This is a genomic window from Phaeodactylibacter luteus (assembly GCF_007993045.1).
In the GTDB taxonomy this organism is placed as follows: domain Bacteria; phylum Bacteroidota; class Bacteroidia; order Chitinophagales; family Saprospiraceae; genus Phaeodactylibacter; species Phaeodactylibacter luteus.
Genome location: NZ_VOOR01000045.1, coordinates 1 through 44453, shown reverse-complemented (window position 1 = coordinate 44453; position 44453 = coordinate 1). Strand labels below are relative to the sequence as shown.

The 44453-nt window shown below is 51.3% G+C and carries 31 protein-coding genes and 2 tRNA genes; 23 read left to right on the top strand and 10 right to left on the bottom strand.

What is annotated here, in order from left to right; genetic code table 11:
* The 5 genes from FRY97_RS17415 to FRY97_RS17395 form a co-directional block, all read left to right on the top strand.
* On the top strand, positions 1-3207 hold a 3207-nt coding region (locus FRY97_RS17415; RefSeq protein WP_147168844.1), incomplete at its 5' end, for a T9SS type A sorting domain-containing protein.
* 424 nt (positions 3208-3631) lie between these two features.
* Positions 3632-5056, top strand: a complete 1425-nt coding sequence (locus FRY97_RS17410) for a Do family serine endopeptidase (RefSeq protein ID WP_147168843.1) — start codon at positions 3632-3634, stop codon at positions 5054-5056.
* A 28-nt stretch (positions 5057-5084) separates the two neighbouring features.
* A complete protein-coding gene (locus FRY97_RS17405) occupies positions 5085-6719 on the top strand; it encodes an acyl-CoA carboxylase subunit beta (RefSeq protein WP_211356907.1) in 1635 nt (544 codons plus the stop codon).
* 394 nt (positions 6720-7113) lie between these two features.
* Entirely contained in the window at positions 7114-8067 is a 954-nt protein-coding gene (gene rsgA / locus FRY97_RS17400) for a ribosome small subunit-dependent GTPase A (protein WP_147168842.1), read from the top strand.
* A gap of 49 nt (positions 8068-8116) precedes the next feature.
* Positions 8117-8296, top strand: a complete 180-nt coding sequence (locus FRY97_RS17395) for a hypothetical protein (RefSeq protein ID WP_147168841.1) — start codon at positions 8117-8119, stop codon at positions 8294-8296.
* Between the two features lie 98 nt (positions 8297-8394).
* Here the strand turns inward: FRY97_RS17395 and gpmI are convergent, their stop codons facing one another.
* Positions 8395-9924 carry a 2,3-bisphosphoglycerate-independent phosphoglycerate mutase gene (gene gpmI / locus FRY97_RS17390; protein WP_147168840.1) on the bottom strand — a complete coding sequence of 510 codons (1530 nt, stop codon included), beginning with the start codon at positions 9922-9924 and terminating at the stop codon, positions 8395-8397.
* 142 nt (positions 9925-10066) lie between these two features.
* Between gpmI and FRY97_RS17385 the strand changes: the two genes are divergently transcribed.
* The 7 genes from FRY97_RS17385 to FRY97_RS17355 all read left to right on the top strand — a co-directional run bounded on the left by FRY97_RS17385 (position 10067) and on the right by FRY97_RS17355 (position 17005).
* Positions 10067-10549: a hypothetical protein gene (locus tag FRY97_RS17385; protein ID WP_147168839.1), complete on the top strand. Its 483-nt coding sequence runs from the start codon at positions 10067-10069 to the stop codon at positions 10547-10549.
* On the top strand, positions 10539-10745 hold the full coding sequence (locus FRY97_RS17380; protein WP_147168838.1) for a helix-turn-helix transcriptional regulator: 207 nt from the start codon (positions 10539-10541) through the stop codon (positions 10743-10745). The genes FRY97_RS17385 and FRY97_RS17380 overlap by 11 nt, the downstream gene beginning before the upstream one ends.
* Positions 10746-11176: 431 nt before the next feature.
* Positions 11177-12085, top strand: coding sequence for a type II restriction endonuclease (locus FRY97_RS17375; RefSeq protein WP_147168846.1), 909 nt, complete (start codon positions 11177-11179; stop codon positions 12083-12085).
* A complete protein-coding gene (locus tag FRY97_RS17370; protein WP_147168837.1) occupies positions 12082-13065 on the top strand; it encodes a Dam family site-specific DNA-(adenine-N6)-methyltransferase in 984 nt (327 codons plus the stop codon). Before FRY97_RS17375 ends, FRY97_RS17370 begins: the two co-directional genes overlap by 4 nt.
* Positions 13066-13134: 69 nt before the next feature.
* A complete protein-coding gene (locus FRY97_RS17365) occupies positions 13135-14187 on the top strand; it encodes a protein kinase domain-containing protein (RefSeq protein ID WP_147168836.1) in 1053 nt (350 codons plus the stop codon).
* 4 nt (positions 14188-14191) lie between these two features.
* Complete coding sequence (locus tag FRY97_RS17360; protein ID WP_147168835.1) at positions 14192-15769, top strand: hypothetical protein; 1578 nt, start codon at positions 14192-14194, stop codon at positions 15767-15769.
* Between the two features lie 174 nt (positions 15770-15943).
* Positions 15944-17005 (top strand): Fic family protein, encoded by a 1062-nt coding sequence (locus FRY97_RS17355; RefSeq protein WP_147168834.1) that lies wholly within the window; start codon positions 15944-15946, stop codon positions 17003-17005.
* 500 nt (positions 17006-17505) lie between these two features.
* Here the strand turns inward: FRY97_RS17355 and ileS are convergent, their stop codons facing one another.
* Complete coding sequence (gene ileS / locus FRY97_RS17350; protein WP_147168833.1) at positions 17506-20817, bottom strand: isoleucine--tRNA ligase; 3312 nt, start codon at positions 20815-20817, stop codon at positions 17506-17508.
* 332 nt (positions 20818-21149) lie between these two features.
* Between ileS and FRY97_RS17345 the strand changes: the two genes are divergently transcribed.
* Together FRY97_RS17345 and FRY97_RS17340 are read left to right on the top strand one after the other, a co-directional pair.
* Positions 21150-21785, top strand: coding sequence for an ABC transporter ATP-binding protein (locus FRY97_RS17345; RefSeq protein ID WP_147168832.1), 636 nt, complete (start codon positions 21150-21152; stop codon positions 21783-21785).
* The gene (locus FRY97_RS17340) at positions 21782-23047 is read left to right on the top strand and encodes an ABC transporter permease (RefSeq protein ID WP_147168831.1); all 1266 of its coding nucleotides are present in this window, start codon (positions 21782-21784) and stop codon (positions 23045-23047) included. Before FRY97_RS17345 ends, FRY97_RS17340 begins: the two co-directional genes overlap by 4 nt.
* 454 nt (positions 23048-23501) lie before the next feature.
* On the opposite strand, the gene FRY97_RS17335 is transcribed toward FRY97_RS17340, so the two are convergent.
* Positions 23502-25217, bottom strand: a complete 1716-nt coding sequence (locus tag FRY97_RS17335) for a M3 family oligoendopeptidase (RefSeq protein ID WP_147168830.1) — start codon at positions 25215-25217, stop codon at positions 23502-23504.
* A gap of 465 nt (positions 25218-25682) precedes the next feature.
* Between FRY97_RS17335 and FRY97_RS17330 the strand changes: the two genes are divergently transcribed.
* Positions 25683-26438, top strand: a complete 756-nt coding sequence (locus FRY97_RS17330; protein WP_211356905.1) for an isoprenyl transferase — start codon at positions 25683-25685, stop codon at positions 26436-26438.
* 213 nt (positions 26439-26651) lie between these two features.
* Positions 26652-29240, top strand: coding sequence for an outer membrane protein assembly factor BamA (gene bamA / locus FRY97_RS17325; RefSeq protein ID WP_147168829.1), 2589 nt, complete (start codon positions 26652-26654; stop codon positions 29238-29240).
* Between the two features lie 85 nt (positions 29241-29325).
* On the opposite strand, the gene FRY97_RS17320 is transcribed toward bamA, so the two are convergent.
* Complete coding sequence (locus FRY97_RS17320; protein ID WP_170254716.1) at positions 29326-31929, bottom strand: AsmA-like C-terminal region-containing protein; 2604 nt, start codon at positions 31927-31929, stop codon at positions 29326-29328.
* A gap of 375 nt (positions 31930-32304) precedes the next feature.
* Between FRY97_RS17320 and FRY97_RS17315 the strand changes: the two genes are divergently transcribed.
* Positions 32305-32382: transfer RNA gene (locus FRY97_RS17315), tRNA-Val, on the top strand.
* Between the two features lie 72 nt (positions 32383-32454).
* Positions 32455-32529 (top strand) — tRNA-Val (locus FRY97_RS17310).
* A gap of 51 nt (positions 32530-32580) precedes the next feature.
* On the opposite strand, the gene FRY97_RS17305 is transcribed toward FRY97_RS17310, so the two are convergent.
* On the bottom strand, positions 32581-33021 hold the full coding sequence (locus FRY97_RS17305; protein WP_147168827.1) for a DUF2141 domain-containing protein: 441 nt from the start codon (positions 33019-33021) through the stop codon (positions 32581-32583).
* Between the two features lie 105 nt (positions 33022-33126).
* Here FRY97_RS17305 and FRY97_RS17300 point away from each other — a divergent pair, with 105 nt between their 5' ends.
* The gene (locus FRY97_RS17300) at positions 33127-33429 is read left to right on the top strand and encodes a TIGR03643 family protein (protein WP_147168826.1); all 303 of its coding nucleotides are present in this window, start codon (positions 33127-33129) and stop codon (positions 33427-33429) included.
* Between the two features lie 10 nt (positions 33430-33439).
* On the opposite strand, the gene FRY97_RS17295 is transcribed toward FRY97_RS17300, so the two are convergent.
* Positions 33440-34675: a Pycsar system effector family protein gene (locus FRY97_RS17295; RefSeq protein ID WP_147168825.1), complete on the bottom strand. Its 1236-nt coding sequence runs from the start codon at positions 34673-34675 to the stop codon at positions 33440-33442.
* A gap of 214 nt (positions 34676-34889) precedes the next feature.
* Here FRY97_RS17295 and FRY97_RS17290 point away from each other — a divergent pair, with 214 nt between their 5' ends.
* Together FRY97_RS17290 and FRY97_RS17285 are read left to right on the top strand one after the other, a co-directional pair.
* Positions 34890-35669, top strand: a complete 780-nt coding sequence (locus FRY97_RS17290; RefSeq protein ID WP_147168824.1) for a glucosaminidase domain-containing protein — start codon at positions 34890-34892, stop codon at positions 35667-35669.
* Between the two features lie 294 nt (positions 35670-35963).
* Positions 35964-36347, top strand: a complete 384-nt coding sequence (locus FRY97_RS17285; RefSeq protein ID WP_147168823.1) for a DUF4783 domain-containing protein — start codon at positions 35964-35966, stop codon at positions 36345-36347.
* A 20-nt stretch (positions 36348-36367) separates the two neighbouring features.
* Here the strand turns inward: FRY97_RS17285 and FRY97_RS17280 are convergent, their stop codons facing one another.
* On the bottom strand, positions 36368-37153 hold the full coding sequence (locus FRY97_RS17280) for a TIGR02757 family protein (RefSeq protein ID WP_147168822.1): 786 nt from the start codon (positions 37151-37153) through the stop codon (positions 36368-36370).
* Between the two features lie 6 nt (positions 37154-37159).
* Positions 37160-37915, bottom strand: a complete 756-nt coding sequence (locus tag FRY97_RS17275; protein WP_147168821.1) for a glycosyltransferase family 2 protein — start codon at positions 37913-37915, stop codon at positions 37160-37162.
* A gap of 375 nt (positions 37916-38290) precedes the next feature.
* Between FRY97_RS17275 and FRY97_RS17270 the strand changes: the two genes are divergently transcribed.
* Both FRY97_RS17270 and FRY97_RS17265 read left to right on the top strand, forming a co-directional pair.
* Positions 38291-39625, top strand: coding sequence for a DASH family cryptochrome (locus FRY97_RS17270; RefSeq protein ID WP_170254715.1), 1335 nt, complete (start codon positions 38291-38293; stop codon positions 39623-39625).
* Between the two features lie 93 nt (positions 39626-39718).
* Positions 39719-40228: a Dps family protein gene (locus FRY97_RS17265; RefSeq protein WP_147168819.1), complete on the top strand. Its 510-nt coding sequence runs from the start codon at positions 39719-39721 to the stop codon at positions 40226-40228.
* A 274-nt stretch (positions 40229-40502) separates the two neighbouring features.
* On the opposite strand, the gene FRY97_RS17260 is transcribed toward FRY97_RS17265, so the two are convergent.
* Both FRY97_RS17260 and FRY97_RS17255 read right to left on the bottom strand, forming a co-directional pair.
* Positions 40503-41447, bottom strand: coding sequence for an energy transducer TonB (locus FRY97_RS17260; RefSeq protein ID WP_147168818.1), 945 nt, complete (start codon positions 41445-41447; stop codon positions 40503-40505).
* Positions 41448-41598: 151 nt separating this feature from the next.
* A partial coding sequence (locus FRY97_RS17255) for a DEAD/DEAH box helicase family protein (RefSeq protein ID WP_147168817.1) occupies positions 41599-44453 on the bottom strand: 2855 nt, incomplete at its 5' end.

Sequence of the window (44453 nt, the reverse complement as noted above, 5' to 3'; positions counted from 1 at the left end):
TTTGCTTGCACAGCAGCTATGGCGGTGCCTATGCCTACTGTTTCTGACAACTGCTCCGGAGTTGCCGTACTTACTCAGATTGTGACCGTCACTGAAGAAGAGATATACAATCAGTACGGGCTGCCTACAGGCCAGTTGGCTTATGATACAGTCGTGGTGCGAACCATTCAGCCCGGCGCAAGCCGGTTTGTGAGCGGTATCCCTTTCGGGCAGCACTTCTTCCGTTATATTGCTTCAGACGACTGCGGCAATGCCACAACCCTGTACTGCCCCTTTGAGGTGGTGGACAATATCGAGCCAGTAGCAGTATGTGATGATCAGCTGAACGTGAGCATCGGCGGCGGCAATATCATGCCTGGCCAGCCAGCAGCAGCCCGGGTTTTTGCAGAAGATGTGGACGAAGGCTCTTGGGACAATTGCGGGCCTGTGGACGTGGCTATTTTCCGGGACAATTTCAATGCAGCGGCCAATACTTGTGGCAGCGGAGCTAGCCCAACCGGCAGTTATGTAGATTTTTTCTGCTGTGATGTAGGCGTCACCGTTAGCGTAACCCTAGTGGTTACCGATCAGCATGGCAATCAGAATACCTGTTGGCTGAGCGTGACGCCTGAGGATAAAATCAGGCCGTTCTGTGAGGCTCCGGCTAATGTGAACGTGGGCTGCGATGATCTGCCTCATGGTTTTGACCCTGCCGATCCTGCTCAGCTGGAAGGATTGTTCGGCATGGCTTCCGGTGCGGACAACTGCGGCATCGCTTCGGTACAGCAAGTAGCAGCCAATGCTAGCCTAGAATGCCGGGCTGGCAGCATCACCCGGGTTTTCCGGGTGGCGGACGTGCACGGCAACCTCAGTCAGAATACCTGTGTACAGGTCATCAATATTCAGGAGGTGCACAATTACGAAATCTTCTTCCCCGCAGATACCGACTATGCGTGTGGAGAAGAAGCTGCCCCGGCTGAAGTAGCCTACAATGAGATAGGGTGCGACCTGCTGGCGGTAAGCAGTACCGATGAGCAGTTTTCTGCCAGCGGGCAGGAGTGCTACAAAATTTTCCGCACTTGGAAGGTCATCAACTGGTGCGAGTACGATGGCGAGAGCAGCCCTCTGATAATTGGCCGGGACGAAGACTGTGACGGTACACCTGGCAACCGCAACCTATGGCTGCTGGCCCGGGAAAATGGGACTATCTTTTATGATGCAGACCAAAATGAACTAGGAGGGCTGCCCGGCCCTAACGCCTGTGGCATTTCCAGCCGCTACTACAGCACGGACAACTACACTGCAGCCAGCCGGCCGGGCTTCTACCAGTATACACAGATCATCAAAGTGTACGACGATACTGCCCCTGCCGTATCGTTTGTTCAGGCAAGCCCTTTTTGTTCCCTGAATAACACCACCTGCTCGGCTAGCGTAGTCTATCCATTTGCCGTCACAGAAGACTGCACACCGGGCGACCTCAGCATCCGCGTGTTCCTGAATGCGTTCAACGCTGGCACCTTCACGGAATTGCCGGCGAGCGCGCTCTCCGGTGGCTATCCCAACTACAGCATCAGCGGCACTTACCCTATTGGTGCACACGCCTTCCGGGTGGTCGTGCGCGATGGCTGCGGCAACAGTGCACAGGCCCAGCTGCCATTTGAGGTGATTGACTGCAAAGCCCCAGCCCCGGTATGTATTAATGGCATAGCGGTAGAGCTGATGCCAGTGGACCAAAATGGCGACAACCTCCCTGATGCAGGCGAAGGGATGGCCGAAATTTGGGCTAGCGATTTCATCGCTTCTGCCATTACAGACTGTACCGGCCCCGTCAAGTATGCCATCAACCGTGCAGGCGAACCGAATGACCCTGATCAGGATGGGCTGGCCCTGACTTGTGCAGACTTGGGCACGCTGGTCATTGAAATATGGGCCTATGATGGCGCCGGCAATGGAGATTTCTGCGAAACCTACCTGCTCGTACAGGACAATCAGGGGATTTGCGGCAGCGGTGCCCCATCGGCAGCCGGTGCGGTGCATACCCGCGGGCAGCAGCCAGTCGAAAATGTGACCGTGAGCATTTCCGGCCAGGGCAGCACAACAGCAGTGACCTCTGCCGCCGGGCAATATGCTTTTGAAGGGCTTCAGCCCGGGCTAGACTATACCCTTACGCCGCAGCGCGATGGCGATTACCTCAATGGGGTCTCTACTTTTGACCTGGTCCTCATCAGCAAGCATATTTTAGGCATTCAGCCGTTGGCTTCCCCTTATCAGCTGATTGCTGCAGATGTGAACAACTCCCGTAGTATTACGACACTAGACATGATACAGCTGCGCAAGCTCATCCTGTCTGTCGATACGGAGTTCTCCAACAACGACAGCTGGCGTTTTGTGGATGCCAGCTATGTTTTCCCCAATCCTGCTAACCCATGGCTAGCGCCTTTCCCGGAAGGGATCAACCTGAACAACCTGCCTTTGTCTGGCGTGACAGCGGCTGACTTCATTGCGGTGAAAATAGGCGATGTGAGCGGGGATGCTGTAGCAAGCAGCCTCGTAGGAGGGATAGAGGAGCGGTCTACAGCTACCTTCGTACTGAGGGCAGCAGACGCGAGCCTGCGGGCTGGCGAGGAGTACAGTGTGGTGGTTTCTGCTCCGGGCCTTGCCGGCATTGAAGGTTATCAGGCTACCCTGGCTTTGAGCAGTGCTGCGGAGCTATTGGGCATCAAGGGCGGCGTCGCATCCGAAGAACACTTCGGCTTTGCCCACGCAAGCGAAGGCCTGATCACAACGAGCTGGAACGGCGAAGCAACAGAAGGCGTACTGTTCACCCTGATGATCCGTGCAACTGAAGATGCGCAGCTGAGCGAAATACTAGGCGTAAGCTCCGCCATTGCCAAGGCCGAAGCATACGGCAAAGACGGCAGCTTCCAGGATGTAGCTATCGAATTCTCAAACGGCACAGCAGCAGCGGGGTTTGAAGTATATCAGAACCAGCCCAATCCATTCAGGGGCGAGACGGTGATCGGCTTTGACCTGCCGGAAGCGGCGAGCGCAACCGTGACGGTCAGCGATATCACAGGCAAAGTCTTGAAGGTATACCACATCAATGGTGTAGCAGGATACAATGCGATAGCCATAGATGCAGGAGCTTTTCCTGCTAAAGGCGTGCTGGCTTATACCGTGAAGACCGGCAGTTTTTCGGTTGCCCGGAAAATGATGGTGATTGATTAGAGGGAGCGTAAACCAAATTGCCGCAGGCGTTCATGAATTCCGGGCTTTAGGCTGGCATTGGCCTAGCGCTGCGCAGGGGTGGCTGAAGGCCAGACCCGACGCCTGTAAGGCGAGGGGCCGAGCGGACAGCGAGCCCCGGAGCATAGCGGCACCTGCCTTCGGGCAGGGGCAGGCCCCTATCCTTGCGGAGGGGGCAGGTAAAAAAACGGCAATCCGGTTTGCGCCGATTAGAGGCCGCATGATATTGGCATAGAGCCAAAAAGGTTTTCGTGCGTTGTGATCAGTTGGCGGGGCCCTTCAGCAGCAGGCAGGAGGGCCCTGCCTCATTTTAGGAACAAAACCGCATCTGAAAAATTTAGTACTTTAGAGATTCGTTCTGGATAAGGCAAAAGCCCATTTTCAGTATTTGACCGATCCAACCTTTATGAAGCAGTACCTTGCCATTCTCATTAGCTCTCTGCTGAGCGCAGCCCTGGCCATAGCGGCTTATCGTTATTTTGAGCCTCACCGCGAGGTGGTGATCCGCGAAACCGTATCAGCCCGGTATACCAATTTTGACCCTATGGACGTGAGCAAGCAGCGGTCTTTCCTGTCTTCTGCCCCAACGGATTTCTCCGCAGCAGCAGACCGGGTCATCCCGGCAGTCGTCAACATCAAGACCGTTCAGAGCAGTGGCAACTTTGACTTGTGGGGGAGCCCGGCGGTGGGTTCTGCATCCGGGTCGGGGGTCATCATTTCAGAAGACGGCTACATTGTAACGAACAATCATGTTATCGAAGATAGTGATGAGATTGAGGTTACCCTCAATGATAAACGGGAGTACGAAGCTGAATTGATTGGCACAGACCCGTCTACAGACCTGGCACTGATCAAAATCAAGGCGCAAGGGCTGCCGGCCCTGGAGTTCGGCAACTCAGATTCCCTCCGTGTAGGAGAATGGGTGCTGGCCATAGGGAACCCTTTCAACCTGGAGTCTACGGTGACAAGCGGCATCGTCAGCGCCAAAGGGCGGAGCATTGATATCCTGGAAGGCCAAGACCGGATAGAGTCGTTTATTCAGACCGATGCAGCAGTCAATCCGGGCAATAGCGGAGGCGCTCTGGCCAATACTAATGGCGAGCTTATCGGCATCAATACGGCTATCATCACCCGTTCGGGGCGTTATGAGGGGTACTCCTTTGCGGTGCCGATCAACCTGGTGCGGAAAGTGGTGCGCGACCTGCGCGATTATGGCGTTGTCCAGCGGGGCATCCTTGGTGTTTTTATTGACGAAATGACCAATGAGCTGGCCAAAAAGCTGGGCCTTGAAAATGTAGAGGGCGTATACATCAACCGGGTGACCCCCGGCAGCGGGGCGGATGATGCCGGCCTGGAGAAGGGGGATGTCATCATCGGCATTAATGGGGTCAAAACCAAAACCCTGCCTGAAATGCAGGAGCAGCTGGGCCGGTATCGCCCGGGCAATGCCATTCAGGTAGAAATCATCCGCGATAAAGCCCGGACGGTGAAAGAAGTGGTGCTCAAGAATAAGAGCAACAGCACAGCCTTGGTCACGAGCCAAAATGCGGATATCCTGCTCGAACTGGGTTTTGAGGTGCGCGAGCTGAGCCGGCAGGAGAGCCGCCGGCTGAAAGCCGAAGGGGTCAAAGTGATCAGCATTTACAGGGGCAGCCGAATTGAAAGGACCAATATGGACCCTGGGTTTGTCATCACGAAAGTGGACAACCGGGCAGTGAACAGCGTGGATGAGCTGGTCGCCCTGCTCGAGCAATCCTCCGGGAAAGTCATGTTGGAGGGGATTTACGAAGGGTATGCTGGCGAGTACTACTACGCTTTTCCTGTAGACTAAAAAAGAACCGAATAACTAACCAAATAATATGGCCAAAATCAACTTAGAGCAAAGCAAAAACGAAGATGCGATGAAGCTGCTGCTCTCCCGTATGCAGCACCGCTTGGAAAAAATTTATAAAGGCGGGGGGGAGCGCAAGATTGAAAAGCTGCACAAAAAGGGCAAAATGACTGCCCGGGAGCGCATAGCCTACCTGATTGATGATGAGACGCCTTTCTTGGAAATTGGCGCTTTCGCAGGTTATGGGATGTACGAAGAGCACGGCGGCTGCCCTGCAGGGGGCGTTGTGGCTGGGATAGGCTACATCAAAGGGCGGCAGTGCATGATCGTGGCCAACGATGCCACAGTCAAGGCGGGGGCGTGGTTCCCCATTACGGGCAAAAAGAACCTCCGCGCTCAGGAAATCGCTATGGAAAACCGGCTGCCCATCATTTACCTGGTCGACAGTGCCGGTGTATACCTGCCTATGCAGGACGAAATCTTTCCGGACAAAGAACACTTCGGGCGCATTTTCCGGAACAACGCCCGTATGTCGAGCATGGGCATACCACAGATTGCTGCCATTATGGGCAGTTGTGTAGCTGGGGGCGCTTACCTCCCTATCATGTCTGACGAAGCCCTCATTGTGGAGGGGACCGGCTCCATTTTTCTGGCAGGGCCCTACCTTGTCAAAGCGGCCATAGGCGAAACCGTAGATCAGGAAACGCTGGGCGGGGCCACGACACAATCGGAAATCTCCGGCGTCACAGATTATAAAATGCCCGATGACCCTACCTGCCTTGATACCATCCGCGACCTGGTAGATAAAATCGGCCACTTCCCTAAAGCAGGCTTCGACCGGGCGGCCCCCGCCCCGCCTGAGCACGACCCCGCTGAGATTTACCAATTGATGCCGGAGGGCAATGCCAAGCCCTACAAGACCATAGAGGTGCTTAAGCGGTTGGTGGACGGCTCCAAGCTGACGGAGTACAAGAAAGGCTATGGCAAGACCATCATTTGCGCTTACGCCCGCATCGATGGCTGGTCTGTGGGCATTGTCGCCAACAACAGGGAGGTGGTCAAGAATGCTAAAGGGGAAATGCAGTTTGGCGGTGTCATTTATTCAGATTCGGCAGACAAGGCCGCCCGCTTCATCATGAACTGCAACCAGAAAAAGATCCCTCTTGTATTTTTGCACGACGTCACCGGCTTTATGGTGGGCACCCGCTCAGAGCACGGCGGCATCATTAAAGATGGCGCTAAAATGGTCAATGCGGTTTCCAACTCCACCGTCCCCAAATTTAGTGTGGTCATGGGCAATTCCTACGGGGCAGGCAACTATGCTATGTGCGGCAAAGCTTATGACCCCCGCCTGATCGTAGCCTGGCCAACTGCTAAGATAGCGGTGATGGGGGGCACGCAGGCGGCTAAAGTACTGATGCAGATACAGGTCGCCTCGCTCAAGGCGAAAGGGGAGGAGCCGACCGCTCAGGATCAGGATAGCCTGCTCAAAGAAATACAGGGGCGGTATGATGAGCAGACTACGCCCTATTACGCTGCATCCCGGCTCTGGGTAGATGCCATCATCGATCCGCTGGAGACCCGCAGGGTCATTTCCATGGGCATAGAAGCAGCAAGCAATGCTGAGGTCGAACGCTTTAACCCTGGGGTGCTGCAGACTTGATGAAAAAAGGGGCTGCCCCAAGTATGAGGGGGGCAGCCCCTTTTTTCGTGAGGCAACTGGTAAACCCAACAGCAGCTATCCGTTGTTGTATCCCAAAAATGCATTATGGTAGACTCAGGCGAAAAGCAGCAGGAAGGCAAAACAAGTAACAAGGGCATGCTTTGGCTGAAAAGGCTGGGTTTTGCTGGTTTTATGTTCTTTCTGATCAAAGGGCTGATTTGGATAGCCATCTTTGTAGGTGTAGGCAAGTGCGCACTTTAGCGCCGGTTGCAGCTGCAGTTGTTTACCTTTGTGGGGCTGCCATGGCGCACTTTGGGAAGGGCGGCATAGGCCGCTTGGCCAAGGGGCAACTTCTTGGCATTATTGCCAGACAATTATAACAGCATTATCGATTTTGGAAAAAGGAACGGTCATCAAGTCTACGGGAAGCTGGTATCAGGTGCAGCTTCAGGATAAAGGCACTGTAATGGACTGCCGCATCGTAGGCAAATTCCGCCTCGAGGGGCAAAAAGTCACCAACCCCGTAGCCGTTGGGGACGAGGTAGAGGTGGAGCCTAATGAAAATGAAGAGACCGGCACCATCCGCAATATCCTCCCGCGCCGCAACTATGTAGTCCGGCAGTCTCCCCGCCGGAAGCATGACCTCCATCTGCTGGCCAGCAATATTGACCAGGCAGTGGTCATTGTGACCATTGTGCAGCCCGACCTCAAGCAAGGTTTTATCGACCGTTTCCTGCTAATGACAGAGCCCTACAGCATCCCTACTGTCATTGTGTTCAATAAGGCCGATTTGTACGATGCGGGCCACCGTGGCGTATTTGAGTACTTGCGCGGTATTTACGAAAGTATCGGCTACCGGGCACTGCTCGTCTCCGCTACAGGAGGGGAGGGGGTAGAAGAGCTCAAAAGCCTGCTTAGGGGGAAAGTCTCCCTGATCAGCGGGCAGTCTGGCGTAGGCAAGTCTACTTTGGTCAATGCTATTGAGCCAGGCCTGGAGCTGCGTACCCAAGAGCTGAGCGACTACTCCGGCAAAGGGCAGCATACGACCACTTTTGCAGAAATGCACCCGCTCGCAGATGGCGGTGCCCTGATCGATACCCCAGGGATCAAATCGCTTTCCTTTATCCACCTCGAGCCGATGGATGTCGCCCACAATTTCCGGGAGTTTTTCGAGTATTCGGAAAATTGCAAATTTGGGGGCAACTGCTTGCACCGTAACGAACCGGGCTGCGCTGTAAAGGAAGCTGTCGAGAGCGAAGCGCTGAGCGACCTGCGTTATATGAACTACCTCACCCTGCTTGAAGAGGTAGAAGACCAAAACTATTGGGAACGGCACAAAGGGGTCTGAGCTGCCACCTCCTTACGAAAAAGAGATATCTTTGGGCCACAATCTCAAAATGAAGCTTATTATGGGCTACCAAAGCCGCAAACGCAACATCAAAAGCCGAAGGGAAAAGTACCAGGAGACTGTGCGCAATACCCGCCTTGTCTTTTTATTCCTAGGCATCGGCCTGGCTGTTTATTTCTTGATGAACCGGCACAGCATCTGGGCTTACCTGAAAACGTACTTCTATTAACGCCCCGCTCCAGCTGTGGAATGGGGTAGGGGGGTATGAAAAAAGCCTCTTCGCCGAAACTATGGCGAAGAGGCTTTTTGCCCGGGCGGTGCCCTGTTCTATTCAAACAAGGAAGCGCCGTCCATTTCTTCAGGCTTTGGCAAGCCTAGGATTTGGAGTATAGTAGGCGCAATATCGCCCAGCTTCCCATTTTTCAGCTTTCTGCCGTGCGTATCTGCTGCCAGGTAGAATACTGGCACCGGGTTGGTCGTATGCGCGGTATGCGGCGAGCCATCTGCATTGATCATGAAGTCAGAGTTGCCGTGGTCGGCAATCACAATAGCCTCGTACCCCATCGGCAGGGCTTTGCTGATGAGCCGTTGCAGGCATTGGTCAACTGTAGCAGCAGCCTTTTTGGCCGCTTCAAAATCCCCAGTATGGCCTACCATGTCCGCGTTGGCGTAATTGAGGCAAATAAAATCGGGCTGCCTGTTTTCCAAGTCTTCGATGATGGCATCGGTTACTCCCTGTGCGCTCATCTCGGGCTGCAGATCGTAGGTGGCTACTTTGGGGGAAGGGATCAGGATGCGGTGCTCCCCTTCGAACGCTTTCTCCCGCCCGCCATTGAAGAAAAAGGTGACGTGGGGGTATTTTTCCGTTTCGGCTATCCGGGTCTGCGTCTTGCCTGCGCGCTCCAGTACTTCGCCCAGCGTGTTGGAGATGTCGTCCTTGGTGTACATCACGTGCAGCCCTTTATAGGACTCATCGTAGCGGGTCATTGTGACGTAGTACAGCGGTAACGCCTCCATGCCGTGCTCGGGCTTGTCTTCCTGAGTCAGGGCAATGGTCAGCTGCCGGGGGCGGTCTGTCCGGAAATTAAAGAAGAGCACCGCATCTTCCGGCTGAATACAGCCCACCGGTGCGCCAGCTTCATCTACACAAACCAAGGGCTGCAGGAACTCGTCGGTCTCTCCGCTGTCGTACCGTTCCTGAATAGCCTGCAGGGCATCAGTTGTGGCATCGCCTTTGCCTTTTACCAAAAGGTCATAAGCTACCCGGGTGCGCTCCCAGCGGTTGTCACGGTCCATAGCATAGTAGCGGCCTACTACCGAGGCCAGCTTCACAGGCCCGTCATGTATATGGTTCAAGACCTCCTGAAGGTATCCTTTGCCGCTCTTAGGGTCAGTATCCCGCCCATCCGTAAATGCGTGGATGTACACCCGCTCCAGCCCGAAGGCTTTGGCAGCGTCGCAAAGCGCCATCAAGTGGCGGTGGTGGGCATGCACCCCGCCGTCAGAGGTCAAGCCCATCAGGTGAAGGGCTTTGCCCTTGTCTTTGGCATACTGCATAGCAGCTACAAAGGCCCCGTTTTTGGCGAGGGCCCCTTCGCGTATGGCCTTGTTGATACGGGCCAGCTCTTGGTAAACAACCCGCCCTGCGCCGATATTCAAATGCCCCACTTCGGAGTTGCCCATTTGCCCGTCCGGCAAGCCTACTTCTTCACCGTAAGTGACGAGCTCCGCGTTGGGGTACTTTTCGTAAAGGCTATCCGTGAAAGGCGTCTCAGCCTGGGCAATGGCGCTGACTGCCGGATCAGGGCCGTGGCCCCAGCCATCTAAGATAACGAGTAATGCACGTGTGGTCTTCATGCCAACAAATGTAGCAAACCCACAGCAGTATGGCAAGCTTCGTGTAAAATAAACACTAATGAAGCTATGTAATGTTGAAATGACTTTTTGTAAATTAAAGTTGATTTTTTGTAAAGTTTGCTTTACTTTTGAAAGAAAAAATATGTGGACAAAGACTTTCCTACTGCCTTACCAATTCAAGCGGGTTGGCTGGGCGCTGCTCATCCCCTCTCTAGCCTTGGGGCTGGCATACCTGATATGGGAGCCCACTCCGGCTTTCTTAGACTGGACCGTGTTCAGCCTTGCGTCAGAAGATGGCATATTCGAGGGCCGCAAGTTTTTTACTTGGGTGGAGAACAACGTGTACGATGAGCTGGTCAGCCTGCTGTTGATCATAAGCGCGGGCATGGTCGCCTTCTCAGTAGCCCGGCAAGAAGACGAATTCGTGCAGCGCATCCGCCTGGAATCACTGGTATGGGCAACGTACGTGAACTATGGCATACTGCTTTTGGCCATTGTGCTGGTGTATGGTTTCCCTTTCTTTTGGGTCATCGTGGTCAATATGTTTACCTTGCTCTTGTTTTTTGTGGTGCGCTTCCATTGGATCATGCACCGTGCTCAAAAACAGATGGCTCATGAGGAATAACCTGAAAGTAGAGCGGGCACGCCACAACCTCACTCAGGCAGCGCTTGCGGAGAAGGCCAAAGTGAGCCGTCAGACCATCAACGCTATAGAATCTGGGAAATACATCCCCTCCACAGTACTGGCACTGCGGCTGTCGGCTATCTTCGGCTTGCCTGTCAATGCCCTTTTCGAGCTAGAGGAAGAAGATCGGGCTTAAATCAGGCTTGCCGCAAGGATGGGGGCCTGCCCCTGCCTAACGGCAGGCGCCGCTATGCTGCGGGGCTCGCTCTTCGCTCGGCCCTATCGGGCTTGCCACCCCTCCGCAGCGCTAGGCCGGTGCCAAGGGGGGGGGCACTTCCCCACCGGGCAGCCGCACTTCCCTGCCGGGCAGCCGCACTGCCCTGCCGGCAGGCTGTTTTTTTTCTATTGGCAAGTAGGCAGCATTGTGGCCTTTTTGTATATTGTAGCATTGTCTGAGCTGTAGCGCGGCGCACCGGGCCCTGCAAGCAGGTAGGCTCAGCCTAGGCAAAGTGGGAAAAAGAACGACGAATTGGGGGGGGAAGTGCGTGTATTAGCGAGTTGGCCGCAATTCAACAACCCCAAAATACAGTTTGAAAAATTGTACCTTTGGGAATACTAAAAAAGCAAATGAACAAAAAGCAATATATAGAAGAATTTGAGAAATCCTTAGCTGGATTTGTAGACGAATTACAGAAGTATGTTTCGACAGAAACAGGTGAATGGACTATAAAAGGATTTATAGATGTTTACAAGAACATTTACACCATTTCGTCAGACACTAAAATCGTTTCCAAAATTTTAGAAATTCACATTTTTCCTGAAATTTTGAGATTCGCAGACAATTCAGGCTATAAAATAATACTTGCAGAACACCAAAATTGGTATCCTGACTTAACTTTTGTTCATAAGGAAAATGACGAAATCAAATTTGCTCTTGATTTAAAAACGACATTTAGGAGAAATAACAAATCAGCAGGTTTTACGCTTGGTAGTCACGGAGCATATTTCAAAGAACGTGATAAGGATAAAAACATTCAGTTTCCGTACAACCAGTATTCAGGTCATTATTGTTTAGGAATTATTTACACAAGAGCCGATTTTGATGATTTAGCCGAAACAGAAATTTTTCAAGTGAACGAACTTGAAGAAGAATACGGAAATGGGAACGACCCAATAGGAGAACGAGAAGTTACTAAAGTTGAAAACCTTAAATCAATAACCTCAGTCATTAAAGATTTTGACTTTTTTGCAGCTCCAAAATGGAAGATAGCAAGCGATAGTCAAGGCTCAGGTAATACTGCTAATATTGGTTCAATAAAAGATATAGAAGATTTAAAAAACGGTAACGGAGTATTTAGCAAACTCGGAGAAGATTGGTTTGATGAATATTGGATGAATTATGGAACTGCCACAATGATTAAAGATGGTAAGACTGTTAAAGTAACCAACATTTGGGACTTTCTTGAATTTAAAGGACGAACTGATTTAGTTGATAAAGTTGTCGCTAAAGGAGCAAAAAGAAAACCAAAAAAATGAAAGTATTTGTACCACCAATAAAGTCACAAGGAATAAAAACTAAACTTGTTGAATGGATTTCTTCAAACGTAGAAGAAATAGAATATGACAGATGGGTTGAGCCATTTATGGGTACAGGTGTTGTTGCCTTTAATGTTCGACCTAAGAAAGCTTTAATGTGTGATAGTAATCCTCATTTAATTAATTTCTACAATGCTCTGAAAAATAAAGAAATTACAAGTAGACTAGTTAAGCAACATTTAATTACTGAAGGTGAAAAGCTCTTAAAATCTGAAGGGGAGCATTACTATGAATTAAGAAATAGATTTAATACAAACGGAAATCCTCTTGACTTTCTTTTTTTAAGTCGTTCTTGCTTTAATGGAATGATGCGTTTTAATAAAAAGGGCGGTTTTAATGTCCCTTTTTGCAAAAAGCCAAACAGATTTGCTCAAGCCCTTGTAACTAAAATCACTAATCAAGTTGAAAACATAAGTCAAATTATTGAAAGTGGAGATTACACTTTTAAAAATCAAGACTTCAAAAGTACATTGGAAGAAATTCAGCCAAATGATTTTGTTTATTCAGACCCACCATATATAGGAAGACACGTTGATTATTTTGATTCTTGGTCAGAAGAGGATGAAATTTTACTGAAAAATGGATTAACTGAATCTGGAGCAAATTTCATTCTTTCAACTTGGCTCAGTAATAAGTATCGAATAAACGACTATGTTTTTGATGTTTGGAAAGATTGTTTCGTAACAACAAAGGAACATTTTTATCACGTTGGAGGAAAAGAATCAAATAGGAATGCAGTATATGAAGCACTACTCTCAAATATTCCATTACCTGATAGCATTTCGAATGCTGAAATGAAATCAAGAATTGCTTCGGATGAATCCCAACTGACTTCAAAACCAAAAGATTATAGCATTCCTGAACAATTGACACTAGCATTAGAAGAACAAAAGCGGCTAACAATGTATGTAAAATCATAGCACCTATCGGGATGCTACGCTTCATATACTAACCGTTAGGCACAAATAAAAAAGGAAAATAAGTAATCCATGAACACAGAAAATGCTGCTCATAATTTATTAAATCGAACCCTATCTTCTGGATGGTTTGTAAAAGAGAAAATTAAGAAAACAGATAATCAGACAGGGTCTTTTTTCTCGGTTTGCTATTTGGTCGAAAAAGACGGAGAAACTTGTTTTTTGAAAGCGTTTGATTTCTCAAAATTTTTGACAATATCTGATCCAAACAGAAAAGTTGTTGATGTCATGAATGACATGTTAACTGCATATCGTTATGAAAGAGATCTTTCTGAACATTGCAAAAATAAATATGTAACTAAGGTTGCATTTGTTAAGGTTGCAGATGAGGAAATGATTCCAGGTTATGCTATTTCTATTGTACCTTATTTGATTTTTGATTTAGCAGATGGAGATGTTAGAAAGAAATTAGATTTTTCTAAAAAACTAGACTATGCTTGGCGATTAAAATCTTTACATGACATTGCGATTGGATTGAAACAACTTCATGCGGTTGAAGTAACTCATCAAGACTTAAAACCATCTAATGTCTTAGTATATCTGTCTAAGGAAAGTAAAATTGGTGATCTAGGTCGTTCAATCTGTAGAGATATCGATGGACCTTATAACAAGATGGTATTTTCAGGTGACAATACCTATGCACCTCCTGAAATAATGTATGGTTATTACGAAAAGGATTGGAAAAAGAGAGTCTTCGCAACTGATTGTTATTTGTTGGGAAGTTTAGTCACGTTCTATTTTTCGGGAATAAGCATGTCAGCTTTATTAAGAAAGAATATTCCTCATAATTTTAGCTGGGAAGTATGGAATGGAACTTATGAAGAATTAATACCTTACTTAGAAAATGGATTCTCATCTGCTTTAGACGAATTTGAGGAGAATATTAAAGAATATAAGGATAGAGTAGAATTGAAAAAGCTTGTTGAATATTTGTGCAACCCGTTTCCCGAAAAAAGAGGACATCCGAAAACAATAACTTCAATTGGAAGTAATTTTAACTTAGAAAGGTTTATTTCACGCTTAGATTATTTAAAAAGAAAAGCTGAAATAGCTGTAAACAATTAATCATTTGGCAAACTTATTTAGTACAGAAGATAGAAGAGTTGTACCAAACTGGAGAAGTTTTGGGAAAACAACAGTATTAGGAGAATTGGACTCATTCCAGCTTGAGAGGAGAGAGCAACGATCACCTACCTCAATAGAAGAGTATATTATTGATTGGGAGTTAAACAGCGGAGTAACATTTGCATCTGATCTTTTAAGTGCAGCAATTGTAAACAATCAATTAGATAATAAAAGTGTAATTAAAGCAGCCAAATATATCCTACGCAACAAAAATAACGCTAGTTATTCGCAGGTATCTTTGGCTGAAAGAGTGATTAATCCCTCCCAGAATAAAAAAGATGCTAAATCAGCATTAATCAACTCTGACATAGAAACTATCCTTTCTTCTATTAATCCTGAACCGCTTCATCAGAAGATAAGAAGTCTAAAAAAAGTAATAAAAAAAGCCCCCTCAAACTCAATAGCCTATGTTGAACTTTCTCGTTATTACTCAATCCTTGGGCAAGAACAGAAGGCTCTTCACTTTATAAATATTGCTTTAAATCTTTCTCCCAATAATAGATTTGTTCTAAGGTCAGCAACAAGACTATATACTCATTATGCTTCAGATAATAATGATCATTTACAGCATATATATCGAATTCTGACAAAAAACCCTATAACCAAATATGATCCTTGGTTATTATCAGCAGAAATAGCCGTTTCGACGATATTAAATAAGCATTCAAAATTCATTAAGAAAGGAATGCAAATGATTTCTTCAAACAAGGTAGCTCCTTTTTCTTTTACAGAACTAGCGAGTGGGATAGCGACGGTAGAGTTGTTAAATGGTAGTAATAAAAAAAGTAAGACTTTCTTTGATAAAGCTTTAATTAATCCGAATGATAACACACTTGCTCAAATAGAATGGGCGTCTACAAAAGATAGTAGATTTGATTTAAATCCAGAAGAATTTCGGGTAGAAAATAATTATGAGGCAATTGCATTAGATAGCTTTCAAAAACAAAAGTTTGATGATTCGTTAGAAAATGCAGCTAAATGGTTTTTGGATATGCCTTTTTCAAAACGCCCATTGATATTTGCTTCAAATTTAGCAAGTACAATCTTAGGAGACCAAGATAAATCAATAATGTTTTTAAAGGCAGGGGAAATGAGTCATCCACACGACCCTTTAATTTTGAACAATCTCGCTTATGCATATGCTCAAAAAAATAATACTATCGAAGCTTTAGCAGCATTGGGAAGAATTAGTAACTACGAACGAATCGAAAGTTCAACTAGGATATGTATAGGAGCAACAAGAGGGTTAATTATGTTTCGTAGTGGTAACGAAGAAGGAGGTAGAAGGCTTTATATGGAAGCAATAGAAAAAACTAAACAAATCGGCAACAGTGAATTAAATTGGATAGCAATATTGAATTATGCAAGAGAAGAAATATTTGCTAAGTCTGAATATGTAGAACCGATAATGGAGGCAGTAAGCCAAATTCCTGAAAATAGTGGATTCTTGGAAGTAGATATTTTGAAAAAGAAAATTATTGAAACTTACAAAAAAGGAAAATCTGTGCCTAACAAAGGCTAAAACGCCAATAGCTCCCATTTGGTCGCTACTGCGTTTAGCCCAACCGTTGCAGGCAAGCCTGTCAATCAGATAAAATACAGATAAAATACAGATAAAATACAGATAAAATAAAGACCGCCTTGCCTTGGCCCGTCCCCAAAAAACACTTACTTTTGGATAAAATTCGGATAAGTAATGGATAAAAAGCTAAGGTTTGATTTCCCTACAACCCAAAAAATAATCAACAAGATTGGGCTCATTGATTCTTTCAAGGGGAAGTGGTTGGCTATTGAAAAAGAGGAAAATAGATACCTAAGAGAACTACGAAAAATTGCTACTATCCAAAGTATCGGATCTTCAACTAGAATTGAAGGGGCTACACTGACCAATGAAGAAGTAGAGACCTTATTGGCAAATATCAAAATCAATAAACTTGAGACCAGAGACGAACAAGAAGTTTTTGGTTACTATGATGTATTAGAAATCATCCTGGAAAACTATTCTGGAATAGATCTTAATGAATCTAATATCTTCAATCTGCATAATCAACTCTTGAAATACAGTGGTAAAGATCAAACGCATAAGGGGGATTATAAACAGTTATCAAATAAGGTAGTGGCAACATATCCGGGAGGTGAGCAGCGAATAATGTTCAATACCTCAGAACCTTATCTTGTTAAAAAGGAAATGGATGATTTGATTATCTGGGCCAATGATAATCTTCAGTCCAATGAAATCCATCCTTTGATCATTATTGGAGCCTTTGTCTATGAATTCTTATCCATTCACCCTTTTCAAGATGGTAATGGGAGATTGTCTAGATTACTTACTACCCTACTCCTAATGAAAAACGATTATCCGTTTATTCAATACGTCTCTTTTGAAAACCAAATTGAAAAAGAAAAGCAACGCTATTATCAAGTACTAATGGATGCTCAAAAACATCGGTATTCAGAAAATGAAATTATTGATAAATGGATGATTTTCTTTCTAGAAAGCTTGGAAATCCTAATCCAGAAACTGGAAGAGAAATATTCGAGATATAAAAGCAAAGGCCCTTATCTAAATGAGCGGCAAAGAATAGTCATGGCCTTCATTCGAAAAAACGAACCTGTGAAAACGAGTGATGTTGCTGAATTCATGAAACAAGAATCCATTCATACGATCAAAAAGGATATGCTTTACTTACATCGAGAAGGAGTAATTGAAAAAATTGGTGACGGCAAGGCTACGATTTATTTGGTAAAAGGGGCGTAAACCAAAATGTCGCAGGTGTTTATGTTTTTCTAGCTTTAGCCTGGCATTGGCCTAGCGCTGCGAAGGGGTGGCAAGCCCGTTAGGGCCGAGCGGACAGCGAGCCCCGCAGCATAGCGGCACCTGCCCGTTGGCAGGGGCAGGCCCCATCCAGAAAAACGACAATCTGGTTTGCGCCCGGTAAAAGAAACTTCATTAGAAGAAGAGTAAGAAGGCCAGCTGCTGTTTTGCCCCCCCCAATACATCGGAACGGATTATGGTTCAAAAACTGTAATTTTGAACATGGCAAAGAAACGCAAATTCACTGCCCAGGACAAACTGAGCATCCTCAAAGAGGCAGGGACGAACGGCGTACTGTAGACTTATGCTTCTTAAGACAGTCTATAATTGTAAAATCTAATAGTAGTTCCAATCAAGTTTGGCAGGGGGGCAGCTATGAAAAAAAGGCGGTGCGTGGTTTCAACAGCACCGCCTTTTCCAAAAGGGACAGCCTCGCGCGGGGGTTAAACCCGGCTGACCAGTATCTGAACGTTCACGCCGCCTGGCAACTCAATCTCTTGCCCGCCGGGCACTTCCGGCCGGAGGTCAAGGCTGTTGGCGAGCGTTTCCGCTTTGATGTAATCACCGAAATGGCGTACTGCACTGTTCAGCGCATCGTGGCCCTGCAGTTGTACAGCGATACGATCGGTCACCTCAAAATTGCTGTCCTTACGGATATTCTGAATGCGGTTGACGATATCCCGCGCCATACCTTCCGCTTCGAGCTCAGGGGTCAGGGTTACATCCAAAGCGACAGTCAGAGGGCCATCGTTGGCAACGAGCAGGCCAGGGATATCTTCTGCTGTGATCTCGAAGTCTTCCAGGGTAAGCTCATAGCTGTTGCCATTGGCATTGAGGGTGTAGGTGCCGGCTTTTTCCAGGTTGGCGATATCCTCTTGGGAGAACTTCGCGATAGCCCCCGCTGCCAGCTTCATATCCTTGCCCAGCCGGCGGCCGAGCGTTTTGAAGTTGGGCTTGATGCGCTTTTTCAGTACGCCCGAGGTGTCGTCCAGGTACTCGATAGCTTTTACGTTCACTTCCGATGCAATCAGCTCGCTCACCTGCTCCACCTGCGCTCTAAAGGAGGGGTCGAGCACGGGCAGCATGATTTTTTGCAAAGGCTGGCGCACCCTCAGGTCTTCCTTTTTGCGCAAAGCGAAGACAAGAGAGGAAATGCGCTGAGCGTAGTCCATCCGCTGTTCCAGTGCTTTATCAATGGCGCTGCCGGAAACGGAAGGGAAATCGGCGAGGTGCACAGAGGCATGGCTTTCCAGCTTGGTCGCTGAGTTGAGGTTCTGGTACAGCCAGTCGGCAAAGAAGGGCGATACCGGTGCGATCAGCTTAGAGACGGTTAGGAGGCACTCGTACAGCGTTTGATAGGCCGCCAGTTTATCGGCATCCATGCCAGCTGCCTGCCCGTTCTGCTGTTGAGCAGGCTTCCAGAAGCGGCGGCGGCAAAGGCGGACGTACCAGTTGCTGAGGTTGTCGGTCACGAAGCTCTGAATCTTGCGCGCAGCCTGTGTAGGTTCATAGTTGGCATAGTCTGCTTCCGTATCCTTCACCAGGCTGTTGAGCAGGCTGATGATCCACTGATCAATCTCCGGGCGCGTTTTCAGGGGGACTTGAGGGGCAGCATTGTCAAATTGGTCGATATTCGCATACAGCGAAAAGAAAGAGTAGGTATTGTACAGGGTGCCAAAGAACTTGCGCTGCACCTCGCCTACGCCGTTGAGGTCGAATTTCAGGTTGTCCCAAGGGTTGGCGTTGGCCATCATGTACCACCGCACGGCATCGGCCCCATATTGCTCAATAGCTCCGAAGGGGTCGATGACATTGCCCTTGCTTTTGGACATTTTATTGCCATCTGCATCCAAGACCAGCCCGTTGGATACTACGTTTTTGAAAGCTACGCTATCGAACACCATGGTCGCGATCGCGTGCAGGGTGTAAAACCAGCCCCGGGTTTGATCTACCCCTTCGGCGATGAAGTTGGCCGGGAACTTGCGCTCGAAGACCTCCTTGTTTTCGAAAGGGTAGTGCCACTGCGCGTAGGGCATAGAGCCGGAGTCGAACCAAACGTCGATCAGATCCGTTTCCCGCTTCATAGGCTGCCCGTCCTCGCTCACCAGTACTACCTCATCGATATAGGGCCTGTGGAGGTCCTTGGGGGCCTGTTGTTGCAGCCCAAGCGCCTGATTGGCTTTTTCAATCTCTTGCCGCAGCTCTTCTACGGAGCCGATGCATTTCTCTGATTTAGCATCTTCCGTACGCCAGATCGGGAGCGGGATGCCCCAGTAGCGAGAGCGGGAGAGGTTCCAGTCCTGCAGGTTCTCCAGCCACTTGCCAAAGCGGTTCTCTCCAGTCGCAGCCGGCTTCCAGTTGATGGTCTTGTTGAGCTCGTACATCCGCTCTTTGGCAGCAGTAGCTTTGACGAACCAGCTGTCGAGCGGGTAGTAGAGCACAGGGCGGTCGGTGCGCCAGCAGTGGGGGTAGGAGTGCAGGTACTTTTCGGAATGGAACAGCTTGTTCTCTTCTTTGAGCTTGATGACGATATCGGCATCTACAGGCCGTTCTTCCTCCTGCCCGTAGTCTTTCACGTAGCGCCCTGCAAAGTCGGTGACCTCTTTCACGAAGCGCCCCTGACGGTCTACGAGGGGGCCACTGTTGCCCTCTTCATCTTTCACCAAAAGCGGCGGGATACCGTATTTGGCGGCCACCCTGAAGTCATCTGCGCCAAAGGTAGGGGCGATGTGCACAATGCCAGTGCCGTCATCGGTAGAGACGAAATCGCCGATCAAGACTTTGAAAGCAGTTTTTTCAGGCTGTACATAGCCCATCAGCTGTTCGTACTCCATGCCTTCAAGCTCGTGCCCTTTCACCTCGCCCAGCACTTCAAGGTAAGGGATAGGCTTATTGCCTGCTTTCACTTCTTCCGGCTGTAGTTCAGGCTTGGCCTCAGTGAAGTAGTGGCTGAGGCGGTCCTTGGCGAGGATGACAGTGCCCAGCTGCCCGGTGTAGCGGTTGTAGGCGCGCACTTTTACGTAAGTGATGTCTTTGCCCACCGCCAGCGCGGTGTTGGAGGGCAGTGTCCACGGAGTGGTCGTCCAGGCGAGGAAGTACTCGTCCGCTGTGCCTTTGATCTTGAACTGGGCAACGGCGGAGATGTCTTTGATATCCTTGTACGTGCCCGGCATATTCAGCTCATGAGAGCTTAGCCCGGTGCCGGCAGCGGGGGAGAACGGCTGAATGGTGAAGCCCTTGTACAGCAGCCCCTTTTGGTAAAGCTGCTGCAGCAGCCACCAAACCGTTTCGATATAGTTGTTCTCGAAAGTGATATAGGGGTTGTCGAGGTCTACCCAATAGCCCATTTTGCGGGTGATGTTGTCCCACATATCTTTGTACCGCATGACGGTTTCCCGGCATTTGGCGTTGTACTCATCTACCGAGATTTTAGAGCCGATGTCCTCTTTGGTGATGCCGAGCTCTTTTTCCACGTTGAGCTCAATAGGCAGGCCGTGGGTGTCCCAGCCCCCTTTGCGTTCTACGCGCTGCCCTTTCATGCTGTGGAAGCGGCAGAAAAGGTCCTTCACCGTACGGGCCATAACGTGGTGGATGCCTGGTTTGCCGTTGGCGGAAGGCGGCCCTTCATAGAAAACGAAGCTGTTTTCAGCAGGGCGCTGCTCCACGCTTTGCTGGAAGATGTTGTGCTCCTCCCAGAACTTCAGGATGTCCTGATCAATTTGCGGGAGGTTGAGGCCTTTGTATTCTTTGTACATCGCTGCGTATTTTGACGGCGCAAAAATAGGAAACTAAAAAAGCTCTGGCAAACTGTATTCGCCAGAGCTTTCCTGAGGTGTCTTTAGGGCAAACAGTCAGCAGCCTGGCGGTGGGCCGGGGATGATAATAATGTAGCTGATCCGTATTGCTGTTGGCACGCTCATTCTTGATTTGTGAGCCACAATACTAACCTTTTTTATCCAAAATTCCAATATTCGGCCAAGCAGGGCAGGCCGCCCGGGCTGTCGTACTCTGCAACTCCTGCCGTTATCTTTTGCCAGCCCATTAAAAACCCGGATATTGAGGGCACAAAATCCGGAAACTACCTCACATGCTAAAAACCACCAACCTTAGCTATGCCTATGCTCCTGGGCAGGGCCTGTCTTTCCCCGACATCCACTGCCAGAAAGGAGAGCACTGCCTTATCTTGGGGCAATCTGGCAGTGGCAAAACTACCCTGCTCCATCTGCTTGGAGGCCTGCGCGCGCCTCAGGCGGGCGAGGTCATGATCAATGGCACTGCCCTCAGCAGCTTATCGAGCGCTGCCTTAGACCGCTTCCGCGGGCAGCAGATCGGTATCATTTTCCAGACCGCCCACTTTGTGCAGAGCCTGACCGTGTCCGATAACTTGGCATTGGCGCAGCACCTTGCAGGGGTGCGGCCCGACCGAGCCCGCATCCGCAATTTGTTGGAGCGCCTCGGACTGGGGCACAAGGGCAGCGCACGCCCTCAACAACTTAGCGTAGGCGAAAAGCAGCGGGCTTCTATTGCCCGGGCAATCATCAATCAGCCAGCCATTATCCTGGCTGATGAGCCTACTTCTGCGCTGGACGACCGCAACTGCGGGCAGGTGCTGGAGCTGCTTGAAGAGCAGGCTCGGGCGGTAGATGCTACCCTGCTTATTGTAACCCACGACGCCCGGCTGAAGGGCGGCATTCCTAACCAAATTACCATCGGACAGCCATGAATATCCTAAGATTGAGTTGGAAAAACCTCACCAACAAGCCGCTCAATATGGGGCTCAGCTTAGTCCTTTTTGGGCTGGGCGTAGGGCTCATTTCCTTGCTGCTGGTGCTCAATGATCAGCTACAGGAGAAGTTCTCCAAAAACCTCGCCGGGGTAGACCTGGTCGTGGGCGCAAAGGGCAGCCCGCTTCAGCTTATCCTAAGCAGCATGTACCATATCGATGCCCCTACCGGCAATATCAACATCTCAGATGCCGCCCCCTTCCTGCGCCCGGGCCATCCAATTATCGAAAGTGCCATCCCCCTTTCATTGGGCGACAGCTACCGTGGGCACCGCATTGTAGGTACTGAGCCGGCTTTTCTAGCGCTCTACGGTGCAGTGCTCGCTGAGGGGGCGATGTGGCAAAGGACAATGGAGGTCGTCGCTGGGGCTGGCGTGGCCAGCAAGCTGGGGCTCAGTATAGGCGATACTTTCAAAAGCTCCCACGGTTTCGATCAGAATGAAGACCTTGTCCACGAAGATGCCGAATCATTTAAAATTGTAGGCATACTTGAGCCTACGGGCGCTGTGGCCGATCAGCTGCTGCTGACCCGCTTTTCCAGCCTTTGGGCTGTACACGAAAGCCACGATCACGAAAGCCACGATCACGAAGGCCACGATCACGAAAGCGAAGGGGCAGGCGAGCCCTATCCCAAGGGGCTGCTTGATTATCAGGACAAGCAGATCACATCTATGCTCATTCAATTTAAGGGGCACAACATACAAGCCCTGAATATGCAGCGTGCCATCAATGAGAATACAGAGATGCAGGCTGCTACCCCGGCTATCGAGATCAACAGGCTGTACAGCCTGATGGGCACAGGCACCAAAGCGCTGCGCTGGCTGGCGATGGTCATCATCATTGTATCTGGCTTGAGCATTTTCATCTCCCTGTACAATTCTTTGAAAGAGCGGCGGTACGAGCTGGCCCTCATGCGGGTTATGGGCGCTTCCCGCAGCAAGCTCTTGGCGCTTATCGTGCTGGAAGGCTTGTTGCTGGCGGTGCTGGGCTATGTGCTGGGCATAGGGCTCAGCCACGGCGCCATGTATTTGTTAGCTGATCAGATGCGGGAAACCTATCAGTACGATTTCTCTTGGGCACACTTTTTACAGGAGGAGTTGTACTTGCTGGGCGGCGCACTGGGCATAGGGCTGGCTGCTGCTATCCTGCCTGCACTACAGGCCCGCAATACCGATATATCGGAAACGCTCTCAGATGGGTAAGCCTAGCACTTGTTTGGAGTAGTTTTGTATTGACAATCAGTAGATTGCAGCTGGCTGTTGCGGCAGTGTGCCTGCTTGGGTTCTGGCGAGCCTGCTAAATTTGAGGAGCGCAGGCCAGATTTTTGTTTTTAGCTTGCCCCTGCCGTTAGGGGGGAGCCTGCCCCTGCCGCAAGGGCAGGGGCCGCTATGCTCCGGGGCTCGCTGTCCGCTCGGCCCCTCGCCCTACAGGCGTCGGGTCTGGCCTTTGGCCACCCCTTCGCAGCGCTAGGCCGATGCCAGGCTAGAGCACAAACGCCTCCGGCATTCTGGTTTACGCCCAATTTGAGCCTGGCAGGCTAGATGAAAGTTTAGGGAGGAAGTCAAGTTCGTAAAGTATTGATTTACAGCAAGAGCAAGCCCCAGATGTGCACTTGGCCGGGGGCGGGGCACGGCTGTCCGGCCCCCGGCAATAGGCTTAAAAGCTACTGTCGTCAACGCGCTCTAGCCATTGTTCTATTTCCCCAGCCACTGCTTCGACACAGCCGTCCTCAAAAGGGGAACGGAGGTTGGCCAGGCTGGCCAGCTCAAGGAAAGACTGGCTGCCGCCCGCTTGGCATAACCTGAGGTAGTCGGCCCAAGCTTCATCGTGCGCTTCCCGGTCTTTTTTCCAAAATTGGAAAGCACAGATCTGTGCCAGGGTATAATCGATATAATAAAAGGGCACGTTGAAGATGTGGCTCTGCTTTTGCCAAAAGCGGCCCGCTTCTAGGAACTCATACCCATCGTAGTCCCGTTGGGGCAGGTATTTGCGCTCAATGGCGCGCCATGCTGCGTTCCTTTCTTCTGGGCTCATGCCTGGATTTTCGTAGACGACATGCTGGAACTCATCCACAGCCACACCGTAGGGCAAGAACTTGAGCGCAGCGGCGAGGTGGCCAAACTGGTATTTGGCGGTATCAGGCCCAAAGAAGAGCTCCATCCATGGCCAGGTAAAGAACTCCATGCTCATGGAGTGTATCTCGCAGGCTTCGGTGGTTGGCCAGGTATACTCCCCTATACCGATGTTGCGGCTGCTGTACACTTGGAAAGCATGCCCTGCCTCATGTGTGAGCACATCGATATCCCCGCTTGTGCCATTGAAGTTGGAAAAAATAAAAGGCGCCTTGTAATCGTCAATAAAGGTGCAGTAGCCGCCGGTCGCTTTTCCAGGGCGCGTTTGCAGGTCCATGAGCTCTGCTTGCTCCATATATTGGAAAAACTCATGCGTTTCAGGAGAGAGCGCTTCATACATGGTGCGGGCTTGGGCCACAATCCAATCGGGCGGCCCCTGTGGGGCTGGGTTCCCGGTAGGGAAGCGCAAGTCCTCATCGTAGAATTTGAGCGCATCAAGGCCCAGGCGCTGCCGTTGCCGTTCGTATAGCTTTTGGTTGATGGGCACAATCTGTTCCTGCACCTGCCTGCGGAAGTTGGCCACCATCTCCGGGGTGTAATCAGCGCGCTGCATACGGTCGTAGGCCAGCCCCACAAAATTTTCGTAGCCCAGCTGTTGCGCGATGCGGTGGCGGACTTTCACCAGCTGGTCAAATACGTTTTCAATGGCTTCGGCTTGTGCTTCGAAGAACCCCCATTTGGCGTAGGCCGCTTCTTTACGGTCCTGCCGGCCGGCGGCGGTTTCATATTTGAAGATGGAGGAGAGGTTGTGTTCTTCCCCCCGGAATTCGATGGTTGCAGCAGCTTTGATTTTGGTGTATTGGCTGCTCAGCTTATTTTCCTCCTGAAGCAGCTCAAGCACGCTGTCGTCAAATGTCTTCAGGCTGAGTTTGGCCAAACGGAACAGCTGAGGGCCCCAGGTTTTTTCCAGCTCTTGGCGGAAGCGGGCGTTCAGCAGCTCATGGTAAAAAGCAGTGACCAAGCCTTGGTATGCAGGCATATGCTGGTCAAAAAAGTCGTTCTCTGCCTCGTAAAAGGCATCTCGGGTATTCATGGTATGCCGGATATGGCAGATGTTGTAGAGGGTGGAAAACTTGCCCCGCATCTCGTTGATGTCCCGCAGGGCGTTGGCCTGGGCTCCGGCATCGGCTGCATTCCGGAAGCGCTCGAGCAATTGGTTGAAACGGTTAGCAAAGGCCTCGAAATCTGGGCGCTCATAAACAAAGGAGGAGAAAGCGGCGGTTGCATTTACAGCAGACATAGCGTTGTAGAGTTATGGTCTTAGAAATAGGCAGGGGCACTGCCCCCTGCGGGCAAATATACGCGGAACATCAGGCTTGGAGAAGCTCCGGCTGGACAGCGCAAGGCCTATACTGGGCGTAAATTAGAATTTCGCAGGCGCTTAAGCTTTTCGGGCTTTAGCCTGGCATCGGCCTAGCGCTGCGCAGGGGTTTAAGCCCGATAGGGCCGAGCGGACAGCGAGCCCCGGAGCATAGCGGCGCCTGCCCTTGCGGCAGGGGCAGGCCCCCAAAAGGACGATCTGGTTTGTGCCTGGCATACAAGCCTGCCCTTGGCCAATAGATTTTACCAATATTCCAGCCGGGGATTGAACGGAAAGTCCTTACCTTTGTACCTTCCCTTAAGGCGCTGCGCTAGTGGTTTAACTCGATGAAACAGCAAAGGGGCATCAAGGTTCAGCAGCCCGGCCCGGAATAAAAGTGACGAAGTGGAACAGCAAGACTTGAAAGGACAAATCAATGCGGAGAAATTGCCCCGGCACATTGCCATCATCATGGACGGCAACGGGCGGTGGGCCAAAAAGCATGGCAAGCCTCGGGTTTTTGGGCACAAGAGCGGAGTGACCTCAGTGCGTGAAACCACAGAAGCTGCAGCGGAGCTGGGCATTGAGTACCTTACGCTCTATGCTTTCTCTACAGAAAACTGGAGCCGCCCTAAGCTGGAGGTCAGTGCGCTGATGCGCCTGCTCGTTGAAACCCTCTCCAGGGAAATTTCCACCCTTTCCAAAAACAATATCCGCTTGCAGGCCATAGGCGATCTGTCCCGCCTGCCCGATGCTACCCGGCGCGCGCTGGAAGCGGGGATCGAAAAAACGAAGGGCAACAAGCGGATGACCCTAGTCCTAGCCCTCAACTACAGCGGGCGCTGGGAAATTGCGGAGGCGGCCCGTCAGCTGGCGCAACAGGTGCAGCAAGGCGACCTTGAGCCTGGCGATATTGACGAAACAAGGATAGGGGAGCGCCTGAGCACCGGCAGTATACCAGACCCGGAGCTGCTCATCCGTACCAGTGGCGAGGCTAGGATCAGCAACTTCCTGCTGTGGCAAATCGCTTACGCTGAGTTGCATTTTACTCCTGTGTTCTGGCCTGAGTTTAGAAAGGAGAACCTTTACGAGGCCATTTTGGATTTCCAGAACCGAGAACGCCGCTTTGGCAAAACCAGCGAGCAGCTCGTCTCCAAGTAACGGCTTCTGTCAGGAGGTGGGCACCGATGGCACATTCTTTTGCCCCTGCATACAACCTCAGGGGGCTATATCCCGTCAATTTTACGAATCAGGTGCTTGTTTATGCCATTATGCTGCTGACTTCCCTTATTTTTGCAGCCGGTTCCGTAAGCCCTGAGCCTGAATCACATGGTTTTAGGAGGATCCAGGTTATGACAACCGGAAAAGAAACGCATGAAACGACTACGTTACCAATTGCCATACTCGCAAAGCTATACTGTGCAACTACAACTCCCCCAATCATTCTTACTAGCGCTGGCCCTGATGATGGCGCCTTTAGCTGCTGCCTTCGCCCAAACAGCAAATGACTCTATCCCCGTGCTCGAATATGGCGAGCCGTTGGAATTTGAAATTGGCGGTGTGAAGGTGGTCGGGGCTGATTTCAGCGACGACAACGCCATCATCAGCATCGCAGGCTTCCGGGTAGGGGATAAGATCCGGATCCCAGGGCCTGATGTGCAGAAAGCCATTAAGGCGCTTTGGAAGCTTCGCCTATTCACAGATGTGCAGGTCGTAAAAGAGAAAACCATAGGTGATATTGTGTTCTTGGAAATCCATGTGCAGGAGCGCCCCCGCCTGACCCGCCACTCCTACCGGGGAGTCAAAAAGTCGGTACACGATGACCTCAACGATGAGGTGAACAAGTACCTGCTCAAGGGCGGTATCGTGACGGAGAATGTCAAGGTGAATGCGCGGGAAGCTATTGAGGAGTATTTCATCGGCAAAGGTTTTTTGGATGCCCGTGCCACCGTGACGGAAATCACCGACTCCATCCGTGCCAACTCCGTACGCCTTGTTTTTGATATCGACCGGGGCGATAAGGTCAAAATCCGGAATATTGAGTTTGTTGGCAACAATAATGTCAAAGGCAAGAAGCTCCGCAAAAAGATGGAGGATACTAAAGAAAAACGCCGCCTTTTCGCTTCCTCCAAGTTCATTAAAGCCGAATACGAAGAAGACAAGGATGCTATCATTGCCTTCTACAATACTTTGGGCTACCGCGATGCCCAAATTGTCAAGGACTCCCTTTGGCGGGACGCAGATGGCCTCCTCAATACGCGCATCACCATAGACGAGGGCAATCAGTACTACTTCCGGAATATTTCCTGGAAGGGGAACTCTATTTACGATGAGCAGACGCTGGCCAGCGTGTTGAGCATAGAAAAGGGCGACATCTACAATCAGGAGCTTCTGCAGACCCGCCTCAGCTTTAGCCAAGATGGCCGGGATGTGAGTACACTTTATATGGACAATGGCTACTTGTTCTTCCAGGTCGACCCCATAGAAGTATCCGTGGAGAATGATTCCATTGACTTGGAAATCCGCATTTTTGAAGGCCCACAGGCTACCATCGACAAGGTGGTCATTGAGGGCAACGACCGCACGCATGAGCATGTCATCCGCCGTCAGATCAGGACCAAGCCGGGGCAAAAATTCAGCCGCTCGGACATCATCCGTTCTCAGCGCGAACTGATGAACCTCAACTACTTTAACCCAGAGACACTGGGCATCAATACCCCGGTCAATCCGCAGCGGGGTACGGTTGACATTGAGTACACCGTGGAGGAAAAACCTTCGGACCAGCTGGAATTGTCTGCTGGCTGGGGGGGTATACAGGGTGTCATCGGCACCCTTGGGGTTTCGTTCAACAACTTCTCTCTCCGAAACATCTTCAACAAAGAATCTTGGAAGCCTCTCCCTCAGGGGGATGGGCAGCGACTTTCCTTACGGGCACAGACTAACGGGGACTTCTTCCAGTCTTACAATGCCTCTTTTACAGAGCCTTGGCTGGGCGGCAAGAAGCCTAACTCCCTCACTGTGGCAGGCTTTTTCAACCGCTTTGCCTTCGGTGCCAGGGGGACGGAGTCTTACCGCAGCCTCAGCATTAAGCAGGCTACCGTAAGCTTGGGCTCTCGCCTGAAGTGGCCAGACGACAACTTCGTGGCCAGCACTTCCCTCAACATACAGACGCTGTCGCTCGATGATTGGGCACAGAACTTCAGCACAGACCAGGGCGAACGTGTAGACAATGGCAATTTCAACAACTTCAGCATCACGCAGACTATTGTCCGCTCTACGGTAAACGACCCTATCTTCCCTAAAGACGGGGCCCGGGTTTCGCTCTCCGTACAGCTGACTCCGCCTTACTCTCTGTTCAACCCTGACCGGGACTATGCATCGGAGACCGTATCTGAGCGGTTCCGCTTTGTGGAATACCACAAATGGCGCCTCGATGTGGATTGGTACACCCCTATAGTAGGCGACCTGATTTTCAAAGCGCAGGCGAAAATTGGCCTCATCGGGTTTTACGATTCGCGTATAGGCACTTCGCCGTTTGAGCGTTTCCAGCTGGGCGGCGACGGTATCAACAACCAGCAATTTGGCTTTGCAGGAGTGAACATCATCTCGCTGAGGGGGTATGAGGTCACCGACCTGCCTGCGAATATAGGGCCCAACGGGCAGCAGCTTGCTACGCCTGTCTACAACAAGTACACCGTCGAGCTGCGCTATCCGATCTCCCTCAACCCCAGCTCCACGATTTATGTCTTGGCTTTTGCTCAGGGCGGCAACGCCTGGCAGTCTACCAAAGAGTTTAACCCATTTGACCTCCGCCGTTCGGCGGGCATGGGCTTGAGGGTCTTCCTCCCCATGTTTGGCACACTTGGCTTTGATTACGGTATCGGCTTTGATAAGCCGGGGGCAGAGCGTTCCCTCAAAGGCTTGGGCGATTTCAACATCATCCTTGGCTTCGAGCCGGAGTAACAGCCTGTAAGCGGCAGAAAAAAAAAAGAACACCCCGCAGGCTCAATGCTTACGGGGTGTTCTTTTGTGGGGCAAAAGCAGGGCGTCATCGCCCCCCCCCGATTTCAAAATCCAAATAGTCATCATCTTGGCTGCCCGGCCTGCCGTTATCGTTGACGTCCCGCCAAGCATCAGGCTCCTCAATGAGCTGCACTTGGCCAAATTCTCGTTCTAATGCCCGGCGGATATCTTTTTTGCGCACTTCGCCCAGCTCAAAGTCTGCCTGAACTCGCCGTTTGTCGGAGCTGATGTTGTAGTCTTCCAAATTGCCCAAAATGGAAAAGTATAAATTGAACCAGCCCCGTTGCTTTGCAGGCCTTGGTGCCAGGTTGGGGTCATGGCGGCGGAAGCGGTCAGCTAGGACCTGCCCGGCATTTACCTTGAGGAAATAGCTGATGTCCTGTTCAAAGGAGTGCTCTCCGCTGACCGTTAGGTTTAGCGCATTGCTGCGGATGAACATGGCAGGCAAGAAAAGCCTTTGGTCACGGATCTCCAGATAGTTCTGCATGTCTGTAAAACGGATGCGCCTGAGGTCCCGGATGTCGACGTAAGAAGAGAAATCTTCCAGCATATCAAGGTCTTTGAGCTCGCCATTAGTAATGCCTATGCCAGCAATGGCGCTCAGCCGGTCCATTAGGAAATGCCCGGTAGAGTCCCAAAAGGCATATACAGCGAGTTTAGCCTCCAGCTGCCCGCTCAGGTTGCGGTGGGTTAGCACATCCTGCCCGAAGTTGCCTGTTTGCTCGAAGAGCTGCTCTACGGAGATTTGCTGGAGTTCAATTCTGGCCTCGAGCCTAGGCTCGTTCTCGAAGAAAGTCTGGCCGTTGAGAAAAAGCTTCCCTGCAAAAGCATTTGCAGTACCTTCGACAGACATGACCCCGTTGGCAATGCCTAATTTGCCCATAAAATCTTCCCCTTCAATCTTTTGGTAATTGAAGGCTTCAATGCGGGCATCGAACGTCCCTTTGAGGAGGTTGGTGAGCGACTCCCGCCCCTGTAATTGTTCGCGGGCCAAGGAGTCTCTGAGGGGCTCGGGCTCTGCTTCTTCTTCAGGTGTGAGGGCAGAGAACGCCAACAGCCGGTCAATATCTAAAGACCTGGCCGTTAGTTTCGCTTCAAACTCCAGCTGTGCCCCTTTGGAGTTGAGGCTGTCAGCTAGGAGCACCGGCAGGGCATTGAAAACCGACCCTTCGAAGGCGATGTCGCTGCCAGCCCCTTCAAGGCGCAGCCCATTGATGAACAGCTTGTTGCCGGCAATAGCCAGCTCGCCCCGGTCGAGCAGGAGTGTTTCCTCCCCTACGGTGAGCGCTGCGTCGTCAAATTCTAAGGTGCCGGAGGCTTCCACCCGGCTCATACGGGAGGGGGCCATCATATCTGCAAGCTTGCCTTTTATAGAAATGTTTTTGACCTCCACTTCTCCGTCCCCCCCGGTTATTTTGGGGTTGCCCAATAAGCTGTAAGCGGTTTCCAGCGGCAGTACTCCGTTCAGGTTGAAGCCAATCTCCGGGGCATCGAAGTTGGACACGCTGGCCTCCATCTCAATCAGTTCCCGGTTGAAATAGCCCTTAAACCCTTCGAGGGTAAAAACAGAAGAGCTGTTGTCCCGGTATTTGCCATTTGTAAGCTTAGCCTGAAAGGAGACATCGCGCAGGGGGCGTGCAAGCTGTTCGTGGCTCAGCTGCCCTTCGTCAAGGCTGAACTCCACCCGGATTTCCGGTGACTGTGAGGCATTGGACTGCCCTTTGATGATGCTGTTGAAAGCGAAGCGGCCGGTGCTTTCGATGCCTGCCATCTTTCTGGCGTAAGGAGCAGGCAGCAACGCAAGCACGCCGGCGAGGCTGCCATCTTCAGAAGTTGCATAGAGATCGTAATAGGTGCCGGTTTCCCATTCTTCCACAGCGCCGTCGAGGCGGAAGGTGTTGCCTGCGATGTCTACTTCAACCTTCTTCATTTCATAGGTGCCTTCCTCGAGGTTGACCGCAATGATGGCTTCGTAGGCTATTTCGGTATCGGGCAGGTAGGCTACTTCATCCTGTTCCACAATTTGGCAGAAGAGCTTGGCTTTGCTGGCCAGCTCGAACTGCCTCGTGGAAAAGGCCCCAGATAGTACCCCTTCCTCAATTTTGGCTCGTACCGCTTGTAGGCGCTGCCGGTTGGTATACCTCAGCTCTATATTTTCGAAGCGGGCTTGCTCCAGGGCAATCAGCAGGCTGCTGCCTTCTCCTGCTCCTCCCTGAGGGCTTCCTTCCCCTTCTGCTTTGAGTATATCATAGTTAGATCTCCCCCGCTGATCGGTCAGTAAGTTGAGGCTCCCATCGCTGATGGTAATGGCTTCAACCCTTATGCTCGGGCCCAAAAGGCTCATCAGGTCAATCCGGAATGCAGCTTCTCTTGCACGGAGCAGCTCTGGCCCCTGATCGGGCTGTAAGGCCACCTCCTCGAAATTGGCTGATAGGTCTGGGAACGACCGGAAAATGCCCATTTCGAAGTTGCCTATGGTCAGTTCTGCATTGAGCTGGCTGTTTATGGAGCGGGTGAGCGCCTGTGCGATGCGCTCCTGGAAGAAAACAGCGATCAGGGCTACTGCCCCGATGCAAAGAGCCAGGGCCAGGGTGATGATCAATAGAATGCGTTTGAGAAACTTTTTCATGGTTGGGAGTTGGAACAGTTTAGTAGGGCATGCCCTGCAACGAGCCATTTGCCCTTTTGCTATAATGCTGCGCTATGCTCTGCTTTTCAGGAAGACAGGCTGGGGGCGGTCTGGCCCCACTTTTAGGCTGCTGCCCAAACAAAAGTACAGGATTCCTGGCATAGGGTAGCGTATAAAGCAGGCTCGAAAAATCTTCCTCAGGAAAACAGGAAAGTCGCTTATTTCCAGTGCTTTAAAAACGGAATGCTAATGGGTGCGCGGATTTGCCGCAATTTTTTTGTTTAAATACTTGCGTGGTATTTGAATATCGATGTATATTTGCACTCGCAATTGACGGATAACAAAAACAAATGTGTTTTCTGCCGTCAAAAACAGGGGCGATTAGCTCAGTTGGTTTAGAGCACCTGCCTTACAAGCAGGGGGTCGTTGGTTCGAATCCATCATCGCCCACCAAGAGCAGCAACCTAATCAAAGGATACGCTGCACTTGTCCTGCCCGCCCGGGCAGTCCTAATATATTGAGTACGGGCGATTAGCTCAGTTGGTTTAGAGCACCTGCCTTACAAGCAGGGGGTCGTTGGTTCGAATCCATCATCGCCCACTTCAGAAGCGCGCTGTCATACAGCGCGTTTTTTTTTCCCACCTGTATGCCCTAAAAGTCTTTCCAGTATTTGAGCCACACCTCGATTTCTTTTTCGGCTCCTGCCTCAACTTCCACTACGGTTTCCACGAAAGTGGGCGACTGCCACTTTACTTTAGGGTTATTAGAGAAACCATACGGCTCTGTAGGTATGCCGAGGTAGTTCTTGTCCATCTTCCCATTGCCGTTGATATCTTGGAAAAGCGCAACGCTGTAAGCCCCAGCGGGTATGCCCTCCACATTGAGCCCATTGTCGGCAAGGGGCAGACGGGCGCTCCGGCCGCTGATCTCCTGCCCATCCTCTAGGAAGCGCTCCTGACGGAATACGGCGATGTACAGAGTGCCGGCATTGGGCTCCGGGCATTGGGCTTTAATACGGATGCTGCCTGTAGAAGGGGCCATGGGCACTTGGCCGCCAAAGGAGCACAATAGCAGGATGAGTAGAGCGGGCATGAGTTATACCGTTTTAATGAGTGGGCAGGAATATGACAAAGCTCGTGCAACACCAAAGGCAAACGGGCTGTTTAAGGGTCAAATTTTAAATAAAATCCACTTTCTATGGGCAGCGTGAAAAAAATCTATCAAAAATATGAGCTGACCGACCGCGATGTGGACCGCATAGTGGAAATGGCCTGGGAAGACCGTACCCCTTTTGATGCCATAGAAGCGCAGTTTGGGGTCCGGGAACCGGAAGTCATACGCATTATGAAAGATCAGATGAAGCTGAGCAGTTGGAAAATGTGGCGCAAGCGCGTGCAAGGCCGTCCGACAAAGCACAGCAAGCTGCGCGACGATGAGGTGGGGCGCTTCAAATCAACCCGGCAGAAGCACATTACTTACAACAAGATATCCAAACGCTGAGCAGAAATGCTCATGTTGCTGCCGTTGCAAAGACATACGCAAACACAGCTACAGAGACAATAAGCCCGTACATGAAAATGCCATAGCAGATCCGAAGATAGCGGTACTTTTTGCCCAGCACAACGCCGAGGTAATACAGGTCGCGCGTCATGGCGCTATAAAGGAAGTCGCTATCCTTGATCATTTCCATCATGCCCCAGTGGAAATCATCGAGGTTCATATTGTAGAAATTCCCGAAAAATAGGAGGTTGGCCTGTTTGTTGTTGATGTCAGCACGGGTCACCTTGCCTTCTGTGACTTTAGGCCGGGTGGCCAATATGGCGAAAACTAAGGCCGACAAGCAGACAATCAGGAGCAGGATGGTAGGGAAAATCAGGCGTGGGTTGGTACTGAACTGAGGGACCAGGCTAGAGACTACAATAGAAATGATGATGGCATTGATAGAGAGCATGATATTCGCCTTATTGTCGGCGATAGAACTGAGGTTGACATGGGTGCGGTAAGTTGTCCGGTACATCGTTTCTACGCCCCTGCCCAAGTTCAGCTCTTTGAGCTGATCGCCAGCCTTGCCTGTCTTTTTTTTCTTCTTTTTATTTTTTGGCGGGGGTGCTGTTTCCGGCAAAGCTTCCATAGCGTTTGGGTTCAGGCGCAGCTTTTGCTTATGTAGCTGTTTGATGTGTTTGTGCTTCCCTTTGTTGAACCGCTCCCGTGCGGCTTCGGTATGGTATCTATGGTTCATCAGGAAGCCAATTTCAAATTCTACCCATTCGGGGTCAGACATAACGACTTCCCTGGCGATATTCATCTCTTGGCGCAGCCTGCCACACCGGTCCCAGTAATGTTCGTTGCCGAGGTGGCTGAGGTCGGCATCGCAGAGTATAGCCTGCAGCTCCGTTCGTGGCGACTGTGGCAGCCTGGTCGCCAAGATGCAGCCTTTTACCGTTTCAATTATTTCCAGAGGCGCGCCCTGCTCTTGGAGGAAGGCTTCTGCCAGGGCTGCACTGCGCTCTTCGTGCCCTTCTGGCTGTTGGTAGTACCCTAAGTCATGGAACCAAGCTGCCAATTGCAGCGCGAGCAGCCCTTCTTCGCCCACGCCTGCCTCAGCGCCCAGCTCCAAGGCTGCTTCTGCTACTTGCCGGGTATGATGAAAATCGTGGAAAACGAGATTTTCCGGGAAGTGGTCGGCATAAAACTGGGCGACATATTCCTGGGCTTGAGGAAGTAGGTTTTCGTAACTTTTTGTCATAGTGAAAGGCAAAAGCTTAGGTTAGGGCTTGAGGGCGCATTATGCTCAAGCCCGGTTGGGTAGCCGAAGGTAAGGATTTTTGGCGGCCCCCGCCTGTTTCACGGGGCGCGTGTAGCGGAAAACCTGGAAATTAGGCCCAAGGGCCAGCTGCTGCACAAGCAGGTACTGCCAAAAGCAGGCCGGGATTCGTATATTGGCACATAAACCCATTGGCATGAAATGTTCTTGTTTTACGCTCCTGCTTGCCGTGCTTTGCCTGGCATTGCCCCTTCGTGCGCAGTTGCCCGATGGGCAAGTACATGACACCGTGCAAGATGTCTTAGCGCGCCTTTCCGCTACTGCCCCCCAACTGGTCGGCTGGCTGCCGGAAACTTCCCGCTTTTATCTGGTCACTCCAAGGAGCTCAGTGCTGACCGATTACTGGCTGAAAGCCTTACAGGATGCCTTCTTCCGAGAGCACAACGAGCTGTGCCGCCGTTACAGCTACCGCTATCTTTGCGACTGGCGCGCTTTAATGGCTAAAGCGGCCCGCGAGTCGTTCTGGGGCACGTCCTACCTTTGCAACCGGACTTTCAACTACTTTGGCATCCGGCACGCTGGCAAGCCTTGGCTGTGCGAAAGCCTGGGGTATTGCAGAGGGTTTTGGCGCAACGACCCCGAGCCGGCCTACTTCGCGGTATTCCCCGGGTTTAGAGAGTCCCTATGGGCCTTTGTACATACCATTTATAGCAGCCATTTCCTAGCCCGCCTGCCCGACGGCGGGCTGAGGGTTCTGGGGGCCATTCAGCACGAGCGGGAGCACGGGCTCCCTTATTGGTCTTATACCGCTGATGGGCTGCCCTATGCCGGGCAGCTGGATGGAGTGTACTACTCGTTGCAGTCGCTCATCGATTCTTGGAGCGGGCATGAGATCAACAACTTATGCTTGGATTGCGACCGGGAGACCGACTGGCATTGGGTGCGGCAGGTAGAAAAAGTGGCTTTGCGGCTGTAAGCTTTAGATTTTTAGGCTGTTGTGCAATTTTGAATTGCAGCCTGCCGTTGAAAGACAGCTCGTTGAAGTATTGGTACTTATCTGCTCCAAAGGGTGTTAAAGAAGGGGCATAAGTTGGCGGGCTGTGCTTAAATTCGTTTTTTGCTTAAGCCTGATAGCCCATGAATAAGCAAGCCCTTGGGCTAGGCAGGCCATCACACAAGCGTACCGCCCTATTGTCAAAGCTTTTGTGGCCGAAGCTGGAAGTACACGTCCCAAAAGCATAATCCATGAACTAGACCAAAACCAAGCCTTATGAAAAGCTTATTATTAGTTGCTTTCCTGTTGCCGGTTGCCCCTCAATTGGGCGATGCCGACCTAGGCGCTATCACTCGTGCGATCAGCAAAGGGGATGCCGCAGCCTTAGGGGCATTTTTTGATGACTCGGTAGAGGTCTCTATCCTCAGCAAAGACGAGATATACCCTAAAGCGAAAGCGGAGGCTGTAGTAGCGGGCTTTTTCCAGAAATACCCTCCCGCTTCCTTTAGCACTGTGCACAAAGGGACTGCGCCGAATAAGAATTCAGAGTACTGCATTGGCAATCTGCTCGCCGGTGGCAAAACCTTCCGCGTTTACATCTACATGAAAGCGGTCGGTGACAAACAGCTCATACAAGAATTGCGCTTCGACGAGGAATAACCAAAAAAGGGGGGGCTAGGCTAAGCCAGCCCTTCTTTGCTTTCTAATACCCCCAGCCCAAATAGTGCAAAATCATATTTGACCGGGTCCTCCCGGTCAAACTGTTTTAGGGCTGCGGTAAGCTCCAGCACAGCCAGCCAGTCGGTCTGTTTGCGGGACAGCAGCCCCATCCGGCGGGCTACCCGTTCTACGTGCACATCAAGAGGGACCAACAGCTGTTCTGGGCGTATGCGTTCCCAAAGCCCAAAATCTACTCCCTGGTCATCCTTTCTCACCATCCAACGCAAAAACATGTTCAGCCGTTTGCAGGTCGATTTCCGGTCTGGCGTAGCAACGTGCTTCCGCGTGCGCTGAGGGGCATACGGCAGGCCAAAAAACGTTTGGTGGAAGCCAGAAAGCGCTGGCCCGACGTGCTCATCTCCCGGCTGTAGATGGCGGGCAAATGCATCTTCCAAGGACGAGTAGCTACGGTAATACTGCTGAAAAAACTCCAGAAAGTACAGCGCGTCGGTGGGCTGGAAAGTGCGGTGCTTAAACTGAAGGAAAGGCAGCCGGTCTTTTTCCTCGTGCTGGGTGATGAATTCGTAAGGTGCCCCGTCCATGAGCTCTAGCAGTTCCTGAGCTTTCCGGATGATGGTCTTGCGCTGCCCCCAAGCCAGCATAGCAGCCCAAAACCCCATAATCTCTATATCCTGCAAAGTAGAAAGCTGATGCGGGATGGAAATAGGGTCTTCTGCGATAAACTCCGGCCGGTTGTACAGCAGCACGAGGCGGTCCAGCTCATCCTTCAGGTCACGTTTGTGCATTCCCGGTCAGGCTTTTTGGGGCTTTTGGTACATGCGGAACTTCGCCAGCCCCATGCGCTGCAGGAGGTGGCTTAAGGAAACCCTGAGCACGCCCAAGCCATATTTAGAGCTCCGCGCAAAATTGATGGAAGAGGCTTCCTCAAAATATTTGGTCGGGCAGGTCACCTCGGCAATGTGAAAGCCTGCATAGATGATCTGCGAAAGCATTTCATTATCAAAGACAAAATCGTCGGAATTGGCATTGAAGTTGATGCCCTCCAAGACTTCGCGGCTGAACGCCCGGTAGCCGGTGTGGTACTCCGAAAGCTTATAGTTGATCAGTAGGTTTTGCGTAAGCGTAAGCGCGCGGTTGGCTATGTACTTGTACAGAGGCATGCCACCAGCCAAGGCACCTTTGCCCAAGATCCGGGAACCAAGCACTACAGGGTACAGCTCATCCCCAATGATATTGACCATAGCAGGGATAAGCTTTGGCGTATACTGATAGTCAGGGTGGAGCATAATGACAATATCCCCGCCCAACTCGAGGGCTTTATTGTAAAGCGATTTTTGGTTGCCACCGTAGCCTTTGTTCTGCTCATGCGTGATGACATGCTGAATGCCAATCTGCCGGGCGAGGTCAGAGGTGTTGTCCTTGCTGGCGTCGTCGCAAAGGATAACTTCATCAACGAGGTTGAAAGGAATCTCCCGGTAGGTCTTTTCCAGGGTGAGCGCTGCGTTGTAGGCGGGCAGCACGACCACTACCTTTTTCCCATTATACATAGTCTGGATTTTGTGCCGCAAAGATAGGAATTAATGGCAAACAGCTCGGTCATGGGCTCTGCTGGGGCAGGGCGCAAAACAGGGGCTTCGGGGCTCAGCTTTGTGTAGCGTGCAAAACAGATGGCCGCTTTTTTCCTGCCCCGCCACATGGATGGGGCCTGCCCCTGCCCCAATGGGCAGGTGCCGCTATGCTACGGGGCTCGCTATCCGCTCGGCCCTACCGGGCTGGCCACCCCTTCGCAGCGCTAGGCCAATGCCGATGTGGGGCTCAGAAACCTGTGGCACTTGGGTTTACCCCCCTCGTATTTGCCCGGCAGCGCGCTGACAACCAATTAGGCTATGTGTTGTTACACCCACCAAAAAAATAGCACTGCCATGTCCAAAGCCATCATGTGGTTCCGCAACGACCTGCGGCTTACCGACAACCCCGCCTTGAATGCAGCCGTACAGCAGCATGACGAGATCCTCCCTGTATACATCCTCGATGAGCGGCTGCTGCGCCCCGGGCCATGGGGTTTTCCCCGTATGGGCGCTTACCGTTTGAAGTTTTTGCTGGAAAGCCTTGCCGACCTACAGGAGGACCTACAGGAAAAGGGCAGTCAGCTGTTGTTCAAGGTAGGCGTGCCTGAAACCATGCTACCGCAAATCGCCCAATCGTACGGCTGCTCCGCAGTGTATGCCTCCAAAGAATACACACACGAGGAGCTGCAGGCAGAAGAAGCGCTGCAAGCTAAGTTGGAATGCTATTTTTCCCATAGCCTGCTCCTGACAGCCCCCGACGATCTGCCTTTCAGCATAGATCAGGTGCCAGAGGTGTTCACTCAGTTCCGCAAACGGGTAGAGAAATATGCCCGTATCCCTGATGCGCTCGAGCCGCCCAACGCTATCCCTACGGTTGGGTTTGCTTCTGAGCCCCTGCCAGAAATGGCAAGCTTGGGGTACGATTGCCCAGAGGCAGACCAACGTGCAGTGCTCCCGTTTAAAGGAGGGGCTCTTGCTGCCTATGACCGGTTGGACCACTACCTCTGGGATACAGACCATATTGCAACCTATAAAGAGACCCGCAATGGGCTGATAGGGGCAGATTATTCTTCCAAGTTTTCCCTTTGGCTAGCGCACGGGTGTATTTCTGCCCGAGCCATCTGGCATGAGGTAGAGGCTTACGAGGCGGAGCGCAAGAGCAACAGCTCTACTTACTGGATGAAGTTCGAACTGCTGTGGCGGGAGTATTTCAAGTACATCGCTATGAAACATGGCCGGAAAATCTTTTTCCCAGGCGGCATACAGGATAAGGCCGTCCGCTGGCGGGATAACGATAAGCTGTTCCACAAATGGGCGACAGGCACAACAGGTGACGATTTTGTAGATGCCAATATGAGGGAGCTCCTCTATACTGGCTTTATGAGCAACCGTGGGCGGCAAAATGTAGCCTCTTACCTTGTGCATCAGCTAAAGCAGGATTGGCGCAAAGGGGCGGCCTGGTTCGAGGCTTTGCTGATAGATTACGATGTAGCGAGCAACTACGGCAATTGGATGTATGCCGGCGGAGTGGGCAATGACCCCAGAGACAGGGTGTTCAATACTCAAAAACAGGCCCGGGATTATGACAAAGATGGGGCCTACCGCAAGCGCTGGCTGCAGCAGGACAAACGTAGCCCCAATGCCTGGTTTGAACGCCTGACCGCGCCTATTCAGTCTGTTTCCAAATAAGGCTAACCATCTGTTTTTTATAAACTTAGCTAGGTCAGTGCACGTTGTATAGTGCGTTTCGGAAATATTTAGAAATCCAAAAATCCTAAGCAGATGAGCCTCGAAAATAAGCAATTGACCCACGAAAAAGTGGATGTAAATATTGGCATTGAAACCGGGCAGCGCGGGCAAGTCGCCCAAGCGCTCAAACAGCTGTTGGCGGATGAGCACATCCTTTACATCAAGCTGCGCAATTACCATTGGAATGTCACTGGCATACATTTTCAACAGCTGCACGCCTTTTTTGAGGAGCAGTATACCGCCTTGGCCGAACATATCGACGACATCGCAGAGCGTATCCGCAGCATCGGCTATTTTGCGCCGGGCTCTATGGAGGCCTTCCGTCAGCATGCCCGCTTAGAGGAGACAGGGCACTTCAATGGCAATGCAGAGCAGATGCTGAAAAACCTGTTGGCTGATCATGAAGCTATCATTCAGTTTCTGCGCAATGACCAAGAAATGGTCATGGAAGAGTGCAATGACGCAGGTACACAGGACTTCCTGATCGCTCTGATGGAGGTGCACGAAAAAATGGCTTGGATGGTGCGCGCTCATTTGGCATAGCCTAGTGCCTCAAGCCATAAACCCTTGACACGCCAAGTTTCGTTCTTTTCCGCCTACTCTTCGTTAAAGAACCGCTCCTTTAGCTCGGGCTAAAGTCGCGAACCTTCGCCTTGATTAGCCGGAAAACAACTTCAACTTAAGTATCAGAGATTTATGGCTTAAGGCACTAGCCCCTGCGTTTCCGGTTGAGCATAAAAACCGGCTGCACAAGTTAACTGTGCAGCCGGTTTCCCTTTTTAGGCAGATGCCTCTTAATTAGGCTTGATGCGCCAGGTCAGTTGAGCTGCAGCTTAAATTTTACCGGCAGGTTGAACATTACCTTCACTGCCCGGCCACGCTGCCGCCCGGGGGTCCAATTTTCAGGCAGATCGTTCATCATCTCTACCACCCTGAGGGCTTCAGCGCCGCAGCCTCCGCCGATATCCCGCACCACTTCCGGCACACTGATCGCTCCTTTTTCGTCTACTACGAAGCTGACGACCACCGTGCCTTCGATGTTATTGTCTCGGGCCACAGAGGGGTAGCGGATATTCTCGTAAATAAACTCTAGCATGCGGCGGTTAGCACACATCCGTTTTTCATCTGCACTGGCCACCAAGTCTTCACAGCCGGGGAACCGGGGCATTTCCTCCACGACTTTGAAAATTTCAGCTACCTCTTGTTTTGGCGGCGGTGGTGGTGGCGGAGGAGGCGGCGGCGGTACGTCCTCCTTACTGTTGGGGTCGTATTCTGGCGCCTCTACATAAGTATCTTCGTCGATAGACTGGTCAGCAAATTCGAAGTCATCTTCTACGTCTACATCCACTTCCGCTACAGCTTCGATTTGCGGCGGCGGTGGTGGTGGCGGTGGTGGCGGCGGCTCTGCAGTACGGGGCTTTTCGATTTCAATGTCATAGTCCATGGCCAAGGCATCTTCAGGGATAAAGGTTTCCTTTTCGTAAACAGTCCAGCTGAATGCGCCTATGATCAGGACGAGGACACCAATAAGGCTAATGCGCAGGAATATTGGGGCGAACCGGAAGACGTCGACATCCGGGTATTTGTTGCGTGCTGTCAATGGGGAATCCCATTTTTTGCCACGGTACATTTCCGTCAGCCGCGTTCCAGCAGTTGTATTGAAGTAGTAGCGCCCAATGAGGATCAGGCCAATGAGCAACAGTACACCAATGCCCAACCCAATCAATAATGCTTGTCCGGTAAATGCGATGTTAGGGTTCATTATGGAGGAGTTTAGCCCCCGGAAAAAAGGGCGTTAAGAAATTTGGCTTACAGCTACAAGTTGCTGATAATGAAAGGGGATTGGGTTGAGGATTGGCAGTGCCCAGGCGTGACTTTTATCAATGAGGCTTTAGGCTGGCACAGATAGGGCGTTATCGCCAAGCCATCTGGCGATGTGCTGTGGGGTCAGAAAGTGTTTGGCTACGTGCGGCGAGCAATGCACGCCGCCCTTCATAGGTGCGGGTGTACACTAAGGACAGGTGCCCATTTGGGAAGTGTTTCCTAGCTTGTCGTAAGAATAGTTCGGCACCGGGCCGCCTTTGCCCGAAGTGGTCGGGCACAGCGTAATATTGTGCACTTTCAGCTACACCCTCGACCAGGATTTTCTGTTTGAGCAGATAACGAGGGTTGTCCACCGGGCTCAGGAAAATGCTTAGGCATTGCAGGAATAATTGCTCTTCCTGTAGCCATGCCCCCTCAAGGTAGCAGGCGGGCTCTTCCGGGTCATGTAGGTGGAAGCGAAGTGTTGGCCTTGAGGTGAAGGCACCCTGTTGTAGCAATGCCCCCCATACGGTCTGGGCGCAAGCCTGGAATGCCTTCTGGGGGTCAGCAGACCAGTCGAGGCGGGATAAAGCTCCGAGAAGGCCTCCCGGCGGCCTGAGCCCGAAAGCCATGATTGCAATAGCCCCGCTCAGCAGCAACAGCCCAAAGCCAACTACAGCTCCGCCTATTAGGCCTGCCAGTATGGCCGAGCTCGCCCACGCAAATAGGAGTTTGCGAAAAGCAGGAGCCCATTGACTTGTGGGGACAAATTCGCTGGCTGCGCGTACAATGGCTTTCCAGCTCGGCCAATAAAGCCAGATAGATGCCAGAGCTGCGGCTGAGCAGCATAGGCTTAAAGCCGGCAGCAGGCCAACTGTTTTCTCGGGCAAGAAAGCTAGCGCTACCAGTCCAAAGGCAGAAAAGAGGACTGCTTTATGAGTTTGTTGGGCGGCTTTCTTTAAGGCAGCTTTGGCCGCAGTGTCCGCCTGCCTTCGGTAGAGTGTTTTTTGTTTGAGGTGCCGCCTGCTGCGCGCAATAGGCATACGGATGGCTTCAGCCATGTGGTGGCCCTTCGCAATACCGCTGCTCCAGTCGTTTGTCAGCCTAGCCCGGTCTCTGGCATGTTCTTGCATATCACGATTGGCTAGCTGCACGGTTTCAAAGGAATTGGGTATGGCAGGCAACCTGAAACGGCCCACGCCATTTTCAATATTTGGCATAGGGTCAAAAGTTGGCCCTGAGAATGCTTTGAGCCGTTGGGTGAGCTTCAGCCAGTCCATTCCTCCAGCCTTGTGGAAAGGGTCGATACACGCCAAATGCCAGATGTTGGCAGCTTTTTCTGGCCTGGCAGGGTAGGTGCGTATCACTCGCCCCCTTGCCTGGTTGGAGCTGACAAATGATTTGACCACCGTAGCAAGTACTAGCGTATTGGCAGCCGGTGCGTCCCAGCCCTCTCCCAGTAAGGCGTTAGTGCCGATAAGTACGTTGATATGCCCTTCCTCAAAAAGCTGAGTCGTTCCTTTCAACAGGGCAGCCTGCTGCTTGCCACTGATATGAAAAACCAAATAGCCAGGGGTGTGATAGGTCGTGGATACTTGAGAAAGTCCTGCCTCCGGGAGCAGTTCCCGTAGCCGGTTTTTGGCCCGTTCTGGTATGATGGCCATGCTGCCGGTCAATACACCAAGACTGGCCCTGACCGGATAGTGCCGCCTTAGGTACTCAAAAATAGGCGCGACGCCTATTTGTTGTAGCGGCCGTTCATCGAGTTCAGTACGGGGGAGGGCCTCTGCCCGGATATAATCGGTGAGGATGAGCATGCGCAGGGCGCTGCCCAGGCTTGCAAACTCAAGCTGCAGGATTTGACCGATGCTGTCCAGTTTGCCGGGGCTTTGTTGTATAGCCCGTTCTAGCTGCGGCGGCTCTTCAAGGTATACTTTCTTGCGGTCTATAGCCCCTGCTTCCTGCAGGCGGCTTACTACAGATTTAAACCAGCCCCTTTCGTGGAACTCCTGAAAGTAGGGGTCCCGGTAAATAGCTTGGTTAAGGAAAGTTTCGAGCCAAGGCCTTGTGAGCTCAGGTATGGCCTCATGATTGTCTCCTAGAATGCCAACGGTTTCAGCTGGAGCTGCTCCGCCAATGCCTTCCAAGGTGATAAGCAGGGCAGAGAAGTAGCCCGGAGCATCATATATTTCCTCCAAGTAAGACTCCGGGGCGATAAGCCAAGGATGAGCTTTTAGGAAATGCCGAAAGGTGTAATTGGACTTCAGGTGGGCAATCAGTTCGTCTACAGCACTGTGGAACTGCCGGAGCGGAGCCTGTACAGTTGCTTCTGGAAGTGAAAACCAGATGTAATCTTGATGAGGGCAGAGGTTGCCTTCCTGGATGAGCTCGGGCGTGGTGATCTCCTCATCGGCTGGCCCGCAGAGTTCTTGGTACCGTTGCCATTCGTAACTGCTGACATCGTAAGGGGGAGTAGCGGTGAGTGCAATCAAGTGGGGGGCCAGGGCAAGGTTGAGTTCAATCAGGCTTTTCCACCAAGCCTTCTGTAGGTGATGGCACTCATCCACAATGAGCGTTTTTACGCCAGCCTGCTTTAAAAGGGAGCTCACGGGAGCCCCTTTCCTGTAGGCGGCGTAAACAGCCTGATAAGTAGTGAAGGTGACTTCCGCAGGAGCGGACAGGTCAAAGGAAATAGGGCTTGGTGCTCCATTGGGCAGAAAGTCCTCCTGCAGCCGGCTGGCCCATTGGTCACGGATAGCCAAAGTGGGGGAGAGGATAAGTGTGGGCTGCCCGATTTGCCGCATGGCCTCGAGCCCTAGCACAGTTTTTCCACTGCCCGGTGGGGCGATCACGTGCAGCCGCTTATCTGTAAGGTGACGGCCCAAGTCCTGCAAAATGCGGTGCTGATAAGGGCGCCATGGATACGCAAATTTCATCTGGTCGAGTAGCATAAGGGGCGTCAGGT

What these genes read in the sequence shown, in the direction of transcription:
- FRY97_RS17410 (WP_147168843.1), top strand. Translation starts at nt 3,632, where the DNA reads ATGAAGCAGTACCTTGCCATTCTCATTAGCTCTCTGCTGAGCGCAGCC.
- FRY97_RS17405 (WP_211356907.1), top strand. Translation starts at nt 5,085, where the DNA reads ATGGCCAAAATCAACTTAGAGCAAAGCAAAAACGAAGATGCGATGAAG.
- FRY97_RS17395 (WP_147168841.1), top strand. Translation starts at nt 8,117, where the DNA reads ATGAAGCTTATTATGGGCTACCAAAGCCGCAAACGCAACATCAAAAGC.
- gpmI (WP_147168840.1), bottom strand. Translation starts at nt 9,924, where the DNA reads ATGAAGACCACACGTGCATTACTCGTTATCTTAGATGGCTGGGGCCAC.
- FRY97_RS17385 (WP_147168839.1), top strand. Translation starts at nt 10,067, where the DNA reads ATGTGGACAAAGACTTTCCTACTGCCTTACCAATTCAAGCGGGTTGGC.
- FRY97_RS17380 (WP_147168838.1), top strand. Translation starts at nt 10,539, where the DNA reads ATGAGGAATAACCTGAAAGTAGAGCGGGCACGCCACAACCTCACTCAG.
- FRY97_RS17375 (WP_147168846.1), top strand. Translation starts at nt 11,177, where the DNA reads ATGAACAAAAAGCAATATATAGAAGAATTTGAGAAATCCTTAGCTGGA.
- FRY97_RS17370 (WP_147168837.1), top strand. Translation starts at nt 12,082, where the DNA reads ATGAAAGTATTTGTACCACCAATAAAGTCACAAGGAATAAAAACTAAA.
- FRY97_RS17365 (WP_147168836.1), top strand. Translation starts at nt 13,135, where the DNA reads ATGAACACAGAAAATGCTGCTCATAATTTATTAAATCGAACCCTATCT.
- FRY97_RS17355 (WP_147168834.1), top strand. Translation starts at nt 15,944, where the DNA reads ATGGATAAAAAGCTAAGGTTTGATTTCCCTACAACCCAAAAAATAATC.
- ileS (WP_147168833.1), bottom strand. Translation starts at nt 20,817, where the DNA reads ATGTACAAAGAATACAAAGGCCTCAACCTCCCGCAAATTGATCAGGAC.
- FRY97_RS17345 (WP_147168832.1), top strand. Translation starts at nt 21,150, where the DNA reads ATGCTAAAAACCACCAACCTTAGCTATGCCTATGCTCCTGGGCAGGGC.
- FRY97_RS17340 (WP_147168831.1), top strand. Translation starts at nt 21,782, where the DNA reads ATGAATATCCTAAGATTGAGTTGGAAAAACCTCACCAACAAGCCGCTC.
- FRY97_RS17335 (WP_147168830.1), bottom strand. Translation starts at nt 25,217, where the DNA reads ATGTCTGCTGTAAATGCAACCGCCGCTTTCTCCTCCTTTGTTTATGAG.
- bamA (WP_147168829.1), top strand. Translation starts at nt 26,652, where the DNA reads ATGAAACGACTACGTTACCAATTGCCATACTCGCAAAGCTATACTGTG.
- FRY97_RS17320 (WP_170254716.1), bottom strand. Translation starts at nt 31,929, where the DNA reads ATGAAAAAGTTTCTCAAACGCATTCTATTGATCATCACCCTGGCCCTG.
- FRY97_RS17305 (WP_147168827.1), bottom strand. Translation starts at nt 33,021, where the DNA reads ATGCCCGCTCTACTCATCCTGCTATTGTGCTCCTTTGGCGGCCAAGTG.
- FRY97_RS17300 (WP_147168826.1), top strand. Translation starts at nt 33,127, where the DNA reads ATGGGCAGCGTGAAAAAAATCTATCAAAAATATGAGCTGACCGACCGC.
- FRY97_RS17295 (WP_147168825.1), bottom strand. Translation starts at nt 34,675, where the DNA reads ATGACAAAAAGTTACGAAAACCTACTTCCTCAAGCCCAGGAATATGTC.
- FRY97_RS17290 (WP_147168824.1), top strand. Translation starts at nt 34,890, where the DNA reads ATGAAATGTTCTTGTTTTACGCTCCTGCTTGCCGTGCTTTGCCTGGCA.
- FRY97_RS17285 (WP_147168823.1), top strand. Translation starts at nt 35,964, where the DNA reads ATGAAAAGCTTATTATTAGTTGCTTTCCTGTTGCCGGTTGCCCCTCAA.
- FRY97_RS17280 (WP_147168822.1), bottom strand. Translation starts at nt 37,153, where the DNA reads ATGCACAAACGTGACCTGAAGGATGAGCTGGACCGCCTCGTGCTGCTG.
- FRY97_RS17275 (WP_147168821.1), bottom strand. Translation starts at nt 37,915, where the DNA reads ATGTATAATGGGAAAAAGGTAGTGGTCGTGCTGCCCGCCTACAACGCA.
- FRY97_RS17270 (WP_170254715.1), top strand. Translation starts at nt 38,291, where the DNA reads ATGTCCAAAGCCATCATGTGGTTCCGCAACGACCTGCGGCTTACCGAC.
- FRY97_RS17265 (WP_147168819.1), top strand. Translation starts at nt 39,719, where the DNA reads ATGAGCCTCGAAAATAAGCAATTGACCCACGAAAAAGTGGATGTAAAT.
- FRY97_RS17260 (WP_147168818.1), bottom strand. Translation starts at nt 41,447, where the DNA reads ATGAACCCTAACATCGCATTTACCGGACAAGCATTATTGATTGGGTTG.